We start from the raw sequence: 57,671 nt of genomic DNA on the forward strand, positions 1-57,671 counted from the left end.
AATAGTTCCACAAGCAGTTGTTGGTGCATCGCCGTTCTTTAAAATAACACGCATTCTTGTACGACCAATTTTTACCGATGGCGGTACTGTAAAAGTTCTGCTTACTTGAACATCTTTAGATGTCTTAGTCCAAACTTTTTCATCTGTATCGTCAAAATCACCATCTTGGTTATAATCAATCCAAATCCCATATCCTGCTTTAGAAGCAGTATTTTTAGGAGTAATAGTAATTTTGTTAGCAATTCCTATAGCTAAGTTCGTTGCAATTGATGTGTGATCTGAATATCCGTCTCCGCCAGTAGAAGGGTTGTCAATACTACCCAATACTACTTTTTGAATATACTGATTTGTTGCATTCGTTGCTTTAGAAGCACAATAGGTTGTAAATGTTACCGTATTACTTGTGGCAGAAACATTACCTGCTTTATCTTTAGCTCTTACAGTTAATGTGTAAGGGGTATTTGATTTTAAACCAGTAATAGCAGAGTAGGCATTCGTTGTAGTGCTTAGAATTGTTTCTCCACTAAGTATTTCATATTCAGTTACTCCAATATTATCTATAGAAGTTGACCAAGAAACCCTAGCACTTGTTTGTGTTACATTAGATGCTGTAACATTACTAGGAGTTGTAGGGGATTTAGTATCTGTTGTAATAATATAAATGGTATGATCTTCTACTTCACCTTCTGCAAAAGTTTCACAAACATTTGGTGCGGCTTCTCTCTTTAATACCACACGCATTCTTGTTTTACCATCTTCTACTGTTGAAGGTATGGTAAAATTTCCAATAGCTTTTGCTACCTTAGATGGATTCATGCTCCATACTTTTTCTGTATCTTCAAACTTTCCATCTTTATTATAGTCAATCCAAACTCCATATCCTAATTTATAACGGGTATGATTAGGAGTAATCGTAATTTTATTAGATTCTCCTTTTATGACATCGGTTAAACTGTATTTAGTTTGATCTATATATCCCGTTCCTGCGATAGAAAAGGTATTAATACAACCTAACTCAACTTTTTTAATATACAGTTTATCTTTACTAGTTGCTTTTGCGGTACAATAATCACTAGCTCTAGTTTTTACTGTTACCGCATTACTAGCTGCAGAAATATTTCCAGAATTATCTATAGCTTTTATAGTATATGTGTTAGATTTGTCCGTTGGATTTGTTAAATTAATAGAAGTCTTTTTTACAGTATCTATAATTATGCTTCCATTCTCAATTACTTGATACTTAACTTCTCCCTTTATATTATCTATAGAAGGTTCCCATAAAAGGTCAAAACCTGTTTTTGATATATCATCACCCACTTTAAGATTCTTAGGAGTGGTAGGGGGTATAGTATCTTTTGGTACAATAGTAACGGTATAATCTTCTACTTCACCTTCTGCAAAGGTTTCACAAGCTGTTGGTGTTCCATTTTTCTTTAATACCACACGCATTTTTGTAGTACCGATTTTTGCTGACGGAAGCACTATAAAGGTTCTACTTACTTGAGCATCTTTTGACTTAAGTTTAGTAAACACTTTTTCTGTATCTTCAAACTTTCCATCTTGGTTATAATCAATCCAAACCCCATATCCAGCTTCAGAAGCAGTACTTTTAGGGGTAATAGTAATAGTATTAGTAGCTTCTTTTGTTAATTTTGTTGAAATAGATGTATAGTCTGAATATCCTTTTGTGTCGGTAGAAGGATTGTTTATAGTATTTAATACTACTTTACTGATATACTGGTCTTTCCCGTTGGTTGCTTTGGACTCACAGTAGGTGGTAAAATTAACTGAAGTACTATATGCGGAATTTTCAGAAGCACATTTACTTTGTACTTGCACTTCATATCTGGTTAAAGCCGATAAGCCTTTAATTTCAAAATAATTAGGGCTATCTGTCGCTGTTTTTGTCTTCCATAAGGGAGTTCCTACTTTACGATATCTAACATTATATAACTCTCCTAAAACTTTATCCCAATTTACTAAAACTGAGGAAGTGGTTATACTAGATGTAGATACTTTTTTCGGTATGACTGCATTACAAGTTTTTGATGCATCATCATTAATACCAGTAATAATTAAAGAAAAATTTTGATCCCCCCCAGTTAATGTTCCTTTATGAGTAACCGTAATGGTATAGGTTCCTGAGGCACCATTAACAGCTATCCTTTCAAAAGGGTCTACATTATTATCTGTTTTAGCGTTGGTTGTTGCTCCTGTTAATTTGTATGGCAAGTAAGTGGTGCTATTTTTAGAAATTCTTAGATCTAGATCATTTACTAAAACAGGTGTTCTGGAGTTAATTACTTTAGTTGCAATTCCTGGTCTATCGGCCCAGGAGATAGAAGCTAATAACGGATTTGTTCCATCTGAGGTAACGGTAATTTTATAGGTTTGCCCTTGTTTTAATTTTAGTTCTTCAATTCTTGCTTCTTTTCCTTTTTGGGTAATGGTTTGTGCTGCCTTTCTTGCATTTAATACTCCCCAGCCAAAAATAGCATCAGGCCCCTTAACTCCGGCATCATCTGCGGTATGTAAAGCCAAGCCTTTTAGGGTGGCTGCCTTCATATACTTTTTATGAACATTTTTATGATGCTGTTGTAACAATAATAACGACCCTGTTACACTTGGTGCAGCCATTGAAGTTCCTGTTTTTTCTCCATATGCTTTATTATTACTTGAAATAGTTGAATAAACCTTATGACCTACTGCAGTAATATCCGGTTTAATTCTAAAATCGTCTGTAGGACCTTGACTACTACTACTATCTATTATAGCAGAAATGAAATTACCGTTTTCATCAACATGTACATCTTGAGCATTAGCAACTAGTAAATTATTTTTAGCTGTCGAATGACTTACTAATTTGTCAAACCCAAAACCACTATTTGGGTTTTTATTTGCGGTATTATCCGAACCAGAATTATCCGCGGAAACTACCATTAAGTATTTTGAGGCTTTAAACATAATATTATCCCATCTGCTCGATTCATCAATATACCCCCCAAAATAATATAGAGGTATATCCACTGCTCCAGTTTTATTATTTCTAAGTTTCGTATTATATGAGTGGTTAGAAACTAGCATACCCTTCATAGACTGCTTTGTTACTTCTGCCTCATCATTATTCCAATCCGAAATTTTTGCCTTGATATGAGGAGCTACACCTTTTGCTTTTGCTTCCACCCCTGAGGCTACAATGATTCCTGTTACATGCTGTGCGTGATCATCCAATTCAGAAGCTTTATCATCTATCATAGAGACACGGTTGTTACCTCCCGCTCCATCAAACTCCTGGTGTGTAGTACGTACTTTTCCTGCGTCCCAAACATAGGCTGTCATCCCTTGCCCCATAAGATTCAATCCTAGAGAACCGCCTGATTGTAAATGATTTATTCTTGTTGATTTAGTAGTTTTAATACCATTAGTAGTATTGTAAATAGGTTTTCCATCTACTACTTTTTGAAGCTCTATAAAAGTACCGTCTGCTTTTTTTATTCTAATTTCCCAGCCGTGTATTTTTGCTAATCTTAAGGCTTCCTCTTTTTCTCTTAAGGCTATTGCTTCTAATTCTTTTTGTAAAGCTTTAAGCTCTTCTAGTTCTTCTTTGGTGTAGAACTCTTCGGTTTCTTGTTTTATTTCTGTTTTTTCTGGTTTTTCTTTTGTTTGTGCGTATGATTCTACTTGTAAACCCAGTATAAAGATTATACTAGCCAATAGAACTTTTGTCAATAGTTTTTTGTTCATTTTTATAGATTTAAAGAGTTAATTATTTTTTAAAATGAATGATTATATTCACAACAATTAAAAAACAGTTTACCCTATTATTTTAATATTTTAGGCTCTATTTTATGATAGCATTGATAATTGTAGAAATGATGTATTTAGTTGATTTATAGGTATTTGTATTGTATTGAAACAAGAATGTGTCCTCTTGGATATTTCTAGGACTTGATTGTGAAATTATAATTGAATTCTTGTAAATTCATGTCGGTAACCTTATAGGTCTTTAACAGAAGTTTTGACATGTATTTTTAGGCGGTATAGTAGTTCTTTTGAGTGTTTCACTTTAACTTGTCTTACATATCTTCAGTAGTATCAATAACGAAATGGTTCTGCTCATCTTCTCTCAAATACCTTGCTTTTATGACTTGGGAGATTATAAGTCTATATTCTAGCTTTAATTCTTGATAGTACCATTTCAGCTTTGAAATCGTGCATGAGTAAATTAAAATGTTTTTTGTTTAGTCAAGACAAAATAATCTGAATATAGTTGTAGTTACAATTCTATTTTTTAATGTAGAAAAAGTAAAAAAGAAAGGGTGTATATGTACTATTTCAAAGCTGAAATTGACGACTTTACTGCTGAACCTTGACGTGTAGAACTAAAAAAAACCGTTCATTTCCTATTGAAAATGAACGGTTTGTATTGGTCGGGGTGGCAGGATTCGAACCTGCGACCTCCGCGTCCCAAACGCGGCGCGATAACCGGGCTACGCTACACCCCGAGGTGTATATTTCCCTTTTGAGGGTGCAAATATAGACAAATCATTTAAAATAAGACCATATTAAAGTATAAAGTAAAGATTTTTTTTATCCTTGTTTTAAAAACTAGTGAAAACCCTTTTTATGCCAGACATAAAAAGGTTTGATATAGGTGTGGAGGTATACTATTACCCATGATAATATCATTCTTTGTAAATTTTTCCACCTTTCCATTCTGTAACAACAGTCTGTTCTGAAAGCATAGTACTGTTATCTTTTAATTTGAGAATATTACTCCAGATAGTGTTATAGAAGTCTTAGGGATATCTCTTATTATTAGCGGATCAGTAATTACCAACCTGAGTTCGACGTAAGAAAATCACGTCAATTCGATCTGATACTTCGACATAGCTCAGTACAGGCTAGAAGATTGTATCGAGAATAGTGATTTTCTATCTAAAAAAGCTATTCTCGATACAGCTTTTCTCCATTTCATTCTGAAAAACCACTCGAATTGACGCTTTTTATAACATTTTAGCTTAGCTCGAACTCAGGTTACCAGGGTTATTTTATCTATTAAAATCGTTTAAAATGATAAAAATTTTGTAATGAGATAAAAAGTCGTCGATTTAGCTTCAAGATTATTATATTTGCAATCTAATTTTCGGGATGTGGCGCAGTCCGGTTAGCGTACACGGCTGGGGGCCGTGTGGTCGCAGGTTCAAATCCTGTCATCCCGACACAGAAAAACCCTTTGTTTTCAGTAGATAGCAGAGGGTGTGTTTCTTCTTCATGTCAGGGGTCGTCAGTAAAGTCGTCAGTTTTTAGTATATTTGGATTAGTACCAAAGTATACATACGAAGATATGCATAAGTTTAAAAAAGCTCGTTTAATTAAATCTAAAGCTGCAAAAGGCAACTACATAATGTATTATGTATGGGATGTTCAGAAGAATGATTTAGTAAGAAAAAGACTTTATATACCTAAGAAATATAAGTCAGATGAAGAAGAGTTAGCATTTGCAAAAGATCGTATAAAAGAAATTAACAAACTTCTTGTAGAGGGATATCATATAGACCGAAAGAAAGTATCAAGAGATATAGGTGAGAATGAAAATACATCTACACAAACCATTTTTTCAGTAAGAGAAGCCGTAAATAGATTTATTGAGATAAAAAAGGCTAAGAAACTTTACAAACGAGGAATAGGTTTTTATTCTAATACTCTAGAACGCTTTTTAAATTGGCTAGAGGGTAGGGGAGTTGATAATGTTTGGGTTGGAGAATTGGACTATCAATTAATACAGGAATATTTTTTCTATCTACTTTCTCACAGAAAGAATAGTGCTAAAACCTACAATAATACACTTGGGGTACTTAAGACTTTCTATAATTTATGCCTTAAACAAGAATGGGTCGAAGGTAAAAATCCGTTTGATAAAATAGAAAAACTACCAAATAATTATGGAAGTAAAAACAAACCTTTTACTGATAAACAAATAGCAGATATTAAAGAGTATACATTAGAAAACGATCCGTATCTCTGGAAGATTATTTGTTTTGTGTACTATTCATTTATGAGACCTTCTGAGATCCGTCGTTTAAAAGTTCAGGATATCGACCTAGAGAAAGACTTGATCTGGGTTTCTGGAGAAACTAGTAAAACAAAGAAAAGAGATGTATTACCTATTGTTCCAGGTTTAAAAAGAGTTATTTTAGAAATGAACCTTGAAAATTATAGTTCTGATGATTATTTATTTAGTGCAAACCAAGCTCCTTCTTCTATCAAAATGGGAGAAAACTATACTGGTAAACATTTTAGAAAAGTAAAAGATCATTTTGAGTTTGGTAGTGATTATACCTTATATGGTTTTAAACATACTGCTGTGGTTAATTGGTATCAAAAAGAAAAAGATATCCGCAAAATCCAAAAAATGTGTAGACATTCTAGTATGTTAATGACAGAGCGTTATTTAAAATCACTTGGTTTATTAGATGATAAGAATGCCGTTTCTGAGTTGCCTGAGATTTGATTTATTGAATAATAACAACTTAAGCGATTTTATTATTGAAGTGATTTAAACTTTTTTGATCAATTGAAGTGTTTTCTTACTTCATAGCAGCGCTACTGAGTAATAAAAAGACGAAAATTGAATAAAAAAAGAGCATTTTTATAGCGAATTGGAAAAAAGTTTAAATCACTTCATCTTCAAAAAAATACGTTTTTAAGTCTAAACTTATCTTTATCCATCAAAAGAGTTACCCTTTCTATCATATGCATTAATGCCTTTAGAGAATCTAATCTATATTGGCGATAATATAATGCAATATTCACAAATTTTTAAAACTATTCTAATTTTCAGTCTCTATACAGGGACTATATATCATACTATGGCATCATTCGATACGATACAATTTAAAAATAAAATTATTCCCGAAATCATTATTAATGAAGCCAGAACTGCACTATCACATTATCCCGAATTAGAAGAAGTTTCAATTGAGTTTAAATTTAAGTCTTCTTTAAAAAAATCATTTATGAAAGCGCAACCAAAATTCTCTTCAATCTTCAAATCAAGAGAGAAAAGAGCTTATATAATTTTGATGAGTAAGATCTTCAAAATTGATGGTATGCAACTACCTATCAAAGATATCCCAGAAAATGTATTAATAGGTTGGTTAGGTCACGAATTAGGTCATATTATGGATTATCACACAAAAAGTAGTTTAAATCTGATTCTATTTGGTATACAATATTCGATTTCTTCAAATTATATTAGAGAGGCAGAACGTATTGCAGATACTTATGCGATAACACATGCTATGAAAGATTACATTTTGGCAACAAAAAAATTTATTCTTAACCATAGTTCCTTATCAGAAAAATATAAAGCACGTATTAGGCGATTATATCTGTCCCCTGATGAAATATTACTTTTAGTAAAAGAACAAGAAGTAAACTAATCAAGATTTTGAATACACTCAACTAACTATTATTCAACTAAAAAAGAATACAAATGAAAGCTATACTGGAAAAAGCGGAAAATTACATATTTGAACTCTTTAAAGATAAATTACCCAAAACATATTTGTATCATAATTTCCTGCACACACAAAGAGTTGTTGAAAGTACGCAAGAAATTATTAAAAAATCTGATATTAGCGATAAAGACTCAGAAGTCCTACAAATAGCAGCTTGGTTTCACGATGCAGGATACATTCATGGATCAGAAAATCATGAAAAAGAAAGTGCAAAAATAGCGATGAAATTTTTGTCGGATAATAAGATAAGCGAAAAGAAAATTGACATTATACAAAACTGTATTCTAGCTACAAAATTTGACAAAGAACCAAATACTATTCTCGAAGAAATTATTAAAGATGCTGACAGTTCCCACTTAGCTAAGGATTATTTTACTGAAGTTAGTGAACTACTACACCAAGAGCTAACACTTCAAGGAGTATCAAAACTCTCCGGAAAGGAATGGAGAGCAGAAAACGTAAAACTATTTTCTGAACAGCATCGATATTATACTCGATATGCAGTCGAAAAATGGGAGCCAGAAAAAAATAAAAACTTATTGAATCTTCTTAAAAAGCAGAAGAAAAATAAGAAAAAGCGACAGAAAGAGGATCTTAAAGCAAAATTAAAAGCCAAATACAAACATGAAAGCCCAGAGAGAGGGATACAAACGCTGTTTCGGGTTACGTTACGAAATCATATTAAACTAAGTGATATTGCAGATACAAAAGCAAACATTTTACTTTCCGTAAATGCAATAATCATTTCATTGGCGCTTGCCAATTTGATTCCAAAATTAGATGCACCATCCAATAGGCACTTAATGATTCCTAGTTTAATACTGGTGCTTTTTAGTGTAGCGGCAATTATTCTTTCTATAATGTCTACTCAACCCAAAGTGACCGGGGGTGAGTTTACCAAGGAACAGGTAACAAATCGTAAAGTGAATTTACTATTCTTCGGAAATTTTTTCAAAATGTCTTACGATCGATATCAAGAAGCGATTGATGAAGTTATCAATGACAAATCATACGTTTATAAAATGCTTACTAAGGACCTTTATTTATTAGGTTTGGTGTTAAAGAAAAAATATGCGCTGCTTAAGATTACATACATAGTATTTACCATAGGAATTATTCTTTCGGTAGTTGCATTTATTGTCGCTTTTGCCGAAATAGACCTTGCAGAAAAAGTAGTAGAGCCAATCATTTTAAAATAAAAGGAAAATGGAAATCATAGGATCAATAATAAAAAGCGCAATTGATTTAAAAAGTGCGCTAACTTCAGAGTCTAATCATATTGAAGCGCAACAAAAAGTATTGGAGATGCTATTAAAAATAGCTTCTAATACAGCTTTTGGTACAACATATGAGTTTAGCAAAATTCTCGAATCAGAAAACATACAAAAAACATACGCAGATAAAGTGCCTTATTTCGACTATCATCAGTTAAAGGAACAATGGTGGTATAAAGTAATCGCAGGAGAAGAAGATGTTACCTGGCCAGGCTCACCTGATTATTTTGCGCTTAGTTCAGGGACTACAGGTAAAAAAAGTAAGCGTATTCCTGTAACCAATGATATGATCGAAGCCATTCGAAAAGCAGGAATCAAACAGGTAGAAGCTTTGTCAAAATTTGACCTATCCGCCTCCTTTTTTGAAAAAGAAATTATGATGTTAGGGAGTTCTACTGATTTAAAAGAAAAAGATGGACATCTCGAAGGTGAGATTAGCGGTATTAGTGCCAGCAATATTCCTTTTTGGTTTGAAGGGTATTATAAACCTGGTCGTGATATTGCTAAAATCGATGATTGGGATAAACGTGTGCAGCGTATTGCGGAAAAAGCAAAAGATTGGGATATAGGGGCATTAAGTGGTATCCCATCTTGGATGGAACTAATGCTTCAGAAAGTTATTGAGTATCATAACGCAGAAACCATACATGACATTTGGCCAAATTTGCAAGTATATACTTCTGGAGGAGTAGCTTTTGCACCTTATGAGAAAAGTTTTAATAGCTTATTAGAACATCCGATTACAGTAATTGACACATATCTCGCTTCAGAGGGATTTATAGCGTATCAAGAACGTCCTGAAACCGATGCGATGAAGTTGATTACGGATAACGGTATTTACTTCGAATTCGTTCCTTTTCAACCAGAATATATCAACCAAGATGGTTCTTTAAAACAGGATGCGCCTTCTATCACATTAGCAGAAGTAGAAACCGATCAAGATTATGTTTTATTAATGAGTACCGTTTCTGGTGCATGGAGGTATATCATTGGGGATACTATAGAATTTACTGATGTAGCGAGAGCTGAAATCAGAATTACCGGGCGTACTAAGTTTTTTCTAAATGTTGTAGGCTCGCAATTATCGGTAAATAAAATGAATACCGCTTTACGCCAAATAGAAGAAAAATTTGATATCGAAGTCCCAGAATTTACACTGGCGGCGACTCGAATTAATGATGAGTTTCATCACCATTGGTATTTGGGCACAGAAACTTCAGTAGAAAATAACATATTAGCAGAAACGCTCGATGAGGTACTTAAAAAAGCTAATAAAAATTACAAAGTTGCCAGGAATAAAGCATTAAAAGGAATAAAGGTGACTACTGTTCCATCATCAACTTTTTCAGAATGGAGCGGAGCACAAAAGAAGAAAGGTGGGCAAGTAAAAATGGAACGCGTGATGTCTGAAGAGAAGTTTGCCGAGTGGGAAACTTTTGTTTCAGAAAATATTTCAAACTAAAAACGATCTATATATGAACTACAAATACATAGCACTTACGATACTTACTGTTTTAGTTTCAGGTTGCGCGCTTTATGAACCAAAATACAGAGAACCTTTTGATGAATCTGTTATACCCAAAGGAAATGAAATAGAAAAAACTTTTTATCTAATTGGTGATGCCGGATATGCAAAGCCTGGCCAAAGTACTCCGGCACTAATAGCCTTAGAAAAATATTTAGAAGATCATAAACAAAAAGGAAATTACACCATCTTTCTTGGCGATAATATTTACCCAGATGGGATGCCAAAAAAAGATGAAAAAGATCGAAAACTGGCGGAGCATAGATTAGATGCTCAGATTGGTGCTGTTAATAATTTTGATGGGCAAGTATATTTTATACCGGGAAATCACGATTGGTATAATGAAGGCTTGAAAGGATTGGAGCGTGAAGAAAAGTACTTTGAGAAGAAATTGAAGGATAAAAAGGTATTTAGACCATCAAAAGGTTGCGCATTAGAAAGCATTGAAATTACAGATAATATCCAACTCATTATTTTAGACTCACAATGGTATCTTGAGGATTGGGATAAACATCCGACGATTAATGATAACTGTCCCGAAATCAAAACCAGAGAAGCTATGTTTCTTGAAGTTGAAAGTGAATTTAAGAAAAATCAGGATAAAACAATTCTTTTTGCCTTACATCACCCATTATATACTAACGGAGTACATGGTGGTAAATATGCACCCGTTAAACACTTATATCCATCACAAAAAAAAGTACCTGTACCAGTTTTAGGATCATTGGCAATGCAAATCCGTACTGCAGGAGCAATATCTACCCAGGACAACCAAAATAAACAGTATAAATCCCTGGTGCGACGATTAGAAACACTTGCCAAAGGATCAGAACGAATTATTTTTGCTTCAGGTCACGAACACTCCTTACAGTATATAGAGCACAAAGGAATCAAACAGATAGTTAGTGGGGCAGGAGCCAAAAATTCGTATGCTACCTTAAGTAATGATGGACTTTTTGCATATGGAGGTCAAGGCTTTGTGAGACTAGATGTCTATAAAGATGGTTCTTCTTGGGCTTCATACTATGGAAGTGAAAATAATGAGCCTAAACTACTTTTCAGGAAAGAAATTTATAAAGAAATTCCAGAGTACGATGTGAGCGTAATTCCTGAAGTAAAACAGCAAACTATTGCAGCTTCTGTGTATGAAAAAGAAGGTACTGATAAAACTGAATTTTATGAAAGTATTTGGGGTGATCATTATAGGGATTTATACGGAAAGAAAATTCAGGCTAAAGTAGCCATTTTAGATACACTTTATGGTGGGTTAGAAGTGGTGAGAAAAGGTGGAGGGCATCAAACTAGATCTTTACGGCTTCAGAGTAAAGAAGGTAAGCAATATAATATGCGAGCACTGAAGAAAAGTGGTGTCAAGTTTTTACAATCTACAGTTTTTCAGAATAATTATGTAGAAGAATCCCTTGAGAATACTATTTCAGAAGATATTTTGCTCGATTTTTATACAGCTGCGCACCCTTATATATTTACGGTTATTCCAGAGTTATCTGATGCAGTAGGTGTTTTTCATACCAATCCAAAAGTATATTACGTGCCAAAGCAGCAGGCATTGGGAAAATATAATAGCGAACACGGTGATGAATTATATATGATTGAGGAACGACCAGAAGAAAATCATAAGGATCTAGTTTCTTTTGGAAAACCTGATGATATAGAAAGTACATCAGATGTTTACGAAAGGCTGCGTAGAGATGAAAAATATAAAATTGATGAATCTGCTTATATACGAGCTAGAGTTTTTGATATGTTGATAGGCGATTGGGATCGTCATCAGGACCAATGGCGATGGGCTGAATATGAACTAGAGAATGGAGATCATATTTTCAAACCTATTCCCAGAGATCGAGATCAGGCATTCTCTAATTTTGATGGAGGCTTCTTAGGTACATTGAGAGGTCTTATGGGATTTGCAAATCAATTTCAGGTGTATGATGATGAATTAAAAGACGTAAAGTGGATAAATGCATCTGCTACAAGGTTGGATCGTACACTCATTCGGAATAGCGGTAGAGAAGAATGGTTAAAGCAGGCAAAATTTATACAAGAAAACCTCACAGATATAGCTATAGAAAATGCTTTTCAAAATATTCCTTCTGAAGCAAAAGGAGAAGACTTGAATACTATAAAGAGAAATTTAAGAGGAAGACGACAAAATATAGTTGATATAGCAGATCGGTACTATAATTACCTTACCAGTTTAGCCATCGTTACAGGAACAGATAAGGATGATCTCATTCATATAGAACGTATGAAAAAAGGAAAAACTAGAATAACAGTTTCTAGAATCAAAGATGGAGAAAAAGGAACTATAGTAAGCGATAAGACCTTTGATAAAAAAGACACTAAAGAAATCTGGATTTATGGGTTGGATGATGATGATGTCTTTGAATCGAGTGGAAAAGCAGATAATCCAATTAGAATCAATATTATTGGAGGACAAAATAATGATATTTATAGATTCAAAAAAGGACGTAAAATTACTGTATATGACCATAAAAGCAAACCAAATACGATAGAGAAAAAAAGAGGAGCCAAAATTCGATTTACTGATAATTATCAAATCAATAATTTTGATAAAAATGAAGGTGTAATAACTACTTCTTCAGTATTACCAGTTATTGGCTTTAATCCAGACGATGGTATTCGTATAGGACCAATGGCAGTATATACGATTAATGGTTTTCATCGTAATCCTTTTTCAAGCAGTCATAGCATTTCAGGTGGATATTATTTTGCCACGCAAGGTTTTGATCTGGGATATCGAGGAGAGTTTGCTGGTATACTAGGGGATTATAATCTATTGATTGATGCAACATACACCAGCCCAAATTTTGCTGCAAACTTTTTTGGTTTCGGAAACGAGACTGAAAATAATCAAGATGAATTGGATTTTGATTTTAATAGAGTAAAATTAAGCACCTATGGAGCGTCACTGGGAGTAGTTAAAAATGGACGTTTAGGTAGTTATTTTGAATACAAAGGTTCTATCGAAGGTATAAAAGTAGACGATACTCCTGATCGTTTTATAACTCAGGAAGCAAATCTACAAGATCCTGAAACCTTTGATCGTAAATGGTTTGCTGGATTAGATGGAACTTATCGATACGAGAGTTATGATGTAGTAGTAAATCCAACACGCGGAATGAAGTTTGAAGTCAATGTAGGAGGAAGAATGAATGTTGAAGAGACCGATAGAACTTTTGGATATATCAGACCTTATCTAGGATTTTATAATGCGCTAACTCGAAACCGTAAACTGGTTTTAAAAACTGCAGCACAAGGACAATTTAATATAGGAGAAAACTATGAATTTTATCAAGCAGCGCAGCTAGGAGCCGATCATCTATTAAGAGGATATAGAACAGAGCGTTTTACAGGGCAATCTTCACTAGCCGGTAGTGCAGATATTCGATACAGTTTTAAGCAATTTAAAACCAAAATTTTACCATTGCAAGTAGGTGTATTTGCTGGTGCAGATACAGGTAGAGTATGGTTATCTGATAATGATACATCAGATAAATGGCATAGCGATTATGGCGGAGGATTTTGGATCAATAGTGTTAATGCGATGAGTGGAACCTTTAATCTATTTACAGGAGAGGATGGAGCTAGATTTTCATTTTCTTTTGCATTTAAATTTTAAAAAATAATATATGTTTTATAAGTTTATTCTATTTCTTACCATGCTAATTTATACAACTACTATTCAGGCTCAGGTATCTGATCTTGCAAGGTTAGAATATACTTATTTTCCGCAGCGTAATAGTGATAATTCCTTTAGGAGACTTAGAGCATTCATAAAGTACCCAATCAAGTTAAACGATCAAGGGAGTTATTTGGTGCCAGGAATTGAATATCGTAATGTAAACTTTATATACAGGGATGACACTAATTTTGACACCAACGATTTAGAACGATTTAGTTCTTTTGAAGGGAATTTAGCATATACTTTTAAATTAAAAAATGATTGGCGTTTTGCTTTAGAGGTAGGAGCTATTGTTGCTTCTAATTTTGAAATGAATAGAATAGATACTGAAGATGTATTGTTTACCGGTTCTATATACTTTGTGAAAAATAAAAAGGAAGATCCCCTTGTAGATAAACCATGGAGATTGATTCTGGGAATGCGTTTTTCTACTACTGCGGGTAGACCTTTTCCTTTGCCTTTTATAAATTATTATAGAAATTTTCGTCCTAATTGGTCCTTTGTTTTAGGAGTTCCAAAATCTAACATTAAATATTGTTTTAAAGAGAAAAACTTTATACAAGGCTTTATTACGTTAGATGGTTTTTTTGCTAACATTCAGAACAATCGAAGTTTTATAGACATAGCAACCTCAGAAGAGAAAATAGCTAATAACATTTCTATGACCATAGTACTCTCGGGACTTGGATATGAAAGATACCTTACCGATCATTTGGCGTTATATGCCTATACAGGATTTACAATTATAAATAATATACGATTACGTAACGATAATCAGGAGGATATATTGACTATAAACGATCAAAATAGTTTATATCTTAGGGCAGGGTTGAAATTTAAGATATAAATTTAATAAAACATAAATCCGACACCAGCTGATAACACAGAATTGTGTATTTCTGAATCATCGATAATTTCTGAGAAACCATAACTATATCGAGCTTGTATAAAAAAACCATTTTTAAATTTATATTCTATACCAGAAACTAATTGAAAATCAAATCTGTTACTAGTATTTGTGTTTAAATCGAGTTGACTTCTTACTAGATCAATGCTAGCTTTTTCATGAACCTTGAATCCTAGTTGTAGACCTCCTTGTATATTAAAACCTTCAAATAAATAGGCTTTTGCCAAAACAGGTACTTGTATGTATCCTATTTTTAGAACTCCTTGCTTTGTCGTGGGTGATTGCTCAAATTCAAATCCTTGTCTTGAATAAACCGTTTCTATCTGGAATCCAAATTTTTCAGTAAGCATAGCCTCTATAGCAAATCCAACATAAAAATCGATTATAAACTCTGGGTTATCAATATTCTTAGCACTTACTGTCGCAAAGTTAACACCTCCTTTAAAACCCAATAATGCAGATTGTAAAGGGCGATCCTGGGCAAATGAATTTATACAAAACAAAATTGTGGCGATCAGAGGTAAAAGTATTTGTTTCATTTTATAATATCTATAGTTGATGCTTGAAGTTAATACCAATCTCACCGATTAGTTAACTCTAATCATATATTGTTTAACCCTTCTGAGATTCTGAACTACAAAAAAAGACCTACCAAATCGGTAGGTCTAATTATTTTTATAGTATGAAGTGGTTTAAATTTCCTAAAACATAAATCCAATACCAGTAGAGAATACTGAATTATGCGCATCAGTATCTTCAACTATCTCAGAAAACCCGTAAGTGTATCTTGCCTGAATAAAAAATCCATTAGTTAATTTAAACTCTGCTCCTGCGGCTAGTTGAAAATCAAAATCTTTGATTTGATCAGTGTTGAAATCACCACCATCTCCTGTAGGGTCAGTATCCACCTCTTCATTGATCTTAAAACCAAACTGTGGCCCTGCGTGTATGTTTAACCCTTCAATTAGATAAATTTTGGCCAGAATAGGAACTTGGATATAATCAATCTGAAATTCTGCCTTTGGAGTGAGTAGTGTTTCTTCAATATCAAATCCCTGCCCAGAATAAAATGCCTCTCCTTGTAAAGAAAACCTATCAGAGATAAAGCTTTCTGCAACCAAGCCTGCATAAAAACTGGTTCGAGATTTAGGACTTTCGAAATCATCACCTGTTATAGTAGTAAAGTTAACTCCTCCGCGAACTCCTAATTGTATTTGTTTGTCAGAATCCTGCGCTATGGTAGTAGCACTACATAAAATAATACTAAAAAATAGAATTGTTTTTTTCATCTTTTTTGAGTTTTGATTATAATTTTTGTTTATCCAAAATTACTTTTAACTCCTAGTATGAATTAACCCATTTAACACTGTTTTTGACTCATTAGGCAATAAAGATAAGGTTTAACAAGTTTTAAGAAATCGGGGAATACTTGCCTTAATTATAATAAAGGGCTAAAAAAACGTGCGATACCCTCGGATAGTTTTCGTTTTAATGATCTTTTTTTATAGGTTTCATAATTTAATAAAACACTCTCTTTACAATCAGCAATAAAGTCTGTGCAGATACTTTCTGCGATTTGGGAATCATAAATTAAAGCATTGGTTTCAAAATTATGCTCAAAACTTCGATGATCAAAATTTCCCGAACCCACCGATGCAATTTCACCATCCATAATAATTACTTTACTGTGCAAGAAATCATCTTTTTGTTGGTAGATTTCGATCCCTAAAAACAATAATTCTTCAAAAAATGATAGCATACTATATTTTGCTAACCAGGAGTCTGATTTTTTTGGCACTAATAATTTAATGTTTACTCCACTTAGTGCTGCTATTCTAAGGGCTTCTAGCATCGCATTGTTTGGAATAAAATAAGGGTTAGAAATATAAATGTATTCCTCTGCGAGATTAATCATCGTAATGTATTGCTGCATAATCGAGGGATGGTCTGCATCAGGTCCACCAGCTACAATCTGTACCACTACATCTCCTTGTTTTTCAATTTCGGGGAGGTAATTATTGGTTAGTAATAACTCTTCGTTACTTGCGAAATAATAATCTTTTATAAATACTCGATGTAGGCTATCTACGGCCGGACCATTTAAATACAAATGTGTATCATCCCAAATGCCTAGTTCTGATTTAGGGCTAATATATTTGTCCGAGATGTTAACACCTCCAGTAAAGCCAATTCTACCATCTATAATGATAATTTTTCTATGATTTCGATAATTTAAAGTAAATAAAAAACTTCCAAAATGTAATGGCATTATTGGATATACATTTGCCCCTATATCTTTAAGTTTTTTAATAGCTTTTTTACGAAGAGCGTAGCTACCTATGGCATCATATAGAATTCTTACTTCGACATTATTTTTTAGTTTTTCTTTTAATAGAGAGTATAGTTTATCAAATAATTCTCCTTCTTCAAAAATATAGTATTGTAGATGTATAAATTTCTCTGCTTTTTGTAAAGCTTCAAAAATAGTATCAAAAGTTTCCTTTCCATTCTGTAATACAACGACTTCATTTGCAGGTTGAGCAACAAAATTGGAGCTACTTCGTAATAATTTTGATAGTTTTTGGTTTTTCTTATTTTTAAAGTGAACCTGTTGCTCTTTTACAGATTTGCCTCGATACGTATTGTCATATAAACGTCTTCTTACGGTTTGTTTTAATTTGAAGAACTTTAACCTTCTGCGATTGATACCAAAAACAATGTATAACACTATCCCAATAAAAGGGAAGATAAGGACAATTAGAAGCCAGCTTAATGATTTGATAGGTCTTGAACCGTAAAGAATGATGTGTAAAATTGATAGTATAGTTAGAATACAATATAGGCTAATTATAATGATCATATTGATTTTTCTTTAAGGTGAATTGAATTTTACGTCTAATTCTGAATAAGTTACTGTTTGTATTGGATTACTAAAACTAAATGTAATAATATAATTTTATTAAAAGTAAAAATTAATAAGTTAAGGGGGGCATTTAAACATAGAAGTGATTTAAACTTTTTTCAATTCGCTATAAAAATGCTCTTTTTTACTCAATTTTTGTCTTTTTCTTACTTCGTAGCGCTGCTATGAAGTGCAATCCCGAGTACTCGGGACAATTGACCAAAAAACAACTATTTTTCGCCAGAATCAAAAAAGTTTATACCACTTCATATAAAATCATTCTAGTTTACAACCGGAACAGGTTAATAGGTGTTTTTTTCAAATATGATTGATTTAGTGAAGAAAGATTTAGTATCAATTAATACTTCTTAAAACAATTTGACTAACGCACAATTTGTGAGAAACCTAGATTTTTAAATTCTGAATTGATTCAAAAGAGTTTCTAAACTAAAAAAAATAATACTATAAAACTTGAATTGAGAGAAATGATTGGTTAATAAATATGGGTTATTAATATTTAGAGAAGATTATCTTTATCTGAAACATTTTCTTCAGGAATTTCGTTGAAAAATATAGTCGGATTTGAGTTTTCTATAGAATTATTATTTAAAATAAAAGTTCCTCTTGATCCATCAATGGTTTTTAGAACAAATAATATAGAGGTGTTTTCAGGATTTTTAGCACCTTCAAAGAGATATCTTGCGATTACAAATACTTCATTTGGTTTAAATTCTTTCGAATCTGAAACATCAATGAGTTTACCTTGATCTAATATGTAGTCTGAAGTATAACCTTTCCTTTTGTAAATTTCTAAGTATTTATTTTCGTTGGCACCAAAATTTGATTCCATTAATCTATAATTTATGATCTTAAAAATGGCAATAAAGTAAAAGTGCATTAAGAAAAAAAGAAAAATATAACAAGTGTTGCTACTTTTCTATATTTAGTTTTATAAAAACGCTTTTTTTAAATCTTAACATAGCTAAGAATCTATTAGTGATTTAGTGCAAACAGGTAATTACTTACGAATTACCTGTTTGTAAAACTGTTTTTACCTTATTATGATTAATTGTCATCCGTTGCATCTTCGACAGCATCTTTAACTTCTTCTGCTCCATCTTCTACTGCATCACCCACTTCTTCTACTGCATCTTCTACTTTTTCTCCGGTAGTTTTCTTTTCTCTACAACTTATTGTAGTTGCAGCTATTATACAAATTGCTGCAAATGATAATAATACTTTTTTCATGATGTTTATTTATAATTTGTTATGCTTTGAATCTTTTACCAAATATGAGAGATAAAATAAATAGTACTATAAATATGAAAAATAAAATTTTAGCAATACTGGCAGCTCCTGCTGCAATACCACCAAAACCAAATACTCCTGCAACAATAGCTAGAATAACAAAGATAATAGTGTAACGTAACATAATGATTGTTTTTAATTAGTAATGGCTCTATGTTTAAGAGCGATTTGATTATCAAATCTTTACAATGTAAATTTCTTAAAATACTAATTAGTCTATTAACTGTATCACTAAGATTGTTAACTCCATTACAGCATATCATGTGTTTTTTGTCTGAATTGATTAAATTAGAACTACCTTTATAAAAAATGCCAAACAATACTTAAAATAAATGAAGAAAAAAATCAAAGTACAGGATTGTCTTGTGAAAAATGTAGTTATTGATTTGGCTAATAGTCTAGGTATAGATTATGAAAATTCTAACCACGAATATTGTGTAAGACTACCAGAGGAATATGGTTCGGGATATATGAAATCTTATCAGTTTGATTTTGGAGTTGGTATTGTCGAAACGGATTATTTGCTAAAAAAAGAGTTTAATTATCAATTGGAGAAAGGAATTATTCATCCTTTAAAAATTATGTTCAATCGGGAATCTGGTTTTTATCATAAGTTTGAAAATAACGAAGAATTTCACGAGGTGCGTAGGCTTGAGAATGTAATGATTTCTAGTACTTCTAAAAACAATCACGTTTTTAAAACTCCAGCTAATACCCCTATTTGTATTTTTAGTATTGAAATCAATAGAAAACTATTTGAAGAAAAAATAGAGTTATTTTTACCTAATATGAATGAGGATCTTATTGAATTGTTCAGAGATGTAAATGGGATCAATCAATTTTACTATAAGAATTATTATAGTCTTGAGATTTCTAAATTTATTTCAGAATTCACAGAATGTGAGTTGACTGGTTTTATGCGGCAAGTATACCTCGAAGGTAAGGCTTATGAGATATTAACTCATCAACTACAACAGTACCTTGATGACCTTAACGAACCAGATAAAAGATTGATTCTACGGCAAGCTACTATTGAGAGTATAGAAGATGCTGTATCTATAATTAGAGAAGAGATTGACAGTATTGGTAATATAGTAGATATTGCAAAACGCGTGGGGCTGAATCAAAACACATTGCAAAATGGCTTTAAACAACTCTATAAAACATCGGTAAATGAATATATTAAAAACTATAGAATAGATACCGCTAAGGACTTACTTGAATCTTCGAACCTTAACATTACCGAGATTACTTACAAAGTAGGGATCAACTCCAGAAGTTATTTTACTAAATTATTTAAGAAACGTTTTGGAGTTACTCCAAAACAATACTTAAATCAAGTACGAAATAAAAAAAATAATACCAGATCAGCATAAAACGGTTAAGGTTAATAAAATATTTAATAGAATTCTTTTTATCTGTAGAATTTCACTATTTAAAAAATATTAAACTAATCAAAAGTGTTATTATATGTTTCAAAATTGTTAATCTGTTTACTCTAAATCTAATTCCTTTGCTCAAAACAAAAAATACGGCAAAGAATTTAGAAACAGAATGCAAAAAATTGAGATACATAGCATAGATGGTGCAGAGATTTTAGAACAATTAAATATTCATTTGAAAGGTGAATTAACCGATCAATGGGGAGAATATGTTTTAGAGTTTGATAATGAACTAGGAAAAGGAATTGTACGCAGTATTGCCTTTGATTGGGGAGTTTCTTTGGTTGACTATGATGTTAGTTTTGTTCAAGATACTAAAATTGTATTCACTATTGAAAAATCCAATCCCATAGAATTCATTTTTATATCTGAAGGTAAACTCGATTATACGAATAATACAGGGGAAAAACCATATACTTTTGAACGCTATCAAAATATAATAATATCTACTAATAAATTCTCTAAAGAGACTTATGTTTTTTCAAAAACCACAGCTATCAAGGTTAATTTTATTTATGTCTTACCAGGTGAGTATACCAAAAAAAAGAATAATAATTTATCATATCTAAGCAAGAGTTTATTTTCTGCTTTTAAGGAAGAAAATGAAATATCACCATATAAACATTATGGTAATTATAATCTAAAGATAGCCGATCAAGTTAAACAATTACAGGAAAGTTATGAAAGTGGTATTGTACGTACACTTTCGATCGAGGGGCAACTCAATTTGATTTTAGCAATGCAGATGCTGGAACATAATAACTATGAAAATGGTTTAGCATTGCCAGAGTCACTTTCAAAAGAAGATATCAAAAAGATTCATAACTTATCAGGATATATTATTGATAACATATCAGAATCATTATCAGTACAATCTTTGGCAACAAAAGTAAGTTTGAGCCCTAAGAAATTACAGCTTGGATTTAGAGTTCTATATTCTAAATCGGTAAATGAATACATAAGGCAATTAAAACTAGAAATATCTAGAGACTTCATAAAAAATACTGATGATTCTATTTCTGAAATAGTATATAATATAGGTTTTAAAAGCAGAAGTTACTTCTCTAAGATTTTTTTTGCACGATATGGAATTCTACCCACAGATTACAGAAAGAAGATCAAAACAAAGTAATGACGTCAATAAATTACTTTTTTAGGTTAAAATATATCTGTTTTTTTATTTTAATTCGCTTAAAACCATAGGTGTATATTGCTATGGGTTTTGACTAAAAGATAAAATTACCCCAATCTTAATCAGAACTATATAAATGCAGGACAAAAAGGCAATTGTTAATCTTAGGTGTAAATCAAATTTACCTACAGAAGAAATTTGTAAACTATTAGATAGGCGAAAACACCTATTGAAAAATACAAAAGGGTTAATTTCATTATTTTGTTATATTAACGAGGAAACCAATACTATTGGAGGAACTTATATTTTTAAAAATATGAAATTAGCACAACAATATCTTGAACAGTTTTTAACCGAAGGTTTTGGTCCAAAATATGGAATAATTCCGATGACATTAAAAATCGATATTGGCTGTTTGAAAGATGAAATACAAGGAGGTAATACAGAATAACATTATAGTATAGGGATACCTTGATAATAAACAGGATCAAGCATGGAATCATAAGATATATTATTCTTAAAAAACTCTTTGGCTATAGGGTGTGCTTTTAATTTTAGAGTATTGTCGAGACCTAGAATATGACTAATTTTCCTTATGTCGGCTTGTGAATCTAGCCAAATGTTACTTAAGTTATCAGGAATAAATATAGGCATCGAAGCATTAAGATTTTGGATTTTGTTTACAATACCTGTAGCTTTTGTCGTAAGGATAGAGCAAGTAATAAATCCGTCATCTAGTGTATTATAAATCCCAGCTATATAAAAAGGTTTTTTGGATTCTAGATATACATAATAAGGATAAAGAGAACCGTTATGTAAGTGATATATAAAAAAGCCGGTTACAATAATTTTACAACGTCTTTTATGATAAGGCTCTTCAAAAATTCCATTAGAATTTAAATTTTCTTTAGGAACATTTAAGGTATCTAAAGCTTTTTGAAAATCAGACCATTCACCCTCATAATTATAAGGTAGAAGTCCCCAAATTGCATATGATATATGATCTGGTTGATCCATTGTGATTACAGATAATGTTGTTTCTTGAGTGCCATCAATAACAGAATTAGGGGTGTATAACTTAGGGAATTTGTACTTAATACCTAACTCCTTTTCGATGAGTTGTCTCTCTGCAATATTTGAAACTTTCTTATGCATATATCCGAATTACATAATGCAAGTAAATAAAAATAACGTGGTTAAATTATCTCGTATCATTTAAATAATAACGCATTCAATAAGCTAAACGTTAAAATTTAACAATTGTTTGCTGATTAGCACAATAGAGGTAAGCAAATATCGAAAAACGTTAAACAATTGTGTGTTTACTAATTATTTTTGTCTTAGATGACTGATTTAACTGTTTGATAGTCAATTGTTAATTATTAAAAAGAACATTATGAGTAAAATAGAGAATGATTTGTTTGGCATTCCTTATGAGTTAAATGTTCTTAAAGAACATCTTCAAGGAAATATTACAATAGATTATGATATTCATACGCTTACTATAGAACCAATGATAGGGAACGGACAAGTACGTTACACGAATTTACAAAGTGGTTTACATACGTTCGATTTTAATTTGAAACTACATAAAGATATTGAGATTCCTATTGATTCTATTACATCAGAATCTATTCAGTTTTTGTATTGTTTAGAAGGTTATTGTTATCATCAATTTCAAACTTTCGAAGAAATCACACAAATTGAACAATTTCAAACCGCTGTTGTACATAGTGATAAAGGTTTAGTCAGCAAAATTATTATTAGAAAAGGTGATCATTTGAAGTTTAATATCATCTGTGTAAATAAGAAAAAGTACTTTGATAAATATAGTAAAGAAGATAACCCATTTGGTAAAAAACTTCAAGTTTTATTGTATGAGATAGGAAATAAATCAAAACATTTTCATTTAGGTAATTATAGCATGAAAATTGCTGAGCAATTAAAATTGTTATTTGGAATCGAGCATAGTAATGAAATTTCTGAATTTTTATCACAAAAGGGAAGGTATTATCTTGTTCTTGCAAAGCATATTGAACAGTTTCAAGCTGAAATTGAAAACACATCTAATACAAGCGGACTTCTAAAAAACGAGTTGAAGTTGATTTCTGAAGTTAGTGATTATATAAAAGAATATCCAGAGGTGCAGCACAGTATTAAAACCTTATGCCTAAAGTCTGGACTTTCTCCTGCAAAGTTACAAGAAGGTTTTAAGTTTATATTTGAAAGGACCGTTTCTGATTTTGTTAGGAATGTACGAATAGAAAAAGCAGAAAAACTCATTAAAACGACAGATTTAACTATTTCAGAAATTGTATATTCTATAGGGTTAACTAGTAGAAGTTATTTTTGTAAAATATTTAAGAAAAAATATCACTGTAGCCCAAAAGAGTATAAGTCTAAATGATGAGGTGTTAGTCCCCTATACTCAATATCTTTGATTAGTATTTTATACTATAAGAAATTATTGTATACTCTTATTCTTTGACTTATACATCAAGAAACTGGTACAACAAAATAACACATATAAAAAAAGAAACCACACAGAAAAAGACTACATAATGCCCCCCATTAAGACTCTTGCGTTTTTTAGTGTTTTTTTACGCTTAATTCTTGTGATTTCTTTTATTTACAAAAATCCCCAGAAAACTTATCTATAATTTGAAAACAAATAAATTTCCCAGGTAATTTTTTTATTATAACTTAAATAGAGATAAGTTAAATATTATTTTAGGTCTTCTAAAGTTCTTATACCAGACAAACCACTAACGATTTTATTTTTTTGTGTTGTTAAAACAACTTGTGTACTTGGAGGCAGAGAAGTTTCAGAGAGCACTTCATTATATTCTTTTATTGACGCTTCTTCACCCCGTATAGCTTCTTCTAGCATTGCTTCTTCATTGTCTCCAGAAACTAACGATTTTATATCCATCCAAGTTCTATGTAAATTTCCGGTAATACTACCTCCTTTTTCAATTTCTTGCCCAAAAGATTTAATTTCTGTCTTTAATTCATGCCCAAAGTCATAACGTTGTTGAGCCTTTTGGTTAAAGTAGTTTTTTAAAGAAGAATGATTTACATTTTCTGAGGCCTTCTTGAAACCTTTTTCTGCATCGTATGTCTTTTCTAATAAATTATTTAACTTGTTTCCTACTTCTTCAGTATATGTTTTCATAATGTTAAGGTTTTAAATTATAGGTAGTTCTTTATAGATGTGTACCCTTTAACATCTTAATTATGTTAGTGTGGTTAGGTAATTATCCTTGTATGTTAGAATTTAGTTGTTGTCTGATTTTCTTTTAAAAGATCTTTTTGATATTACGACTATAATACCAGATGTAAACCCACTAACGAACATTAGTATTAAATGAAGCCCCATATTTCTATACTTATATCTCGGTTATTACATTATAAAATTACTGATGTTTTAAGGCTTTATTTTGTTCAAAAGAAGTAAACATTAACTCATTTACTATTTTAACATTTTATTAAAAAAATACTGATATTTGGAAGGTTTTTTGAGTTAGTTATGTAACTAACAACTTTATATATATAACTTTTGAAATGATTTAAAAAGAGTTGAAATGAGTTCATTATAAAAAAGCGGAGGCGATTCGTAATGTAGAAAAAGGAAATATGGTTTCGTAGACAAAAAATTAATGTTTTTTACACACAAATAAGCTTATAACGATTATAATAATCCCGAAAACATAGTTACATTAGGAATTGTTATTATCTAGTATTTGAGTACTTAAACCATGAGTACCAGAAGTTTTTGGTACTTATAGCTTAAATATATATCCTATAAGGGCAATTTATCGTATATTAAAAGGATAGGTTTTATTAATTAATCATGTTTTTTTTTGATGATTTAATGAACTATTCGTAGAAACTTACTTCTTAGTTATTAAATAAATTTTTTAGGGATATAAAACCTTGAGATAAGATTAATTAATAATCTTTCCGTTTTTATTAAACTCAATATCTTGTTTTTTTCCATTAATTTTAAATTCAACATCATAAAATCTACCTTTTAAATGATGATCAACTTCTTCTATTTCTATGATTTTATAATCATCAAAATCTCGCTCAATTTTTTCTTTTACAGCGTTAGGTAATTTTTTCTTTTTTATATTTCTTTCAGTTTCGATCCATTTCCCAGAAGAGTCAAAATCTGCACGATAATGTTTCCCTTTTATTTTAAAGTTAGATTCATAATATCCATTTTTATCTTTATGCCAATCTGGATCATTTTCATCAGGATATTTTTCTTTAAAAGATTTTTCGACTGCAGTAGGAACTTTTTTCTGAGCAACCGAGCTACAACTTATGGTTAATAACATGAGATATGGTATTAAAAATTTTAATGTTTGCATTGTTGTTAGTCTTTAGTAATTAATGTTTTAATGTAAATAAAGTAGTATCATTTTTCTATTATATAGAAGTGTTTTAATATAATTTTTCGCTTATAACTTTTCCTCACCTGTATAATCTGACCTGCCATATTCAGATTTATAAATTTGAACTACAATATGAAATAAACTAATTAAGAGTGGGCCAAAAATTAGCCCAATAAACCCAAATAATGGTACGCCAATGATAACACCTAATAATGTAATTATAGGGTGCACGTTGTCTAATCTTTTTAAAATATACAATCTAACCAGATTATCAGAAGAACCTACAATTAGTAGGCCATAGGTTAAAATTCCCCATGCCTGAAAAGTATGCCCCATAGAGTGTGTAATTATAAAAACTGATAATATTGCTACCAATGTACCAATAAATGGGATCATTGACCCTACAGTAACAATGATAAACCAAAAAAAAGGGTCTTCTATACTAAAAATCAAAAAACCTATTAATGCTACAACTCCTTGTATAATAGCAACTAATGGGATGCCAATGGCATTAGATCGCACCATTTTCTGGCTTTCATCACTTATAATTTTTAAATTATCTTCGTTAATAGGTATATAATCAAAAAGAGATTCTCTTAATTTTCTTCGGTTTGTAAGCATGTAGTATAGTAAAAAGTACATAATTCCGATAGAAATAAATACATTAAATGTACCTCCAGCAAATTTTTGTAAGTTTTCTGTAACCCATGAAGCAATTGCATCTGGATCCATTTGAGTACTAATATCATACCCTAGCTGGTTTTCCCAGGTATCTATACGCCCTTTTAGTGCAATAGCGATTCTTTTAGAGTTTTTAGTAACATCACCGATTTTATTACCCAACATAAATAAGGTTCCAGTAACGGGCATTAATATACCTACAAAAGAGCCGGTCATCAATGTAATCGCAGCAAGATCTGGATGCCATCCTTTTTTTATTAATTTCACCATCCACCTATGTAATATTACATATATAGTGATGGCTCCTAATACACCCGAAAGATAAGGTAAGATTTCTCTAAAAATGAGTCCACCAATTAAGAAGATAAGTAATAATACAAATATCTGGCGTATGATGTTAGGGCTAATACGTTTCACTTATAATTTTATTATTTATAGTTATATTATGATTTCTCTTTTATCAACTTAAAACCTTCAGGGAAATCTAATGTTCGTATAGGGAATGGGATATTAATGTTATTTTCATCATATGCTTCTTTCATTAACATCATGGTTTCACTTTTGGCCTTAACTACTTCTAGAGCTGAGGTAGAATTTATCCAAAAACGAAGTTCATAGTTAATTGAACTATCTCCAAATTCTCTCCATAAGAACAAAACATCATCCTTTTTCTGTACTGCTTCAAAATTAGAAACTATGGTTTCTTTTGTGAGCTTTTCGACAAATCGTAAATCTGATTCATATCCAACACCACACTCTAGGATGACACGGGATTGTGCAGTAGTTGAATAATTTTTAATTGGGTTGTCTACTACCAATTTATTTGGAATATATACCAAATTATTATCTACTTGTTTAATAGTAACGGCACGTAGATCAATGTCAATAACCTCTCCTTCAAAATTGTTGGTTTTTATCCAGTCTCCAAATTTGATATGTTTGATATAGGAAAGAATAATTCCAGAGTAGGTATTGGCTAATGCTCCTTGTAGTGCCAAACCAACAGCAAGACCAGCTACCCCAGCACCTGCAAGAATAGTGTTAAGTGCTTTATCTAAATTAAGAATACCTAAAATCAGAAATAATCCTACAATAACTACTGCTATAGAAATAAATTTTGAAATCAGATTTTTCATTGACGGTTGAAGCCTACTTCTGTCAAGTATTTTACGTGCAAGTTTACTAATGTATTTTGAAGCGATAAGTGCTACAATGAATACCAAACTAGCGATCAAAATATTAGGTAAGTTTACAACAATAGAGTCCAGCCAAGATTCTAGTTTATCATACATTTTATTCCAGGCGTTGATTAGTTTATCATTCATTTTTTTAATTTTAGTTATTTAATGTTTTTAAGAAATGTTGGGGTGGAACTCTCTAATAGTTTTAAAATAGTATGTTCTAAATTGGTGAAATAATACTCTAATTGATCATGAGTATTAATTTTACTAAATACTTTTATAGACTGATCTTCATAAGATGATACTAATAAGTGATGTATATATGATATTTACAATATATATCTTATTAATACTAGTCATAGCAATATTGTAGATCTCTAGAATTTTTTTTATATTTATATTGTGTTTAGTTCTAATTTCCAAATCCATTAAATTTTCAAAAAAAAACTATAGTCACAATCAAAGTTTTGGAATCTTTTACTGCAAAAAGATTACCATTAATGTTATGAAAGTACTTGTAGACCATACTGCTTTGGATACTGTGTTTTTAGAATAAAAATGACCTCTTCAAATATCTAAAGAGGCCATTTTGTCAACTAACCATATCTATCTGGAATTAGATATATTATTTAGTGAAAATCACCTTAGGTTTTTTTAAACCTGATTTAAAAGTATTAATGTCTTTTACATATTTGAATTGATCATTGAATACTCTGTCTGGTTTTTTACCTATAATAATATGTTTTACGTTAAGATCGGGAGCATTAAGAATTACACGATCAGATACTCTTAATTTTTTATCACCCAGATCTTGATCTAGTTCTTTTAATTCAGAAATGACATATAATTTATCATTAGCTGCAATAATCTTTTTAATGTCGATAGAATGTTCTTTGTCTGTAACTTCTGCTTCCACAGTTATTGTTAATTCTTCTTTCTCTCCAGAATTGGGCATATCGACATCAATATAAGGTACTTCAATTTCTTCTTCCTCCATGACTACTACAATTTTTGGGATCATCACTTTTTTAGTTTTTGTCCCTATATTAACATCAGCCCAATCCACATCAAATGTTGGGAGTTGTCCTGCCTCGGTATCTACATCTACATCTACATCTACATCAGGCAACTTCGTTTCTTTCTTTTGTTGAACATCACAACTACTTACTAAAAGGATAATCATCAGTAATCCTATAAAATTTTTCATAATAAAAAAGTTTTTTGTTTTAAATAATTATAAGGGCTACCTGATAATAACACATCACACTTGCTCTAATGATATATATTTATACGTTTTAAGACTGTAAGCAGCCCTTATTTGTGTATTACAAAAGTAAGTGCGATATTTTGATAAGTTGTGCGCATATACAATTTTGATTGACTGTTTTGCTAATGGTTTTGTGTATTGATTTCTAAGCTTAAAATTTTGAATTGCGTTAATAATAATAGTATTTAAGCACCGTTTTTGTATTTAAAATCATTTCTTTTAGAATTCTAAAAGAAATGAGATGGAAGACTTAAATAAACCAGATTTTTCAGGGTTAAAAGCACTTTATATTAATTGCACATTAAAAGATTCTACACAACAAAGTCATACCGAGGGGTTGATGAAAGTATCGATGAATATTATGGAATCTGAAAGTGTTGCAGTAGAATATTTACGGTTAGTAGATTATGATGTAGCCTATGGCTTAATACTGGATATGAAAAAAGAAAGAAAAGAAAAAGATGACTGGCCTGATATTTATGAGAAAGTGTTGAATGCGGATATCCTTATTATAGGTACCCCAATTTGGCTAGGCGAAAAATCGTCTGTAGCAACAAAATTAATTGAGCGGCTATATGGGATGAGTGGTGAAACGAATAAAAAAGGACAATATGTTTATTATGGTAGAGTAGGGGGGTGTGTGATTACTGGTAACGAAGACGGCATAAAACATTGCGCGATGAGTATTTTATACGCATTGCAACATTTGGGATACAGTATACCACCACAAGCAGATTGTGGATGGATTGGAGAGGCTGGGCCGGGTCCAAGTTATTTGGATAAAGAGTCTGGTGCTAAAAACAATAAATTTACCAATAGGAATACTACATTTATGACTTATAATTTACTTCATTTGGCTTCTATGTTAAAAGTTAATAAGGGGTATAATTCTTATGGTAATTCTCGAGAAAAATGGGATGATGGTACATGTTGGAGTTTTCAAAATCCAGAATACAGATAGTCGTTATTTATGAAAACTGCGCTAAAGTTTTTGAAAAAATTAAAAAGTACTATTTTTAGTAGTATAGCCTTTTATCCAGTGTTGATTAGCGTAGCTTTTTTACTTCTGGCTGTCACTTTATTATTAATTGAAAATCTAGAAGTAGTAAATGCATTTAAGAAAAAAATCCCTTTCTTAATTGTTCAAGATCACGAAACAGCAAGAACCATTTTATCTACTTTATTCGGAGGGATTTTATCTCTAACCGTTTTTAGTTTTACAATGGTAATGGTTGTTCTAAATCAGGCATCTACCAATTTTTCTCCCAGATTACTACCAGGATTAATTTCAAATAAAAGACATCAGATTATTCTTGGATTTTATATAGGTACTTTATTATATACTATTATTTTATTAATGTCTTTGGGTGCCTATGGTCCTTCAAAAAATGCTTTTGGTTTTTCTATTATGGTCTCGGCCAGTTTGGGCGCTTTATGCATAGGCCTATTCGTTTATTTCATTCATAGTATTTCACAAGCGATACAGATCCACAACATTATTAACAGGATATTTGCCAGAAGTAGTAAGTTATTGAAAGAAGAGAAAGAACAGCAAAAAGATAAAGATTTTACAAACTCTACTATTTTAAACAATAATTGGGACTTACTTACAAGCCGTAAAACCGGATACTATAGATCATTTGATATTTCTTTATTAGAAAATTCACTAAAAAAACAAAAAAACATAATTGAGATTTTGCCCTATGCAGATCAGCACATCTGGGAAGGAGAACCAATACTAAGAGTAAGAGATTCATTATCTGAAGATGAAATAGAATCGTTACATTTCTGTATGTATATTTTGTCTAATCGTCATGAAGATGATAGTGGTGTTGGCGGGATGATTAAATTAACCGAAGTAGCTGTAAAAGCATTATCGCCCGGAGTAAATGACCCAGGAACAGCTATTAACGCTATTTCAAAGCTCGGACAGCTATTATCACAAGCATTAAAGATTGAACCTAAGACTTTAGAAAAAATTTCGGGTTGTGAAATTTTGATAATTCATACTAAAATTTCTGCAGAAGAACTTATGAGAATTGTAGTGCAACCTATAAGAGAGTATGCAAAAACAGATAGCGCGGTAGCTTATGAATTAATGTCTGCTTTGATATATATATGGAACACAAAACAGGTTTGTACAAATTACCTAACCGCCATATCTAATGAAATAAAGGCACTTGAGATTGATTTAAAGACAAATATTAACAATAATCAAGATCTAAAACGTATCTTAGATTTAGTAGAATAATTTCGATGAAATAATACAATTATGGAAGCAGAACCTACATTGATTTGTATCCCCGATATTAGTGGATTTACTCGTTTTATGAGTTCTACAGATATAGAACTAAGCTCAAAAGTGATTCCGTCACTTCTCAATAAAGTGATTTACGCCAATAAACTTGATCTCAGGGTTTCAGAAATTGAAGGTGATGCTATTCTGTTTTATAAAACCGGACGGTTACCTACCTTTACCGAATTAGTATATCAATGTGAATTATTCTACACTGAATTTTATAAACAATTAAAAATATTACGTAAAAAGTACAAGCATGAAAAAGGAGGGGATAAGATTCCTGAAATTTTGGGCTTAAAGATTATACTTCATTACGGAAAACAAATAAGTGCAGTACCTATTGGTAAAAATATTAAATTAATGGGTGAAGATGTGATTATAGCCCATAGACTGCTTAAAAACAAAATTCCGATAGAAGAATATATTTTACTTTCAGAAGATCTACTGTCAGAATATAAAGAAGAGACAATCGAACGTAATTTCAGGTGGGGCGAGTTGCATGACCGTGAAACCGAATACCAACATATTGGAGAAGTTAATTACCGCTACATTAATTTGAAGCCTATATTAGAATAAACTTTTCTTTTTCCTTCACTATTGACAATTGAGTTAAGATAAATAGTAAATGAGCAAAAGAAGCCGTTTTACTTGAGATATCTTTGTATTGAACAAAAGGAATACTACTTCTTTAGTTCAATTTCAATAAAAAATTAATCTTAAAAAATTGCTATGAATTATTTGAATATGAATGAGAAAAAGCTTTTACCAGTTGTATTAGAATTAAATATTCTACTTGCAGATTATAATTTGTATTATCAAAAACTAAGAGGTTTTCACTGGAATATTTTAGGAAAAAATTTCTTTGACCTTCATCATAAATTTGAAGAATTATATAATGATGCTAAAATAAAAATTGATGAAATCGCAGAGCGTATTCTAACATTACAGCATCACCCGATAAGCCAATTTAAGGAATATATAAAAATGGCTACTGTAGAAGAAACTATACCATTAATGAAAGATACAGAGATGGTCAAAGAATTATTAGAGGATCATAAAAAATTATTAACTCAGATGAAGGTAGTGTTAACGCACGCAAATGAAGCAGGTGATGAAGGTACTATTGATATAATAGGAGCTTATATTAGAGAATTAGAGAAGCTAAGCTGGATGCTTAATGCTTGGTATAAGAATACAGCTGACCAATTAGATACTAGTTTGATAAAAGAATCATAGAAACAACAAAAAATAATAACCATTTAAAACTTACAAAATGAAGATAATTAAATTTGTAATAACACTACTAATAACTTTTTCACTTACAGGAGCCGTAGCCCAGGCTAATAAAGAAATTTTAAAAACTCGAATCACCAAAACGTATGAATTTAAAAAGGATGGTAAAACTATTCCTTACCGAGTGACTGTATATAAAACTGCAAAATCTGAGGTTGTGTTAGAAAAAGCTGATAAAGGAAAGTTAAATCAAGATAGAAAAATCACTCCAGAACAAGTCACTAAGTTAATTTATGTAGATAATGACATGTATAGCGATTATGATAAATATATTGTATTGCGTTATACCAAGGACGCTAATGATAGTTTCGAATTAAAGCCTACAGATAGAGGTTTTAAAGTAATAGTTGATAAGAAAAATGTAGAGTATATTTTTGGAGAAGGAGTGTATTTTGTAAATAATGAAGATAAAGATTTCTTTTTTGTAGATGAATTTGACTCGATTTAAAAGCTCTATCCAAGTATAAAATCAAATAAAACTCCTAGACTAGGAGTTTTATTTGATTTTATAGGATTCTAAGTTTAATAATACTTTTTTTTTAATGTATCTTAACAAGATATTAGATTTCAGAACATAATTAATTTATTTTTGTTTATTATATTTGATAAAAAATTAAACAAAAATAAATTCACAATCATTTTAAAAAATGTTAACAAAATCAACAACCGCCATAGAAATTAATATCACTGCTAAGGATACAGAAGGAACTGTTAGGCAGATTCAAGATGTTATAGGAGGGAAAATAGAGGAGCGGTGGGGAGAGTATACACTTATAGTTAATAATCTTAATGCACATGGATCAATTAGGTTTATTACTTTTGATTGGGGAGTAAATTTGTTAGAATATGATATTATATTTCATAAAGAGTTTATGTTGATTATGGATGCTTCAGAGTATAACCCTATTCATTTTACCTATTGTCTTACAGGGCATTGTGGACATCGATTTGGATACCAAAATGAAATACATACTTTAGAACAGTTTCAGTCTGTTATTGTTACCAGTCGAGATGGTGGATATAATTATGGTTATTTCCCGAAGGGAGAAAAATTAGAAATTAATGTAATACAAATTGCCAGAAAAAAATATTTAAAAAAAAGGCTTAATAATGTATCTCAGCTCAATGAAAAACTGTATCGGGTTTTTATGGATGAGGATCATGAGAAAGCTTTCGCTTATTTCGGAACGTTTAATCTAAAACTTGCAGATCAGATAGGAGCTTTGCGCAAAATAAAGCAAAAAGGGATGATACGAATTTTAAAGATAGAAGGTATGGTCTACCAAATTTTATCTACACATATCCAACAACATGATCGTGCTATAAAAGAAAAAGTATTACCTACAACACTTTTAAAACGAGAATTAAAATTAATTAGAAATTTGGCAAAGAAAATTATTAAAGACGTAGCAAAAGATTATTCTTTAGAACAACTGTCAGAAGAAACTGGGTTATCGCAAGCTAAGCTTCAGGAAGGATTTAAGTTGTTGTATACTAGGACGGTAACAGAGTACATTCGCCATGTGCGATTAGAAGCTGCAAGAGATTTAATAAGAACAACTGATATGAATATCTCAGAAATCGTATATTCTATTGGATTTAGTAGTAGAAGTTATTTCTCGAAAATTTTTAAAAAAAAGTATGATATTAGCCCTAATGATTTTAGAAACAGAACCGAATTACCTATTGGGGAAGTGATGGGGGTATCATAAAATATTATTTAAACAATCTTTTGATCAGATAAAAGATTCCATATTTTTTCACCGCACTAAGTAATGTCGAAACCCATTGATATGGTTGTAAATCTTCTTTAAATTCAGATTTCAAAAGTTTTATTTCTTCAAGGTTAATTTGCCTTTGCAAATTGAGTTTTCTCAGGTCTTGTTCTATTTCTTTAAAAGAGGTATATGTCTTATCCATAGGTTTGTTTTAATCAAAAAATTCTTGAGACATTTTTTTGATAATATTTTTATCAATTTGTTTACGTGCAAGGTATCCAATTCCTGTAACGACAAACAATGCTACTGCCATTAGGAGGCAAGCTAATGATGAATTGCCAATGAACTGCCCTAACCAGATAGCTCCAGATACTGTAAGAAAGATCAGTCCTAGAAAAAGCAAGCCGCCAATTATGGCTAACTTGCTTAAAAAGGAAAATGCTCTTGCTAACTGCTGAAATGCTTTCAGTTTATAATATTTCTGAGAAATCTTTATATAAGATTCACCTTTATCTACGGCTTTATTAGAAGTCTCATGTATAGCATCAAAAACTCCCATTATGATTTCTGTAGTTTTTTATTTCTTGCTTTTAACTCTCTAAGTTTTTTTTCAAGAGTAGTAATCACATCATCTGCCTTATAACTTACATCGGATACCAAAGATTCGACCCTGGTGTCTAATGTTTCTTTCTGTGAAGAAACTGTGTCTACAATTTTGTGTTGTAAATTTGACGCTTCTTTTGCTAAATGATCTTTTGTCGTTTGTGCTTCTTGTGCAATTCGCTTTCTTGTATTGCTGCCTTTGTCAGGAGCAAAAAGAATTCCTAAAGTGGCTCCTATAGCAGTCCCTGCCAAAATTCCTAGAAATGTGTTACTATCATTACTCATTGTATTGTCTTTTATGTTTTTAAAATTATTTACTACAAATTTCAAAAAAAAATAGTGTTTGGCTTAACTCAAATCATATGGATGTTAACGGAAATGATTTTTGCAAACGAATTAATATTTAAATGGAAAGCGTTAACCTCATTTCACCAAGGTAAATACCTTTATAGTTGATAAGATAAAAAAAAGTCAAACACAGTAATTACTCAATATCCATCTACAGGGAGATTAAAAGAAATAAAACCTTTTAGGCATACTATTCTAATCTAGGTAAAGCAAGGAATGTCTGCTTTTGGTGAAGAAGTTATTTGGTCCTGTAGCAATTGTTATTAAGACAGAAGGCCGAGAAAATGCTTTTGAGCTAACAAAAATTTCAACTTTTAGCCTTGGCACAATGATCTTTACTGAAAAATATTGAGGTTGTAAGAAAACAGATAAGGGATATACAAGATAGAGCTTTTTTGTAAATGAAATTTATAAAGAAAATATCACTGTCAAAACACCAATGACTATTAGAATGGGTAAGTTACAAGGTAATACCTCGGTGTACTCAAGAAAATTTGAAGTATTCGCTACTCTTATTCCTGCGATTGATAGAGTTTCTAAATGGTCAAAATCTTTTGAGTCTCAATTGGTATTCACAGGTTAGAAATGAATGATTTTACTTCCAACAAAAACCCTATGTTTATATAAACATAGGGTTTTTGTTTTTCAATTTATCAAAATAGCCTTTAGTATATAACTTTCGAGAATCTCATAATGCTGTATTTGTGCTTAGGATTTCCCAATAAGACATTTCTGAGTAATTGGTACATTTCCTTTTTTCATTTTGGGTTTTCCAATAACTGATTTCAGTTTGAAGTTTTTTTGAGTTTTTGTTAGTTTGGGATGTTCCATTTTTATTGGGCATATATTATAAATTCTTGTTTTTATTTGGTTGATAATGTAATTTGTTGATGTGTAGACATTTATATTGTATGCACCAGTGCATTAATATTATGACGCTCTACTAGTCTTTCGGTGAAGGCTTTGTGCCCTTTTGGAGCTAATAAATGAAGTTTTCCTCGTTTCATCCCAGCCATAAAACTTAAAACTTTCCACTTTACGACTAATTTCTTAGCATTATTATTTTTTAAAGCAATATCAGAGTAGTGCTTAGCTCCACCATAGGTAGTAAATGATAAATCTGCTCGTATTTTTTCATTAGTAGATTTGCTGGTAAAGACTTTTGGATCTTCATAACCTTCAGCAATAGATTTCACAATTTTTGTAGGCTTTTTTTCGACCCAAGAAAGGGCTTTCTTGATATATCTGTTCTTTTTCATAATTTAAATTTTTAATATTTCTATTTCATAGAATCACGTCTATTTATAGCCTAATTAAATTGTAATTGCTTTTTTGGGCTTCATATTGATCTTAACTTTTTTTCGAATACCTCTTAGATATGCCTTACTTCCAAAAAACTTTTTTCTAAGTCCTGGCCTTTGAATATTATTTCTGTTTTTCATAATAATTTTTGTTGTTGTATCTACCTACAGTACCAGTACTAATGCTAATGCATATAAAGCGATTGATACAGTAACTAAAAGAGTTAATGATTTAAATAATCTTTTTTTAAATTTCATTTAGAGAGGTAATTTTTAAAAATTATTTTATCTATGAATAGCATACCTACTGGCACTCGGTAAATCTTTTAAAAATTGAATAAAGGGGGTAAAGTAAATTTTGAGATATCTGTAATAAATTTGCATAATTAAGTGATTTTAGTGTGAATAAATTCGTGTTTAACTTTATATAAAAGTTGTTATCAAAGCCATTATAAAAACAAAAGTTGAAACAACTGTTAATATGAGTAAAGAGCTTTTTCGATTGTTATCCAAAATATTTTTTTTTCGATTAATAATTGATTTTTTTGAAAAATGGATATGTAAAATGCAATATCATTATAATAATTGTCAAACTTTGAAACTTAAAATTTTGTCTAATTATTTACTATTGAATTCTAAATAGGCTTGTATGAAAGTCAATAACTAAAACTAAATGCAGGACTGCATCAGAAAAGATTAAATGTTTTTTTAGAAAATATTGATTCCTCAATCATACACTAGTAATATAAGTTCTAAGATAAATTTGTCAAGTGCTTTAACGTGGTTTAACCTTATTAAGAATTATTTAACATAAGTAGTGTTAAAAATAAAACTTATGTGTTAATGAAATTAACAAAAACAAATTCTATTTTTTAATTTAATTTTTATAAAAAAATATAAAAACGAGCGAATTTTATTTAAAAAAAGCTCTCTTTTTATTAAAAATCATATAATTTAAGATAAATATACTTTGTTCGAATGTGTGTTTAGGGTAATAAGAATGTCTTAATAAGATCATAATTTTATTTCTAAATGCTTGATAAATTCATATCCCATATCAAAATAACCTTTTTATAACGAATTGAAAAAAGTTTAAATCACTTCAATATATAATCTTAATAGAATTCATTCCAGGTACTAAAAAAGCACCAGCAATGATTCCTGCACGCACTCCAGCAATGATGTTTGAGTATGTTATATTCCTGTAAAGAGTACTGTGCCTAAATTATTGAATCCTCTTACGGAACACTACTTAGAACTAATCTAGTTTTTTTACGGATTAAAGAATTTAATAATTTTTCAAAGGTTGTTTTTCAAACGTATTGGTATTTAAGACGTAGACCAAGCGGTAAACATCCAATGTCTTTTTTCTAACCTTCTCATAAACTGGGTAACAATTTCTTCGGTTACTGTATCTCCAGAATCTAAAGCTGCATTTAATACATCTAATAATGAATCGTGTAATATTCTAAAATCTTTAAGTACTTCTTGTACCATGTCCAAAGGAGCTAGGTCATCTTCTAGTTCCTTGATATTAGCTAGACCTATATGCTGTTGTAAAGTGTATTTAGGTTTTAATCCAAATACTCTAATTCTTTCTGCTATGGTGTCGGTTTGTGCTTTTACTTCGTTGTATTCTATTTCGAATTGTTCGTGCAATTCAAAAAAATCACCTCCTTCTACATTCCAATGAAATGTTCGTAATTTGTGATATTGTACAATATAATTAGCTAAAAGTTTATTTAGAGCGACCACGATTTCGGCCGTTTCAAGGTAAGTAAAACCTAATTTTTTGTATGCTTTTTGTTTTTTTAATGTACTTTCCATAATTTTCATATATTTACTGTTATTTTACTATCTGTCCTTCAGATAGTATAATTTTAGATTCAGGTTTGGTTAATTTTTCATATTCTTTTACTAGTGTTTTAATTTTTTATAGGACTGATTTTAAGGTGTATACGCTTTTAATTAAGCATAACGACGTTTAAGATTTTGATTTTAATTTCAAGTAAATAAAAGTCGGTAAACATCTTTAACACTATTGATGTTAATGTTAACTCATATAAGATTTACCGAATAAAGTAGGGATGAAGAAGTGGATTCAGATATGTTAACAATATTGGCTAAGTTCTAATTAGAATATGTTTTATCTTTACTTTATAAAAACGGAGAAATGATACCAGAAGATTTTAGAGATTTTTTCATTAGTTCATCGGCTTTGGTTCAATCAGAAATTGTTTCCACATTATTGGAGATCTCTACTGAGGGTTCAGCCCTGATTGATAGCAATCAGAGTAAAGCCATAAGCTGTCCTCATTGTAAGTGCAATAAAATTAAGGCTAATGGTAAGCTCAAAGGAGTACAGCGCTATGTTTGTAATACTTGTCATAAAAACTTTAGTGAAACTACCGGTAAGTTCTGGTACAACCTCAAGAAGAAAGACAAAGTTAATCGTTATTTATTCTGTTTACTCTCTGGATATAGTATTCGCAAGAGTGCCAAAGAAACAGGGATTTCTATTCAGACTTCTTTTGATTGGAGGCACAAATTACTTGTCTCCTTTGGGAGCGTAAGTGTGGATGAATTCCAAGGAATCCTAGAGAGTGATGATCTTTTCTTTGCTTACTCTGAAAAAGGGAATCGAAATTTGGATCGTCCTGCTAGAAAACGTGGCGCAAAGGCAAGTAAAGCTGGTCTCAGTAATGAAAAAGTAGCTGTGATAGCCAGTTGTGACCGATCAGGGAACAAAGATTTCAAAGTAGCTACCAGAGGTCGCATTAGTAAAAGTGACTTGGAGACTATATTACAAGGGAAGTTGGCTAAAGTAGAAACCCTTTGTAGCGACAGTCACAGAAGCTATACTGCATTTGCAAAAGACAAGAAGGTAGCACACAAAAAATTTAATGCTTCGAAGGGTCAAAGAGCTGTTGACAAAATATATCACGTACAAAATGTGAATAATATGGATATGCGTCTAAGGAAATTTATGGAGCCCTTCAATGGAGTGGCAACAAAATACCTTCAGAATTATCTGAATTGGTTTTTAGTCTTAGAAAAAATAAAAAATTCAACCAGTAAAATGGCAACCGTAGCAGCTATAGCCTTTGCTTCCAATACTGCCTGGATGGAATTTAAAAACATAGTAGTAAATAATATGCTTTTTAGAACTTAGCCACAATATTTAATCATTGTCTTTTTGATTATAATATAGTTTTAGAGCCATTTTTTTCTTCTGAAAAAAATAAGAAGACCAACAAATAAAGTTATCATTATACCCCATAAGATATAATAGGCATTTTGATATTTGAGTTCTGGCATGTGATCAAAATTCATTCCGTATACACCAACTATAAAAGTTAAAGGAATAAAAATGGTAGCAATAATGGTTAGGACTTTCATTATACCGTTCATTTTATTACTTATAGTGGTCATGTACATATCCATAAGTCCCCAGATCATTTCGCGATACACATCAATATTTTCATTAATATGAATAATATGATCATAAAGGTCTTTGAAATAGTCTATATGTTTTTCTTGAATAAGATCAGTTTCAGATTTTACAATTCTTCCAATGATCTCACGCAGTGGTAAGATACTTCTGCGAATTCTGAGAATCTCTCTTTTTAATGACTGGATATCCTGAGTTATCGTATCATCTGGTTGTTCTACAAAAAGTTGCTCTTCTAGAAGTTCTACTTTCTCACCCAAATCCTCAATCACTACAAAATAATTATCAAAAATAGCATCTATCAATGCAAAAGCAAGATAATCAGCCTCAGAGCTTCTGATTCGACTTTTAGCATTAGTTATACGTGCTCGAACTGGTTCAAAGATATCCTCCTCGGATTCTTGAAAAGTAATTACGTATCCTTTACCCAATACTATAGAAATATGCTCGATTATAAATTCTTTATTTTTATTAAAATACATCATTTTAAGTACCAGGAAAAGATAAGTGTCGTATTCATCGATCTTTGGGCGTTGATCGGTATTTACTATATCTTCAATAATAAGCGGATGTAAACCATAATGTTGACCGATTCGAGTAATTTCGTTTGTGTGACTTAAACCATTAACATTGATCCAGGTAATGTGTTCGTTGCTTTTAAGAATAAAAGTTTTATCAATATCATCAGTATCTTTAACTTCAAAAGTATCTTTTGTATAATTCTGAATTTCAATTTTGGTTGATAGATGTTCTTTTTCACCAATATAAACTACTGTACCGGGTGCTTTCCCCAGACTTTTTGAGGATTTAGGTTTTTTAGTTTTTTTATGTACAAGTCGGTGTTTTCTCATATTACAGCGGACAACATTAGTTGTAAAAGTACTAAAAGATATTTTACAAAAAAGGCCATTTCACTATTCTTTCCAACTTAAAATAATGTAACTTTCTTGGGTATTTATTAAGACTTTTGCTTATTATGAAAAAATTAATTATTTATTTTGCTGTATTGCTTTTTTGTATTGCTTTACCCAATTGTGTAAAGCAAAATCCTAATAAGGAATTAGAACAAGGAATTTTAAAAGAAAATAAAATACCAGAAAGCGATGATGGGTTCAGTTATCCTATTAAGAAAGATGTATATATTCCTATCTATTCAGATATTTATAATAAGACAAAAGATTTTCGATTTCAGCTTACTGCTACACTAAGTATAAGAAATACAAGCCCGAAGGATACACTTTTTATTAAAAAAGTAGATTATTATAACACGACTGGAGGTTTTGTGCGAGGATATATCGAACAGCCTATTTATCTGAAACCTCTTGAATCTATTGAATATGTTATAGAAGAAGAAGATACTGCTGGAGGAAGTGGAGCGAATTTCTTGATTACTTGGGGGGCGAATAAAACTATAACTCCTATTTTTCAAGGAGTAATGGTCGGTGTGTCTGGTCAACAAGGGCTTGCGTTTACCACAGAAGGAGTAATAATATCTGAAAGTGAATAATTATTCTAGGTAATCTTTTGTAAAAATAGTATTGGATTCTCGGTTTAAATCATCCCAATAGTCTGCTTTTAATATTTCAAATTTTATAGCGGTCAAAGTTTCTTTTTCTCGCTTCTTTACATATGTTACATCTTCCTCATTGTATAATTCTTCCAACTTTTCTGGGTCATCTATAATTTCACCTTTACCAAATAAACTTAAGAAATAAGATGATTCTGGCTTACTGTAGATCAATGTTGCTTCGTTAGAGATTAATAAATCTTGGTTGCAAACACTATATTTATCACTTAAGAACCATATATTCCCCTTATTATCAAATTCTTTAGTCTGTAATAATGAAATATGAGGTGGTAGATACCCTAATTTGGTAATCAAAATAGCATTTTGTATTTCTTCTATAGTATTTCTTATATTATTTTTAGTTACTTTTACCATATTCTTTTGCACTACTTTTTTTACAGTTTTTAACTAACTTTTCTTGATCTTTACTGGAAACTCTGGTATATATCCAAACATTTTTATTTATAGTTGTTTCTTTTTCTGCTTTTACAATAAATTTTTCAAAATAATTTAAACTCATTTCTTACTTTTCATTATGTCTATACCTATTACAGCTAATTTGTATAGTGATTTAATAATGCCTACTGCTGCTGCAGTTAAACCAATCCATCATAAGAACGTAGTTTGTCAACTGTCAAAACCTTTACATCATTTTCTTGTTCTTGTGTTTCCATCTACTTCTATATTCGTTTTCACAACGAATATAGAAAGGTGAATACCAGTAATATTACAGCTTGAAAATATTGTCTTTATCCAGAAAATATGTTCTTCAAAAAGACACAAATAGTACAATCAAAAAATTGATTTTTTCACCAAAAATGTCCTTTTTAGTGAAAATCAAGACCATATTAAGACAATTTTTGAGCTTGTCTAATTTGGATAATATTTGTAGGAAAACAAAAGAAAACATCGACTTATTTAACTAAACTGGTTAAATAACGAATCTATCACAGTACATGACAAAAATATAATTAACTGATTTTTAGTAAATTATATGAGTAATTGGATCTATTTATCTAATGAAGAAAACCAATGTTATCACTAAAAATAGTGAATTAACTTCTGTTCTTAATACTCATTTTCAAGGAAAAATAAATCTAGCTCGGATAAAACTAATCGCACTTTTTATAAGTAGCTTATGTAAAGTACAATCTGTAACCTTCGATAAATTAGCAAATGCGTTTGACACTACTGCTGATGATAGCTAAATTGGTTTTTAACTTATTACCCAAACAGGATAAAGTGAAATTAACTATTGATCGTACCAATTGGAAGTTTGGACAAACCAATATCAATATATTTATGTTAGGTATTGTTTATAAAGGTGTTGCTTTTCCTTTACTTTTTACCATGCTTGACAAGAGAGGAAATTCCAGTAGTCAAGAACGTATAGCACTAATAGAAAGGTTTGTCAGATTGTTTGGAAAAGAATATATCGATTCTTTAGTTGTAGATAGAGAATTTGTTGGAGAGAAGTGGATAGGGTTTTTGAACCATAATCAAATCAGATATCATATTCGTATCCGTAATAATTTTATGGTCTATTTGCCCGATAAGAATAAACAAATAAAAGCATTCTGGTTGTTTAATAATTTAAAAGTTGGGCAGTATAAACATTATGATAAAATCGTATCTCTTAATAGAGAGTTGTGTTACATCTCAGGATGTAAATTACACAAAGAAAGGGGAATTTCTGATTATTATATCCTTTAACAAACCTGAACAGACTAATGAATATTACAGACAACGATGGCAGATAGAAAAAACACACCTGAATATAAAACCAATCCAAGTCAAAAAACACGGTAGAAAAGCTAGGATGATATTCAAATATGGACTTGACTATATTGTAAATGTATTATTAAACACTCTAAATCAATCAAATATAAATATCAACCAATTTTTGTCATGTACTTAGAAATAAAAGCTTTAAGAAAAGAGTTGATAAAGATTCTTAACGCTACAGGTTTGTGGGATAGTAATGTTAATATAATTCAGGTTACTGATGCTAAAAATAGTGTATTAATTTAGAACATTAGTAAGTGCTATTGATGCTCCTACAGCTTGGGATTTACGTGTACATGTTCGTAAGAAATTAATTTTATTTCTACAAGAAAATTACCCAGAAAGTATTCCTATAACTCTTGTATGTTTGAATAATGATTCTTTGAAAGAATAATTTTTTTATAATCTACAAGCATTTTTTCTTAAAAACATTATCGTAATTTACACATGGAGAAGAAGATTAATAATTAACTTACTTTTTTTCATCATTTTTAAACAATCTCTTGCATGATTTGGATAATGACCTTCTTCATAAACAAGCTCTAAAAGTTCAGCATTATTGATTATTTTTCCATTCAAAATAGACTCTTGATGTAAATTCCTGCGAAGTTGACCCCTATATCAGTTGGATTGATGAGATTTTGGTGGATGATATAGAGCTTATCCAAGAAGAAGTATTTCAAGTATGGGAAGTAAAAACGATTTTTGGAATTAGACAAAGAGTAGTACCATAGTTTCTTAATGGAAAGTACTAGAATCCGTGCTTTTCTGTAATTACTAGTACTGAACTCATTTAAAGGTTTTTTAGAATGAAGTGGTTTAAACTTTTTTCAATTCGCTATAAAAATGCCCTTTTTCACTCAATTTTTGTCTTTTTCTTACTTCGTAGCGCTGCTATGAAGCGCAATCCCGAGTACTCGGGACAATTGATCAAAAAAACTACTATTTTTCACTAGAATCAAAAAAGTTTAAACCACTTCAATATAAAAAAGGGTTGAATACATTTGTGTTGCACAATATAAAACATTCAACCCTATATACCATAATACTAAGCAAAGATATAATAGGATAAGGTTTTAGTGTTAATGAAAGTAAATAAGAGTGTAACCCTTATGAAGCTATTAATGATGTAGAATAGGTTTTATAAAATGTGTATTCGTTGTTATCTTATAGAAGATAGCCTTTTATTAAAGTTAAATTGGTTAAAATTAACCCACAATCTTCTGGCAAAAAGTTCGATAATTGTCCCATCTTCAGTAGAAGCTGTTTTCTTGGAAAATTGACATTATTACAAGTAACATTATATACCTCTTATTTATTTGATAGAGAAATTTTTCCTATAGGGATGAGCTACAACTATTCCCTATAGGAGTGAGCTACAACTATTCCCTATAGGGATGAGCTACAACTTTTCCCTATAGGAGTGAGCTACAACTTTTCCCTATAGGGATGAGCTACAACTATTCTCTATAGGGATGAGCTACAACTTTTTCCTATAAGGACGAGCTACAACTATTCTCTATAGGGATGAGACACAACTATTCTCTATAGGGATGAGCTACAACTTTTTCCTATAGGGATGAGCTACAACTATTCCCTATAGGGGCGAGCTACAACTATTCTCTATAGGGATGAGCTACAACTTTTTCCTATAAGGACGAGCTACAACTATTCTCTATAGGGATGAGACACAACTATTCCTTTTTAAGCAAGTAGTTAAAAAATGCTTTTATTTTTTATTCAAATAAGAAAAATATGCTTAGAAAAACTATTTTCAGTTGATAAAGAGCCTTAATAAGGTTAGTTCATTGTTGGACAGAAATAAAGCCTATAAAAGCTCTTAAAATAACTTTTAGGACATAGTTTATGGTTATTACTCCATGCGGTTTTAGATGATACTTCCTAAACTTCTGATAAAACAAACATAAAGCGATATCTCCCTTAAAAATATTTTCAAACCTTTTTTTACTACAGTTTTCTAGTGATTAATTAATAGGGGGTATAAATTGGAATATCCTGTTATCAAAAAGACGAGAGAGAATTTATATTTTATTTAACAATATTTTTACACAACGATAGCATACCAATTACAAATAATTAAGTCGCTTTTGGACTTGGATATATGAATTGTTTTTCTGAAATTTCTGATATCTTCATCGTCTTATCCAAGCATTAGCGAATTCATATTGAAAATTATTTCATCAAAAAAATAATAGATATATCTATAGATACCATAATATCTAAACCACAGAAAATTCTATAATCACAAGAAAATATGAGAAGAGAAACAGTAGTCAGAAGAAAAAAACTTCAATAGAGAAGTCACCAAAAAAAGAAACAACTACAATACATAACTTGTGACACCTGACTTCTGACTTTTTCATTTTTCGGTTTTACATTTTACATTTAACATTGTTGTTCTTGCATCATGTACAGCGCATATATTTTGGCATACATCATAATTTCTTTTGGGCTATCATTTAACAGTTTACACATAAACTCACCAATATCGATATCCAATACTTTTAATATGGTATATAATACTTTTGGTGGTATGTCGTTTATGTTATCTGGAAGCATAGAAATTATATTAAAAAAGGATACAGGAGTAACCTTATAGTGCATAAGGGGTATGTACACAAACTCAACTTTATTGTAATATGCTAATTACTCCTGTTTTTCCTTTTTGTTAAGAGTTATGATTATTTATACTGCTATGTGCAGAGGGCGACCTGCTTTTATAGCTTCTATGCGTAACTTTGACTTTTTTATCATTTCTGCTACTTCTAGCGCTGTGCTACCATTGTGATACTTTTCTTCTATCCAGATACGAAGAAGAAGTGCATAACCTCTATGTTCTTTTACACATTTATTGAAAAGAGTAGGGTTTATCGACAACAATTTAAATACTTTCTGTTCAAAAGGTTTTTCTCTATGGTTTTGTATTGCAACCGGTAGACTTGTTTTCATGTTTTTTTATTTTGGCATGGTCATTTTACATTTAATAGCTTTAGAGTTTAAAGACTTCCAGCTTCGGACTTTCGACCTCAAGCATCTGACTTCTCACTTCAACATTCGATATTTTATATTCCAGCTTCGAACCCCTCACTTTTACTTTCACATTTTACAGTTTTATATTTTTACAAAGACATCGTGGTACTTTTGTATCTTATTGGAAATAAGCATCGTATTTCCTATAAGAAAATTACTAGCCCTAGCGTTGCTATGCTGTTTAAATAATAAAGCTATGTCATGCTTACAGGTTTACAGCGGCACCCGACATCTTTGATTGGGGTAATTCACAAACTCAACTTAATCTAACACCTTAGTTACTTAGTACTTAGATTGATTAATATCATTTTACAATATAATTGTCTTCTGATCCAATAAATAATCTGTAATGCTTTGTCTTTAGATAGACCCTTCTTGAAAAGTCGAATAACCCATTGATAAATAATTTTCTCATAACATGTTTCTTTTTTAACAATGGATTCCATAAATTCATCTACCTTCATATTTAACGATTGGATGATGAATACGAGATATTCATTACGCCTCTTATCTAATTCTGAATGGTTCATATGTAGTGATTTAAAGAAGGTTTATTCTTCATTGACATTTTGCCGGATCTGCTTTTTGTATTGTTCAATAGAGACTTTATTCAAAAAGTGGTCAATTGCTGTTATACGTTTATCATTAAGTTTTCGTTCATATTTAAGAAACTTCTGTATAGTTCCAGAAGGAAAACCGATTCGCTTATCCAGCCCTACACCATTGATAAAATCTTGATTTTCTTTTAGCCATAACTCTATTGCTAGTCTTTTTATATGTTTCATACGAATGCATATTTAGGATGATTCATTACAAAACAACAATTGGGATTACGTTAATTTCTTTTATTTTATTCTCATACCTTCTGGTTTCAAAATCTCCAAAATCAGCTGTAAATCTTTCAGAATCAATTTTGCTACCTCTGTGTTTGCCTCACGTTTTCCTTGTGCAATTAGAGATACGTATCTACCAGATTTACCATATTTTCGCCCAATAACGGTATGAACGCCTCTAAGGGTTTTCAATTCATCATTAGTAAAATTTTGCATACATTTGTGATGTTCTGATTTCGGAACAAATAATTTATTTTTAATACTTTTTTCGAACTAATTTCATACAAAGTACTAAAAAAGTTTTGACAAAACCAAATATTACATGAAGATTAAGGCTGTTTTTGAACATATTTCAAAAAGTGAAGGCATATCAATAGATGATGTTGCTAAGAAACTGGGCGTAGCTAAATCTACATTATATTATAGTATTAACAAGGATGAGTTATCCCTAAAGTTGAAGAAGCAACTCAACAGAATTTATCCTGATTATGAGTATTTAATCAATGTTGAAGAGATTGAAGATTATGACTTGAATAAAGTGGCTGATTTTGTGATAGCAAATGAAACTAAGCTATTAGAAGTAGATAAGTTCCGATTATGGCTACAAACCAAAGTACAGGAAGGTGTTATTGAAGTACTTTCGATAAATAAAGAAGGTAAATAAAGGGCTATCAGGTTTTTAACCATAAATCAAACCTAGCCGCCTTATGATATCATCCTCACTAAAATATATGTCCAGTCCACGATTCAAACGATTTGAAATCATTTTCTCAATTTTTTTCTGATTTTTTTCTGATTCTTTTTTCAGATAAGTTTCTATATCATCATTAATCTGATCAATTAAATCATCAGGAATAAGTCCTTTCTTATATTGGTTCTTAATTATTTTCTTTCTATCCTTATCGTCCATCATTTTTTAGTTTTTCAATTTGATTGGTATAGTCCTCTACAAACTCAGCTTTATCTTTTTCTAAGACATATTTATTCTTCACATCATTGACAATAAAACGCAGGAGTACATGCACATTTGAGCGCATAGTCTTATCCTTATCATAATTAACAATGAAAATAGAAATTATGCTACCAACAATAGAAACAATACCAATTGCCCAATAATATAATTCTTTAGGAAAATCCTGACGATGCCATAATGTCCAGACAATGAAATACGTGGAAATGAACAGAAATAATACGATGGATGCGCCAACTATTCTTTTAATCTTCTTGTCCATAAGGACAAATGGGTAAACATAGATTAATAACAACGCAAAATAGAACATAGAGATAGGTTTACCTATCGCATACCAAAATTTACGAATATTGGTAAAGCCAATAAATTTTTCACTTATTTCAATAGCTTCATATTGTAATACGTAGGTGTCTTGAGTGATTTTGCCATTATCTAGTTGTTGCTTTAAGATTTTAAACTCAGGGCTTTTCTTAGGGTAAAGAATATGTATAAAAGGTGCAGTACATGCAAATACTGCACCTAATATTAAAATTGTTACTTTAATTTTAGTCTCTATCATCAGGTTCTTGAATGTCATCTTTGTCTTCCATGAATGTATCCAGGTCAACAGAGGTATTTACTTCTATACCGATTTCTTCATCTACGGTTTCAGAAGTACAACTCGCAAATGTAATTACCAAAATAAAAAAAAGAATGTTCAATAAAAATGATTTTGCTTTCATAATAAAAAAATTAAGGAATGTTACGTGATAAATGATTTTTATCGTATTTAATTTGCTGATTATCAGCAAGTAGTAGGTGTGATTAACTTTGATTGCTAAAAACCTTTTTAGGGTTAAATGAATGGTTTTATAGCGAAATAGGGGATATTCCCCCATGTTTTAAATTAAAAATACGTTTAAAAAAGCAGATCACTTCCGAAAACTAAAAATAATTGATTTAAAACCCTAGAAAGCAACAAGTTAAAACCACATCAAGTGTAAGGCATAGCCATAAATTAAAAAATATTTTGATAAAGTGATGAAAATAGAAAGGAAGGAATTATTAGTAAATTTGATTATGATAATGTAGATTCATATAACCATCGAAGAACTAAAAGAATGAGCAAAAGAAGATGTTAGAAGTCAACTAAAGTCTTCTAATCATTATGGAGAAAATTGGATAATCTAGGATGTAGAATCAACTAAAGTGTAGATAAATGATGGATTTTGTAATAAAAGACAATTTTAAAGATACTTATGATTTTGAGGTGCGTTTGGCAACTATGAATGAAATAACTAACCTTTCGGGATATCTTGCCAAAAAGAAATGGCACGACTATAAAAAGACTAAAAATTCTCTGGGAGTAAAAACGACCAGAAAAGAAGCTGTTGATTTTTATTAAGAAAGAAAAGACTATTATTCTTCAATTAATAGGTGATAAAGTATTGGTACAAGACTATAAAAAATTCGATATTTCTATTTTTGTTTTAACTATATCCAGGAGCATGATACCAATACGATATTACCTCATGACCTTCAGAGTGCTACAAACCAAAAGAGGAATGGAGAAAGTAGAACCTGATGATGCTATTTTTGATCTTAACTGTCTTAAAAGACGATCATGCCATAAAAGAAAAAGTAAATCGGGTATACATGACTGGCCAAAAAATGAATCTGTACAAAAAGCAATTGAGATTAGGGAGTATTTAAGAGTTAATCCAGATGAAAATAGAGATCGTGTTTGTCATGAATTTGGTTTATCAAAAAACAACATATTATAGAACTCTAAAGTGGTTGGAGGAGAGAAAGAATTGAAAGTTTTGACTTTATTACAACTATTCTTGTGAGACTAAAACAGGGTATAAGTAGTTATTGGTACTTTTACTGTTAAGACTTAATCTGTCTATTTCTATACATCAGTTTAATCATTAAAATAGATTTGTTATTTAACCAGTTCGGTTAAGTAAGTCGATGTTTTCTTTGTTTTCCTACAAATATTATCCAAATTAGATAAGCTCAAAAATTTTATTATGTAAGGTGTTGGTATTTAGTTAAAAACAGATTCGTCTTCCTGAAAAAAAATGATTTATTTTTCTGTTTTTTTTGTGGTTATTTTTCATCTTTTTTTGGGGAAGCAAGACACTAAGCGAGTAAATTTAGAAGGAGAATTTTCAGTAAAAGATATGTTTGATACGAAAAAATTAACTTTTTTAATCAAAATTCAATTTAATAGTTTGGTTTTTAATGTATTAATACCATGTATTTAATCTAGAGAATTTCTCGAGGTTCTACCTCGGGGTTACAAGAGGAAAGTTTGAAAACGGATGGTTTTCATTAAACTAAAAATAAATTTTTTTCCGCTTGATACCTCGATGGCTCTGCTTCGGGGTTGTTCATTAAGTTTTTATCGTAAAAAACTTATTACTCAAAAATGGCTTATATATTTAAGTTGATTAAGTAATCAGCAATATCCCAACCATTTTTCTTTTGATGGATGGAAGATTTTTTTTCTAAAAGATCAGATATCTGATAATCTACCTCTGGATAGAGGTTTTTTATTTTGTTTTTCCATAAAGTACATCCTCCTAAGTCTGGAAATAAGATTGCCTGTCTACCCTTTAAGATCTTTGTGTTTTCGTAATTAAGGTTTGATAAACTGCCTGTGGCGATCCAAATAAATTCAGGAAGAAACACGCTAGCTATTATAGCGGTTTTCTCACTTTCTACAATAGCTATTGGTTTTTGAAGTTCTTTTGCTATTAGGTGTTCTCCAAAAAGACATTGCTTAAGGTTGTATTTTTCTACAGGAAGCGCTTTATGTACCCAACTAATATGAGAGAATGGTTGTTTAATGCGCTTACCAGTTTTAGGATTATACAACATAATTTTACCACTTCTGATATTACCCAATCGATCAACTTGCCAGAATACGGTAGCTCCATACCATAATTTAGAAGTTCCTATGTGATACGTTTTAATAAGCTCTTCTGTAGCATCTTCTCCAAAAATATTTTGAAGAAATATCACAAAATTATTTGCAAAACCTTTTTGCTTGCTTTGAATCATTATCTTCTTAGGAATAGTATTTATGATCTTTTCGGTTTTTAAATTCTTTACGTGCACAAGTGGTTTTTCTTTGAATATTTTTTCTGTGCCCGACTTATCTTCAAAAAATTGCTTAGGAGTATAATGATATCCGCATTTTACTTCTCGATTACAGCGTCCAACTTTTTCTCCTACATATGTATGATCTTCTGTGTCTATATATCTTGAAAACACTGTTTTTTTGCCACAGTTAGGACAGCTAAATCTTGATTTAATACTTGTGTAAGGTTCTAATGTAAATCGATATTCCACAATAAAAACAATTTAGTTTTACCTACACTTTCTACACTTGCTACACGAATCCATTACAAATCGTGTAGCAAGTGTAGAAAGTGTAGGTTATATTAATTACTTTTTTTATGTGCATAAATAGCCATTCCGTAGTTTTTGCGTTGTATTTTGAATCCTAGTTTTTGCATCTTTTTAGAAAATGCTTTTTTAGAATCAAAAGTGTAATTACTTTCTATGCAAAATCCTCTATATTCGTTAAATAGGCTTGTTAAAGGCATATCCATAGCTGGATTAGATTCATAATTGGTATCATCCAAAAACATAGTCATAGTATCACTTTCTCTTTGATATCTTAAAATTTCATTTCTAACTATTGGGCTATCTGTAAATTTTCTGTTTTCTAATAACCTGTTTGTTCCTTTTAATACCCAATTGAAAACTCCAGATAATTCATTTTGCACAATCCGTTTTGATAAGTCAGGGTCTTGTTGTGATATTGGGATGGTAACTCTAAACGGAAGGATTAGGAACCTCCTAAAGAAAGCATTGTTATTTTCTACATTCTCTGGTAATTCATTACAGTTAAACATAAATCGAGCATAATCTTTGATCAATTGAGGTTTGCCAAAAGGTAATCTGGCTTCTACAGGCTCTCCAGACACCAGTAATTTAAATGTATTTGTTTCTAACTTTCCATTGATCTCACTAGCGTAATTTAGTAGCTTATTGGTTAGCATAGATCTATAATATCCTTTATCCTCTGTTAATGACTGTAGAGAATAACTCGTAAAATTCTCTTCTCCCAATAATGCATTGATAATATCGAATAGTACACTTTTCCCATTTGCCCCACTACCATAGGCTAATAATACTTTCTCTAATTTAAGAACACTATTTTTAATAAAAATATATCCAAGATATTCTGATAAGACATCTTGTAATTCTTGTTCTGGTAATACTTTATCAAGATATTCTTGAAATTGTGGAGCTGTAGCTTCTTTATTGTATGAAAAAGGCAATTGATAGGTGAGAAAGTCATTTTTATCAAAGGGGCGTAAAACTCTTCTAAGAGGAGAGATTTCAAAAGTACCATTAGCAAGGTTAATTAGAATGGTCTTTTGGTTCTTTCTTAATTCCTTTAACCTGGCATCAGATAAAAACTGCTTATACATTTCTCCTTTGAAAGCAAAGTATTTAGCGTGAAAACGATTCATCTTTGTTTTTAAAGCTACTTCACATAAAAAGTCTTCAAATTCCTCTTGTGCAATTAATTGCCAGTATTCTCCATTATAAACGTATACATAGTCATATTTTCGGCATAAATGAAATCCAATAGACATTGCTTTTTCTAATAATATTTCAATAATGGAAACTAGGAAATGAACTTTCCTTGGTTTTTCATTATTTGATAACTCCGCATATTTTCTAAAATCTACTTCTTCGATATGTCTTAATAGTTGATTAAATATGTTAGGTAGTTGATCATGCTCTCTATTTTCTTTTTGGTTATGAGCAACTGTCAATAACTTATCTGTTTCTTCCAGAATATCATCGATTTCAATTGTTGATTTATTTCCCCCCATAAGATATTTGTGTTATGCTTTTAATACTTTGATTGATAAATAACATCTTCAAGTAAAGGAGGTTCTCCCAGATGATCGATAATTATTTTTACTTGCTTGGGGGTATACAACCCACCACTATAACTACCGAGCTTCCTATTAATTTTCTTGATCCATTGTCGGAACGTATATGGGGAGCATTGGTATGCTTGGTGCAAAACAGTTTTAGAAACTGCTTTATAGCGTTTATTTGTTTTTCCTATGGTGCCTGACATTACTTGGTAAGATTTAAGGATTTGATTAAATCCTGATTATGTAATTTATCTAAGGTATGCGTATTGTGTTTAGGGATTTTGTTATTAAGTAATTCCTCTATAGTGCAATTGAAATAATTAGCAATCAAAGCCAATTTATCAGCCGATATCTCTAAACGCTCTTTTTTTGTTACGTATAGCCACCTTTCAAAGGTTCGTTTGCTAACCTTGCAAGCGACAGGTAGTTTTCTCTTAGCTATCGTGTATTCATTGTAAGGTAATCTCTTCAAAAACTTTAAAATGTTATACTTTCTCTTATTTGTATTCATCTCTATGGACATAATTGTTGGTTTTTTTTGATTTTAAATTATTGATTTTTAAACTTTTAAATTGTTTTAATATGGTTATATAAGAGGTGTTTTTGTGGAAAGTTGCAGTAAAGTTTTAGTTATATATTAGACAAATTGTAGTTAAATATTTGGAAAGTTTATGTAAAATTTCGTAATTTTGATGTGTAGCAATGAAAAACTTGATTAAAGTTTCATTAAAACGACATATTTATACAATTAATTTCATTTTCATAGTGTATTTACGACATAATTTTGATGATAAATATAATTATATAGACATAAATATCAAACCGACTTACATTATTTTTACAAACTTTTACATGTATTACTATGGCACAGCATAAAGTAACCCAGCGAATTTTGACTATAATGGATATGATTATTAAGGAGAGAGAACATGTTAAGTCCAGAAGTGCTATGGCAAGAAGTCTTGATTATTCGCCACAGTCTTTTGATAAAGTAACCAATGATGATAGAAACTTTCCTATTGATGTGATACATAGATTCTTTGAAAAATATAATATTAACCCAAGCTTAGTATTTAATGACGAATTATGGAAAAGACATAGTGTTGACAATCACGTTTTGTTTCAATCTAACACAGATGGAGTAATGGAAACTTCATTTTATGTTGATATAGAAAATACTATAAGGGTTGCAATGATAAGTATTGAAAATGCTAAAAGGTATGCCATAAAAAACCAAGATGAGGAATATATAGGGAAGCTATCTTTCATGTCATTCCATAATTCAGATGAAGAATATAGAAGTCTGAGAGGATTCCAAATAAAAGGGGATGATATGGAACCTAATTTTTTTCACGGGGATTGGGTATTCGGACTTAGAGTAAGAAAGTTTACAAAAATTAGATTGAATAGAATATTTGTAATAGTCCTTAAATATGAAGTGGTAATAAGAAGGATTACAGCATTTAATGAAGAAAGTAATAGCCTAACAGTTTCTATGGATAATCATGCATATCCAGACTATGAAATTTCTTTAGAAAATGTATTTGAAGTGTGGGAAGTAGAAAGTGCTTTAAAAAGTAGATTTCCGATGCCTAAATAGATATTTAATGGTTTTAAAGTCTTGTAAATCAAGTACTTAAAAAGTAGTCAGTAGTAGTCATTAAAAAGTGAGTATTTTGAAGTTAAAATTACTTTTTTATAAACTCTTTGTTTTACTGGTCAATCCCAATGTTTATTGTATATTACTGTCATTAATAACGTCAAATAATAGTATAAAAATATGGGTAAAGTCGCAGGTTCAAATCCTGTCATCCCGACGAATTGCCTTTTGGTAATGTAAAAGCACTGTTAATTATGTGATTAATAGTGCTTTTTTTGTGCAATCAGATGATACCAATGGAAGGGTTCATAAAGCAGAAACTATCTGTACTATCAATTTCAAAGCTTGGTACTATCTCTCATACAGATCATGACTGAAAAAGATAAACTTTATAATGAAGCTATTAAAGAAATTGAATCAACTAGTGAAGCGTTAATGTTGAGCTAATTTTTATATGTATTATTAAATAAATTATTGATAGAAGATTATCTTTATTGCGTGATAAGTAGTCCGTCCATAGCTGTATTACCATTTAAAAATATGAGTTCTGACAAGGAGAATGAATATTTTTGTGATGGCTTAACCGAAGAGATTATCAATGCATTGGCACAGATAAAAGGCTTGAAAATTACATCACGTACCTCTTCTTTTTTCTTTAAAAATAAAGATATACCTGTTTCAAAAATAGGGAAGGACTTAAATGTTTCAATACTTTTAGAAGGAAGTGTTCGATTATCTAAGGATACCATTAGAGTTACGGCACAGTTAATTGAAATTCAAGGTGATTTTCATTTTTGGTCAGAGACTTGGGATAGAAAACTTGAAAATATTTTTACTATTCAAGATGAGATAAGCTTATTGATTGCAGATAAAATCAGAGAAAATTTTGGTCATTTTGAAATTAGAGACAAATTGGTTGATAAACAAACTGATTATATAGAAGCGTATCAATTATATTTAAAAGGTAATTATCATTTTCAAAAATGGAATCCCGAAGATTTAGAATTATCAAAACAATATTATTCTAAAGCTTTAGAAATAGATGCGAACTATGCGCAATCTAATTTTGGATTAGCTCAATATTATACAATGATGGCAGGTCTTGGGTTTTTACCAAAAACTGAAGCGTTTAAAAAAGCTAATAAATATATAAACAAGGCTTTAGGATTGAACCCTCAGCTTCCTGAAGTTCATTATGGATTGGCAAGTATAAGCTACTGGTATGAATGGGATTTTAAAAAAACTTTTCAACATCTCAATAAAGCTTTAGAGATGAACCCAAACTTTGCACCTGCATATATACATTTGGCAGTTCATAATTGCACTTCAGGAGAACCTCAAAAAGCATTAAAACATATAGAGATAGCTATAACTTTGGATCCTTTATCATCTGAAGTATATTTTGCAAAAGGATATATTTACTATCTGATAGAAGATTATCAAACTTCTATAAAATTTTTAGATATTAGTTTAGAGTTAAATCCTTTCAATTTATTAGCAACCATTATAAGAGCCTGTTGTTGGATTCAGCAAAACAAAATACATCAGGTTATAGATTATTTTACTTCAGATTTACCTGCAGCTGTTGATAATTCAACTAAATATGGAATCTTAGGTATGGCATATGCTATTTTGAATGATTCTGAAAAACTTGAAAATTATTTAGAATTATTACATACTGAAATTGATAAGATGCAAGCAGAAAGAGCGCAGTTTTTTGTATTCTTAATTCAAATTCTGTCAAATCAAAAAAAGAAAGCATTAAACTGGTTAAGAGTAGCTATTGAAACAAAACCTACGTTAATGTTACTTTTGTTTTCTGACCCAATGTTAAATTCGATAAAAGAAGATATTGAATATAAAGAAATTATAAAAAATGTTTTTCCTTTAACTATAGAAGTTGAAAAAAAAGGGAAAAAGAGAAAAGAACTGCTGTCAAAAGAACAGACTAAGGAGTATGCTCAAAAATTATTGAATCATATACGGCAAGATACACCTTATCTAAATCCTGATTTAACATTAAAAAGTCTAGCTTCTCATTTAGAGATTCATCCAAATCAACTGTCTTGGCTGATTAATCATGAATTCAATAAAAATTTCAGTGAATTCATTAATCATTATAGAGTTGAAGCTTTTAAGCGTATTTCTAAAGACCCGAAAAATTCTCATATCACGCTAATAGGTTTGGCTTTTGAAAGCGGTTTTAATTCGAAAACTGTATTTAACACCTTCTTTAAAAAAGAAACTGGGATGACACCAATGCAGTATCTCAAACTGTAGATTTAGAGTATCTCTGATATATAATAATATTATTAATGGATTTCAAACTGGTATTAATTTGTTCGCATTTATAATTCGGAACTCCCAAATAAACTCTTCAGTATATTTTTGTTAAATAGTAATTAAGTCTACTCTATACAATTAGAGTAATTTGATAAATCAAAAAGTGAAAATATAATAAAATGAAGAAGTTAAGTTTAAGTGTAATTATTATTACGATGCTATTTATGAACATAAACTGTTCAGACGATGACTTACCAAATGAAGCAGATAGTGCTTATTTGAACTATGAAACTAAAAGTGAATTAGAACTCCCTTTTAATGAAGAATGGTGGGTGTTTTGGGGAGGGCGAA

62 protein-coding genes and 2 tRNA genes (2 of these 64 cut by a window edge) are annotated in these 57,671 nt (G+C 30.7%); 29 read left to right on the top strand and 35 right to left on the bottom strand.

Going from position 1 to position 57,671, the window contains the following annotated elements:
* Positions 1-3,744: the 5' portion of a GEVED domain-containing protein gene (locus ATE84_RS10925; RefSeq protein WP_101447985.1), read on the bottom strand. The gene continues 4,581 nt to the left of window position 1, outside the view; only the first 3,744 of its 8,325 coding nucleotides appear in the window; it begins with the start codon at positions 3,742-3,744; its stop codon lies off the left edge, out of view.
* Between the two features lie 683 nt (positions 3,745-4,427).
* Positions 4,428-4,505 (bottom strand) — tRNA-Pro (locus tag ATE84_RS10930).
* Positions 4,506-5,147: 642 nt separating this feature from the next.
* On the opposite strand from ATE84_RS10930, the gene ATE84_RS10935 reads away from it, so the two are divergent.
* From ATE84_RS10935 to ATE84_RS10965, 7 genes are all read left to right on the top strand, one after another.
* Positions 5,148-5,222: transfer RNA gene (locus ATE84_RS10935), tRNA-Pro, on the top strand.
* A 125-nt stretch (positions 5,223-5,347) separates the two neighbouring features.
* Positions 5,348-6,514, top strand: coding sequence for a site-specific integrase (locus tag ATE84_RS10940; RefSeq protein WP_101447986.1), 1,167 nt, complete (start codon positions 5,348-5,350; stop codon positions 6,512-6,514).
* 358 nt (positions 6,515-6,872) lie between these two features.
* A complete protein-coding gene (locus ATE84_RS10945; RefSeq protein ID WP_101450976.1) occupies positions 6,873-7,445 on the top strand; it encodes a hypothetical protein in 573 nt (190 codons plus the stop codon).
* Positions 7,446-7,498: 53 nt separating this feature from the next.
* Positions 7,499-8,722 carry a Pycsar system effector family protein gene (locus ATE84_RS10950; protein WP_101447987.1) on the top strand — a complete coding sequence of 408 codons (1,224 nt, stop codon included), beginning with the start codon at positions 7,499-7,501 and terminating at the stop codon, positions 8,720-8,722.
* A gap of 7 nt (positions 8,723-8,729) precedes the next feature.
* Positions 8,730-10,259, top strand: coding sequence for a GH3 auxin-responsive promoter family protein (locus ATE84_RS10955; protein ID WP_101447988.1), 1,530 nt, complete (start codon positions 8,730-8,732; stop codon positions 10,257-10,259).
* Positions 10,260-10,272: 13 nt separating this feature from the next.
* The gene (locus ATE84_RS10960) at positions 10,273-13,983 is read left to right on the top strand and encodes a metallophosphoesterase (protein ID WP_101450978.1); all 3,711 of its coding nucleotides are present in this window, start codon (positions 10,273-10,275) and stop codon (positions 13,981-13,983) included.
* Positions 13,984-13,993: 10 nt separating this feature from the next.
* Complete coding sequence (locus ATE84_RS10965) at positions 13,994-14,893, top strand: DUF6268 family outer membrane beta-barrel protein (RefSeq protein ID WP_101447989.1); 900 nt, start codon at positions 13,994-13,996, stop codon at positions 14,891-14,893.
* Between the two features lie 2 nt (positions 14,894-14,895).
* On the opposite strand, the gene ATE84_RS10970 is transcribed toward ATE84_RS10965, so the two are convergent.
* The 6 genes from ATE84_RS10970 to ATE84_RS10995 all read right to left on the bottom strand — a co-directional run bounded on the left by ATE84_RS10970 (position 14,896) and on the right by ATE84_RS10995 (position 19,287).
* The gene (locus ATE84_RS10970) at positions 14,896-15,492 is read right to left on the bottom strand and encodes a porin family protein (RefSeq protein ID WP_101447990.1); all 597 of its coding nucleotides are present in this window, start codon (positions 15,490-15,492) and stop codon (positions 14,896-14,898) included.
* Between the two features lie 162 nt (positions 15,493-15,654).
* Positions 15,655-16,242 (bottom strand): porin family protein, encoded by a 588-nt coding sequence (locus ATE84_RS10975; protein WP_101447991.1) that lies wholly within the window; start codon positions 16,240-16,242, stop codon positions 15,655-15,657.
* Positions 16,243-16,391: 149 nt separating this feature from the next.
* Positions 16,392-17,813 carry a cardiolipin synthase gene (gene cls, locus ATE84_RS10980; protein ID WP_199176875.1) on the bottom strand — a complete coding sequence of 474 codons (1,422 nt, stop codon included), beginning with the start codon at positions 17,811-17,813 and terminating at the stop codon, positions 16,392-16,394.
* Between the two features lie 559 nt (positions 17,814-18,372).
* Positions 18,373-18,705, bottom strand: a complete 333-nt coding sequence (locus ATE84_RS10985; RefSeq protein ID WP_101447993.1) for a hypothetical protein — start codon at positions 18,703-18,705, stop codon at positions 18,373-18,375.
* 215 nt (positions 18,706-18,920) lie between these two features.
* A complete protein-coding gene (locus ATE84_RS10990; protein WP_101447994.1) occupies positions 18,921-19,103 on the bottom strand; it encodes a hypothetical protein in 183 nt (60 codons plus the stop codon).
* A gap of 19 nt (positions 19,104-19,122) precedes the next feature.
* Positions 19,123-19,287 carry a DUF1328 domain-containing protein gene (locus tag ATE84_RS10995; protein ID WP_101447995.1) on the bottom strand — a complete coding sequence of 55 codons (165 nt, stop codon included), beginning with the start codon at positions 19,285-19,287 and terminating at the stop codon, positions 19,123-19,125.
* 208 nt (positions 19,288-19,495) lie between these two features.
* Here ATE84_RS10995 and ATE84_RS11000 point away from each other — a divergent pair, with 208 nt between their 5' ends.
* The 3 genes from ATE84_RS11000 to ATE84_RS11010 all read left to right on the top strand — a co-directional run bounded on the left by ATE84_RS11000 (position 19,496) and on the right by ATE84_RS11010 (position 22,188).
* Entirely contained in the window at positions 19,496-20,539 is a 1,044-nt protein-coding gene (locus ATE84_RS11000) for an AraC family transcriptional regulator (protein ID WP_101447996.1), read from the top strand.
* A gap of 178 nt (positions 20,540-20,717) precedes the next feature.
* Entirely contained in the window at positions 20,718-21,737 is a 1,020-nt protein-coding gene (locus tag ATE84_RS11005; RefSeq protein ID WP_101447997.1) for an AraC family transcriptional regulator, read from the top strand.
* A gap of 136 nt (positions 21,738-21,873) precedes the next feature.
* Positions 21,874-22,188, top strand: coding sequence for a YdhR family protein (locus ATE84_RS11010; protein ID WP_101447998.1), 315 nt, complete (start codon positions 21,874-21,876; stop codon positions 22,186-22,188).
* Between the two features lie 2 nt (positions 22,189-22,190).
* On the opposite strand, the gene ATE84_RS11015 is transcribed toward ATE84_RS11010, so the two are convergent.
* A complete protein-coding gene (locus ATE84_RS11015; protein WP_101447999.1) occupies positions 22,191-22,892 on the bottom strand; it encodes an SOS response-associated peptidase in 702 nt (233 codons plus the stop codon).
* A 241-nt stretch (positions 22,893-23,133) separates the two neighbouring features.
* Between ATE84_RS11015 and ATE84_RS11020 the strand changes: the two genes are divergently transcribed.
* Positions 23,134-24,144, top strand: coding sequence for a helix-turn-helix transcriptional regulator (locus tag ATE84_RS11020; protein ID WP_101448000.1), 1,011 nt, complete (start codon positions 23,134-23,136; stop codon positions 24,142-24,144).
* A 318-nt stretch (positions 24,145-24,462) separates the two neighbouring features.
* Here the strand turns inward: ATE84_RS11020 and ATE84_RS11025 are convergent, their stop codons facing one another.
* The 5 genes from ATE84_RS11025 to ATE84_RS11045 form a co-directional block, all read right to left on the bottom strand.
* Positions 24,463-24,912: a PA2169 family four-helix-bundle protein gene (locus ATE84_RS11025; protein ID WP_101448001.1), complete on the bottom strand. Its 450-nt coding sequence runs from the start codon at positions 24,910-24,912 to the stop codon at positions 24,463-24,465.
* Positions 24,913-25,684: 772 nt separating this feature from the next.
* Positions 25,685-26,113: a PepSY-like domain-containing protein gene (locus ATE84_RS11030; RefSeq protein ID WP_101448002.1), complete on the bottom strand. Its 429-nt coding sequence runs from the start codon at positions 26,111-26,113 to the stop codon at positions 25,685-25,687.
* A 90-nt stretch (positions 26,114-26,203) separates the two neighbouring features.
* Positions 26,204-27,235 carry an AI-2E family transporter gene (locus tag ATE84_RS11035; RefSeq protein ID WP_101448003.1) on the bottom strand — a complete coding sequence of 344 codons (1,032 nt, stop codon included), beginning with the start codon at positions 27,233-27,235 and terminating at the stop codon, positions 26,204-26,206.
* Positions 27,236-27,261: 26 nt separating this feature from the next.
* Entirely contained in the window at positions 27,262-28,143 is an 882-nt protein-coding gene (locus tag ATE84_RS11040; protein WP_101448004.1) for a mechanosensitive ion channel family protein, read from the bottom strand.
* Positions 28,144-28,624: 481 nt separating this feature from the next.
* On the bottom strand, positions 28,625-29,206 hold the full coding sequence (locus tag ATE84_RS11045) for a hypothetical protein (protein ID WP_101448005.1): 582 nt from the start codon (positions 29,204-29,206) through the stop codon (positions 28,625-28,627).
* A 301-nt stretch (positions 29,207-29,507) separates the two neighbouring features.
* Between ATE84_RS11045 and ATE84_RS11050 the strand changes: the two genes are divergently transcribed.
* The 6 genes from ATE84_RS11050 to ATE84_RS11075 all read left to right on the top strand — a co-directional run bounded on the left by ATE84_RS11050 (position 29,508) and on the right by ATE84_RS11075 (position 34,570).
* Entirely contained in the window at positions 29,508-30,227 is a 720-nt protein-coding gene (locus ATE84_RS11050; RefSeq protein WP_101448006.1) for a flavodoxin family protein, read from the top strand.
* Positions 30,228-30,236: 9 nt separating this feature from the next.
* Positions 30,237-31,517 carry a DUF2254 domain-containing protein gene (locus ATE84_RS11055; RefSeq protein ID WP_101448007.1) on the top strand — a complete coding sequence of 427 codons (1,281 nt, stop codon included), beginning with the start codon at positions 30,237-30,239 and terminating at the stop codon, positions 31,515-31,517.
* A gap of 21 nt (positions 31,518-31,538) precedes the next feature.
* Positions 31,539-32,141, top strand: coding sequence for a DUF2652 domain-containing protein (locus tag ATE84_RS11060; protein ID WP_101448008.1), 603 nt, complete (start codon positions 31,539-31,541; stop codon positions 32,139-32,141).
* 153 nt (positions 32,142-32,294) lie between these two features.
* Positions 32,295-32,801, top strand: coding sequence for a Dps family protein (locus tag ATE84_RS11065; RefSeq protein WP_101448009.1), 507 nt, complete (start codon positions 32,295-32,297; stop codon positions 32,799-32,801).
* 37 nt (positions 32,802-32,838) lie between these two features.
* Complete coding sequence (locus ATE84_RS11070; protein WP_101448010.1) at positions 32,839-33,306, top strand: hypothetical protein; 468 nt, start codon at positions 32,839-32,841, stop codon at positions 33,304-33,306.
* Between the two features lie 199 nt (positions 33,307-33,505).
* Positions 33,506-34,570 (top strand): helix-turn-helix domain-containing protein, encoded by a 1,065-nt coding sequence (locus ATE84_RS11075; protein WP_101448011.1) that lies wholly within the window; start codon positions 33,506-33,508, stop codon positions 34,568-34,570.
* 4 nt (positions 34,571-34,574) lie between these two features.
* Here ATE84_RS11075 and ATE84_RS11080 read toward each other — a convergent pair whose 3' ends face one another.
* Genes ATE84_RS11080 through ATE84_RS11090 form a run of 3 tightly spaced genes read right to left on the bottom strand, consistent with a single transcriptional unit; the run spans position 34,575 to position 35,464 of the window.
* Positions 34,575-34,778: a DUF6327 family protein gene (locus ATE84_RS11080; protein WP_101448012.1), complete on the bottom strand. Its 204-nt coding sequence runs from the start codon at positions 34,776-34,778 to the stop codon at positions 34,575-34,577.
* Positions 34,779-34,787: 9 nt separating this feature from the next.
* Positions 34,788-35,135 (bottom strand): hypothetical protein, encoded by a 348-nt coding sequence (locus tag ATE84_RS11085; protein WP_101448013.1) that lies wholly within the window; start codon positions 35,133-35,135, stop codon positions 34,788-34,790.
* Positions 35,135-35,464 (bottom strand): YtxH domain-containing protein, encoded by a 330-nt coding sequence (locus tag ATE84_RS11090; RefSeq protein ID WP_101448014.1) that lies wholly within the window; start codon positions 35,462-35,464, stop codon positions 35,135-35,137. Before ATE84_RS11090 ends, ATE84_RS11085 begins: the two co-directional genes overlap by 1 nt.
* 502 nt (positions 35,465-35,966) lie before the next feature.
* Between ATE84_RS11090 and ATE84_RS26135 the strand changes: the two genes are divergently transcribed.
* A complete protein-coding gene (locus ATE84_RS26135; protein WP_158237227.1) occupies positions 35,967-36,110 on the top strand; it encodes a hypothetical protein in 144 nt (47 codons plus the stop codon).
* Between the two features lie 319 nt (positions 36,111-36,429).
* On the opposite strand, the gene ATE84_RS11095 is transcribed toward ATE84_RS26135, so the two are convergent.
* The 3 genes from ATE84_RS11095 to ATE84_RS11100 form a co-directional block, all read right to left on the bottom strand.
* Positions 36,430-36,786, bottom strand: a complete 357-nt coding sequence (locus ATE84_RS11095) for a hypothetical protein (RefSeq protein WP_101448015.1) — start codon at positions 36,784-36,786, stop codon at positions 36,430-36,432.
* A gap of 54 nt (positions 36,787-36,840) precedes the next feature.
* Complete coding sequence (locus tag ATE84_RS26730) at positions 36,841-36,969, bottom strand: hypothetical protein (protein WP_255412013.1); 129 nt, start codon at positions 36,967-36,969, stop codon at positions 36,841-36,843.
* 1,188 nt (positions 36,970-38,157) lie between these two features.
* On the bottom strand, positions 38,158-38,655 hold the full coding sequence (locus tag ATE84_RS11100; protein ID WP_101450980.1) for a Dps family protein: 498 nt from the start codon (positions 38,653-38,655) through the stop codon (positions 38,158-38,160).
* A 346-nt stretch (positions 38,656-39,001) separates the two neighbouring features.
* Here ATE84_RS11100 and ATE84_RS11105 point away from each other — a divergent pair, with 346 nt between their 5' ends.
* Entirely contained in the window at positions 39,002-40,000 is a 999-nt protein-coding gene (locus ATE84_RS11105; RefSeq protein ID WP_101444842.1) for an IS1595 family transposase, read from the top strand.
* 41 nt (positions 40,001-40,041) lie between these two features.
* Here ATE84_RS11105 and corA read toward each other — a convergent pair whose 3' ends face one another.
* Complete coding sequence (gene corA / locus ATE84_RS11110; protein ID WP_101448016.1) at positions 40,042-41,130, bottom strand: magnesium/cobalt transporter CorA; 1,089 nt, start codon at positions 41,128-41,130, stop codon at positions 40,042-40,044.
* Positions 41,131-41,255: 125 nt separating this feature from the next.
* Here corA and ATE84_RS11115 point away from each other — a divergent pair, with 125 nt between their 5' ends.
* Complete coding sequence (locus tag ATE84_RS11115) at positions 41,256-41,786, top strand: DUF3124 domain-containing protein (protein ID WP_101448017.1); 531 nt, start codon at positions 41,256-41,258, stop codon at positions 41,784-41,786.
* Here ATE84_RS11115 and ATE84_RS11120 read toward each other — a convergent pair whose 3' ends face one another.
* Positions 41,787-42,221, bottom strand: a complete 435-nt coding sequence (locus tag ATE84_RS11120; protein ID WP_101448018.1) for a pyridoxamine 5'-phosphate oxidase family protein — start codon at positions 42,219-42,221, stop codon at positions 41,787-41,789.
* A complete protein-coding gene (locus ATE84_RS26140) occupies positions 42,205-42,366 on the bottom strand; it encodes a hypothetical protein (protein WP_158237228.1) in 162 nt (53 codons plus the stop codon). Before ATE84_RS26140 ends, ATE84_RS11120 begins: the two co-directional genes overlap by 17 nt.
* A 499-nt stretch (positions 42,367-42,865) precedes the next feature.
* Here ATE84_RS26140 and ATE84_RS26560 point away from each other — a divergent pair, with 499 nt between their 5' ends.
* The 3 genes from ATE84_RS26560 (at position 42,866) to ATE84_RS26735 (ending at position 43,877) form a co-directional block, all read left to right on the top strand.
* A complete protein-coding gene (locus ATE84_RS26560) occupies positions 42,866-43,054 on the top strand; it encodes a hypothetical protein (RefSeq protein ID WP_233195785.1) in 189 nt (62 codons plus the stop codon).
* Between the two features lie 34 nt (positions 43,055-43,088).
* A complete protein-coding gene (locus ATE84_RS26565) occupies positions 43,089-43,559 on the top strand; it encodes a hypothetical protein (RefSeq protein WP_233195786.1) in 471 nt (156 codons plus the stop codon).
* A gap of 195 nt (positions 43,560-43,754) precedes the next feature.
* Positions 43,755-43,877, top strand: a complete 123-nt coding sequence (locus ATE84_RS26735; protein ID WP_255412014.1) for a hypothetical protein — start codon at positions 43,755-43,757, stop codon at positions 43,875-43,877.
* A gap of 2,160 nt (positions 43,878-46,037) precedes the next feature.
* Here the strand turns inward: ATE84_RS26735 and ATE84_RS26145 are convergent.
* From ATE84_RS26145 to ATE84_RS11155, 5 genes are all read right to left on the bottom strand, one after another.
* Positions 46,038-46,211, bottom strand: coding sequence for a hypothetical protein (locus ATE84_RS26145; protein WP_158237229.1), 174 nt, complete (start codon positions 46,209-46,211; stop codon positions 46,038-46,040).
* Positions 46,212-46,337: 126 nt separating this feature from the next.
* Positions 46,338-46,601, bottom strand: coding sequence for a hypothetical protein (locus ATE84_RS11140; RefSeq protein WP_101448021.1), 264 nt, complete (start codon positions 46,599-46,601; stop codon positions 46,338-46,340).
* Between the two features lie 359 nt (positions 46,602-46,960).
* The gene (locus ATE84_RS11145; protein WP_101448022.1) at positions 46,961-47,212 is read right to left on the bottom strand and encodes a hypothetical protein; all 252 of its coding nucleotides are present in this window, start codon (positions 47,210-47,212) and stop codon (positions 46,961-46,963) included.
* A 21-nt stretch (positions 47,213-47,233) separates the two neighbouring features.
* Positions 47,234-47,467 carry a hypothetical protein gene (locus ATE84_RS11150; RefSeq protein WP_101448023.1) on the bottom strand — a complete coding sequence of 78 codons (234 nt, stop codon included), beginning with the start codon at positions 47,465-47,467 and terminating at the stop codon, positions 47,234-47,236.
* A gap of 60 nt (positions 47,468-47,527) precedes the next feature.
* Positions 47,528-47,731 (bottom strand): hypothetical protein, encoded by a 204-nt coding sequence (locus ATE84_RS11155; protein WP_101448024.1) that lies wholly within the window; start codon positions 47,729-47,731, stop codon positions 47,528-47,530.
* Between the two features lie 106 nt (positions 47,732-47,837).
* Between ATE84_RS11155 and ATE84_RS11160 the strand changes: the two genes are divergently transcribed.
* Positions 47,838-48,179 carry a hypothetical protein gene (locus ATE84_RS11160; protein WP_101448025.1) on the top strand — a complete coding sequence of 114 codons (342 nt, stop codon included), beginning with the start codon at positions 47,838-47,840 and terminating at the stop codon, positions 48,177-48,179.
* Positions 48,180-48,194: 15 nt separating this feature from the next.
* Here the strand turns inward: ATE84_RS11160 and ATE84_RS11165 are convergent, their stop codons facing one another.
* The 3 genes from ATE84_RS11165 to ATE84_RS26150 are packed head-to-tail and all read right to left on the bottom strand — an operon-like array spanning position 48,195 to position 49,207.
* Complete coding sequence (locus ATE84_RS11165) at positions 48,195-48,428, bottom strand: hypothetical protein (protein WP_101448026.1); 234 nt, start codon at positions 48,426-48,428, stop codon at positions 48,195-48,197.
* A complete protein-coding gene (locus ATE84_RS11170) occupies positions 48,415-49,062 on the bottom strand; it encodes a hypothetical protein (RefSeq protein WP_143273609.1) in 648 nt (215 codons plus the stop codon). The genes ATE84_RS11165 and ATE84_RS11170 overlap by 14 nt, the downstream gene beginning before the upstream one ends.
* Entirely contained in the window at positions 49,031-49,207 is a 177-nt protein-coding gene (locus ATE84_RS26150) for a hypothetical protein (RefSeq protein ID WP_158237230.1), read from the bottom strand. The genes ATE84_RS11170 and ATE84_RS26150 overlap by 32 nt, the downstream gene beginning before the upstream one ends.
* A gap of 476 nt (positions 49,208-49,683) precedes the next feature.
* On the opposite strand from ATE84_RS26150, the gene ATE84_RS11180 reads away from it, so the two are divergent.
* Both ATE84_RS11180 and ATE84_RS11185 read left to right on the top strand, forming a co-directional pair.
* The gene (locus ATE84_RS11180) at positions 49,684-49,869 is read left to right on the top strand and encodes a hypothetical protein (RefSeq protein WP_143273610.1); all 186 of its coding nucleotides are present in this window, start codon (positions 49,684-49,686) and stop codon (positions 49,867-49,869) included.
* 103 nt (positions 49,870-49,972) lie between these two features.
* The gene (locus tag ATE84_RS11185; RefSeq protein ID WP_143273611.1) at positions 49,973-50,248 is read left to right on the top strand and encodes a hypothetical protein; all 276 of its coding nucleotides are present in this window, start codon (positions 49,973-49,975) and stop codon (positions 50,246-50,248) included.
* Between the two features lie 655 nt (positions 50,249-50,903).
* Here ATE84_RS11185 and ATE84_RS11195 read toward each other — a convergent pair.
* The 4 genes from ATE84_RS11195 to ATE84_RS11210 form a co-directional block, all read right to left on the bottom strand.
* Entirely contained in the window at positions 50,904-51,824 is a 921-nt protein-coding gene (locus tag ATE84_RS11195; RefSeq protein ID WP_101448032.1) for a DUF6371 domain-containing protein, read from the bottom strand.
* Positions 51,825-51,916: 92 nt separating this feature from the next.
* Positions 51,917-53,386: a phage/plasmid primase, P4 family gene (locus ATE84_RS11200; RefSeq protein ID WP_101448033.1), complete on the bottom strand. Its 1,470-nt coding sequence runs from the start codon at positions 53,384-53,386 to the stop codon at positions 51,917-51,919.
* Between the two features lie 20 nt (positions 53,387-53,406).
* A complete protein-coding gene (locus ATE84_RS11205) occupies positions 53,407-53,640 on the bottom strand; it encodes a hypothetical protein (RefSeq protein WP_101448034.1) in 234 nt (77 codons plus the stop codon).
* Positions 53,640-53,960 (bottom strand): hypothetical protein, encoded by a 321-nt coding sequence (locus ATE84_RS11210; RefSeq protein WP_101448035.1) that lies wholly within the window; start codon positions 53,958-53,960, stop codon positions 53,640-53,642. The genes ATE84_RS11205 and ATE84_RS11210 overlap by 1 nt, the downstream gene beginning before the upstream one ends.
* A gap of 339 nt (positions 53,961-54,299) precedes the next feature.
* Here ATE84_RS11210 and ATE84_RS11215 point away from each other — a divergent pair, with 339 nt between their 5' ends.
* From ATE84_RS11215 to ATE84_RS11225, 3 genes are all read left to right on the top strand, one after another.
* Positions 54,300-55,037 (top strand): S24 family peptidase, encoded by a 738-nt coding sequence (locus ATE84_RS11215; RefSeq protein WP_101448036.1) that lies wholly within the window; start codon positions 54,300-54,302, stop codon positions 55,035-55,037.
* Positions 55,038-55,577: 540 nt separating this feature from the next.
* A complete protein-coding gene (locus ATE84_RS11220; RefSeq protein ID WP_101448037.1) occupies positions 55,578-57,317 on the top strand; it encodes a helix-turn-helix domain-containing protein in 1,740 nt (579 codons plus the stop codon).
* A 182-nt stretch (positions 57,318-57,499) separates the two neighbouring features.
* Positions 57,500-57,671 carry the beginning of a M23 family metallopeptidase gene (locus tag ATE84_RS11225; protein ID WP_101448038.1) on the top strand. 515 nt of this gene lie beyond the right edge of the window, so 172 of the gene's 687 nt are visible here — the first part of the coding sequence; it begins with the start codon at positions 57,500-57,502; its stop codon lies off the right edge, out of view.

This window comes from Aquimarina sp. MAR_2010_214 (assembly GCF_002846555.1).
Lineage (GTDB): Bacteria > Bacteroidota > Bacteroidia > Flavobacteriales > Flavobacteriaceae > Aquimarina.

Coding starts and splice junctions, on each gene's coding strand:
- ATE84_RS11010 (WP_101447998.1), top strand. CDS start 21,874: ATGCAGGACAAAAAGGCAATTGTTAATCTTAGGTGTAAATCAAATTTA.
- ATE84_RS11105 (WP_101444842.1), top strand. CDS start 39,002: ATGATACCAGAAGATTTTAGAGATTTTTTCATTAGTTCATCGGCTTTG.
- ATE84_RS11070 (WP_101448010.1), top strand. CDS start 32,839: ATGAAGATAATTAAATTTGTAATAACACTACTAATAACTTTTTCACTT.
- ATE84_RS26560 (WP_233195785.1), top strand. CDS start 42,866: ATGAAGAAAACCAATGTTATCACTAAAAATAGTGAATTAACTTCTGTT.
- ATE84_RS11165 (WP_101448026.1), bottom strand. CDS start 48,428: ATGATGGACGATAAGGATAGAAAGAAAATAATTAAGAACCAATATAAG.
- ATE84_RS11040 (WP_101448004.1), bottom strand. CDS start 28,143: ATGAATGATAAACTAATCAACGCCTGGAATAAAATGTATGATAAACTA.
- ATE84_RS11160 (WP_101448025.1), top strand. CDS start 47,838: ATGAAGATTAAGGCTGTTTTTGAACATATTTCAAAAAGTGAAGGCATA.
- ATE84_RS11075 (WP_101448011.1), top strand. CDS start 33,506: ATGTTAACAAAATCAACAACCGCCATAGAAATTAATATCACTGCTAAG.
- ATE84_RS11080 (WP_101448012.1), bottom strand. CDS start 34,778: ATGGATAAGACATATACCTCTTTTAAAGAAATAGAACAAGACCTGAGA.
- ATE84_RS11095 (WP_101448015.1), bottom strand. CDS start 36,786: ATGAAAAAGAACAGATATATCAAGAAAGCCCTTTCTTGGGTCGAAAAA.
- ATE84_RS10950 (WP_101447987.1), top strand. CDS start 7,499: ATGAAAGCTATACTGGAAAAAGCGGAAAATTACATATTTGAACTCTTT.
- ATE84_RS11055 (WP_101448007.1), top strand. CDS start 30,237: ATGAAAACTGCGCTAAAGTTTTTGAAAAAATTAAAAAGTACTATTTTT.
- corA (WP_101448016.1), bottom strand. CDS start 41,130: ATGAGAAAACACCGACTTGTACATAAAAAAACTAAAAAACCTAAATCC.
- ATE84_RS10965 (WP_101447989.1), top strand. CDS start 13,994: ATGTTTTATAAGTTTATTCTATTTCTTACCATGCTAATTTATACAACT.
- ATE84_RS11015 (WP_101447999.1), bottom strand. CDS start 22,892: ATGCATAAGAAAGTTTCAAATATTGCAGAGAGACAACTCATCGAAAAG.
- ATE84_RS11145 (WP_101448022.1), bottom strand. CDS start 47,212: ATGAACCATTCAGAATTAGATAAGAGGCGTAATGAATATCTCGTATTC.
- ATE84_RS10995 (WP_101447995.1), bottom strand. CDS start 19,287: ATGTTACGTTACACTATTATCTTTGTTATTCTAGCTATTGTTGCAGGA.
- ATE84_RS11200 (WP_101448033.1), bottom strand. CDS start 53,386: ATGGGGGGAAATAAATCAACAATTGAAATCGATGATATTCTGGAAGAA.
- ATE84_RS10970 (WP_101447990.1), bottom strand. CDS start 15,492: ATGAAACAAATACTTTTACCTCTGATCGCCACAATTTTGTTTTGTATA.
- ATE84_RS11045 (WP_101448005.1), bottom strand. CDS start 29,206: ATGAAAAATTTTATAGGATTACTGATGATTATCCTTTTAGTAAGTAGT.
- ATE84_RS10985 (WP_101447993.1), bottom strand. CDS start 18,705: ATGGAATCAAATTTTGGTGCCAACGAAAATAAATACTTAGAAATTTAC.
- ATE84_RS26735 (WP_255412014.1), top strand. CDS start 43,755: ATGTACTTAGAAATAAAAGCTTTAAGAAAAGAGTTGATAAAGATTCTT.
- ATE84_RS26145 (WP_158237229.1), bottom strand. CDS start 46,211: ATGCTTCCAGATAACATAAACGACATACCACCAAAAGTATTATATACC.
- cls (WP_199176875.1), bottom strand. CDS start 17,813: ATGATCATTATAATTAGCCTATATTGTATTCTAACTATACTATCAATT.
- ATE84_RS11090 (WP_101448014.1), bottom strand. CDS start 35,464: ATGAGTAATGATAGTAACACATTTCTAGGAATTTTGGCAGGGACTGCT.
- ATE84_RS26135 (WP_158237227.1), top strand. CDS start 35,967: ATGACTATTAGAATGGGTAAGTTACAAGGTAATACCTCGGTGTACTCA.
- ATE84_RS11220 (WP_101448037.1), top strand. CDS start 55,578: ATGAGTTCTGACAAGGAGAATGAATATTTTTGTGATGGCTTAACCGAA.
- ATE84_RS11060 (WP_101448008.1), top strand. CDS start 31,539: ATGGAAGCAGAACCTACATTGATTTGTATCCCCGATATTAGTGGATTT.
- ATE84_RS11120 (WP_101448018.1), bottom strand. CDS start 42,221: ATGGTAAAAGTAACTAAAAATAATATAAGAAATACTATAGAAGAAATA.
- ATE84_RS11170 (WP_143273609.1), bottom strand. CDS start 49,062: ATGACATTCAAGAACCTGATGATAGAGACTAAAATTAAAGTAACAATT.
- ATE84_RS11140 (WP_101448021.1), bottom strand. CDS start 46,601: ATGAAAACAAGTCTACCGGTTGCAATACAAAACCATAGAGAAAAACCT.
- ATE84_RS10975 (WP_101447991.1), bottom strand. CDS start 16,242: ATGAAAAAAACAATTCTATTTTTTAGTATTATTTTATGTAGTGCTACT.
- ATE84_RS10990 (WP_101447994.1), bottom strand. CDS start 19,103: ATGAAAAAAGTATTATTATCATTTGCAGCAATTTGTATAATAGCTGCA.
- ATE84_RS10955 (WP_101447988.1), top strand. CDS start 8,730: ATGGAAATCATAGGATCAATAATAAAAAGCGCAATTGATTTAAAAAGT.
- ATE84_RS11030 (WP_101448002.1), bottom strand. CDS start 26,113: ATGCAAACATTAAAATTTTTAATACCATATCTCATGTTATTAACCATA.
- ATE84_RS11100 (WP_101450980.1), bottom strand. CDS start 38,655: ATGGAAAGTACATTAAAAAAACAAAAAGCATACAAAAAATTAGGTTTT.
- ATE84_RS11020 (WP_101448000.1), top strand. CDS start 23,134: ATGAGTAAAATAGAGAATGATTTGTTTGGCATTCCTTATGAGTTAAAT.
- ATE84_RS11215 (WP_101448036.1), top strand. CDS start 54,300: ATGGCACAGCATAAAGTAACCCAGCGAATTTTGACTATAATGGATATG.
- ATE84_RS11065 (WP_101448009.1), top strand. CDS start 32,295: ATGAATTATTTGAATATGAATGAGAAAAAGCTTTTACCAGTTGTATTA.
- ATE84_RS11150 (WP_101448023.1), bottom strand. CDS start 47,467: ATGAAACATATAAAAAGACTAGCAATAGAGTTATGGCTAAAAGAAAAT.
- ATE84_RS11185 (WP_143273611.1), top strand. CDS start 49,973: ATGATACCAATACGATATTACCTCATGACCTTCAGAGTGCTACAAACC.
- ATE84_RS26730 (WP_255412013.1), bottom strand. CDS start 36,969: ATGAAAAACAGAAATAATATTCAAAGGCCAGGACTTAGAAAAAAGTTT.
- ATE84_RS10960 (WP_101450978.1), top strand. CDS start 10,273: ATGAACTACAAATACATAGCACTTACGATACTTACTGTTTTAGTTTCA.
- ATE84_RS11000 (WP_101447996.1), top strand. CDS start 19,496: ATGAAGAAAAAAATCAAAGTACAGGATTGTCTTGTGAAAAATGTAGTT.
- ATE84_RS26140 (WP_158237228.1), bottom strand. CDS start 42,366: ATGAGTTTAAATTATTTTGAAAAATTTATTGTAAAAGCAGAAAAAGAA.
- ATE84_RS11025 (WP_101448001.1), bottom strand. CDS start 24,912: ATGAAAACATATACTGAAGAAGTAGGAAACAAGTTAAATAATTTATTA.
- ATE84_RS11085 (WP_101448013.1), bottom strand. CDS start 35,135: ATGGGAGTTTTTGATGCTATACATGAGACTTCTAATAAAGCCGTAGAT.
- ATE84_RS11050 (WP_101448006.1), top strand. CDS start 29,508: ATGGAAGACTTAAATAAACCAGATTTTTCAGGGTTAAAAGCACTTTAT.
- ATE84_RS11210 (WP_101448035.1), bottom strand. CDS start 53,960: ATGTCCATAGAGATGAATACAAATAAGAGAAAGTATAACATTTTAAAG.
- ATE84_RS10940 (WP_101447986.1), top strand. CDS start 5,348: ATGCATAAGTTTAAAAAAGCTCGTTTAATTAAATCTAAAGCTGCAAAA.
- ATE84_RS26150 (WP_158237230.1), bottom strand. CDS start 49,207: ATGAAAGCAAAATCATTTTTATTGAACATTCTTTTTTTTATTTTGGTA.
- ATE84_RS11115 (WP_101448017.1), top strand. CDS start 41,256: ATGAAAAAATTAATTATTTATTTTGCTGTATTGCTTTTTTGTATTGCT.
- ATE84_RS10945 (WP_101450976.1), top strand. CDS start 6,873: ATGGCATCATTCGATACGATACAATTTAAAAATAAAATTATTCCCGAA.
- ATE84_RS11180 (WP_143273610.1), top strand. CDS start 49,684: ATGATGGATTTTGTAATAAAAGACAATTTTAAAGATACTTATGATTTT.
- ATE84_RS11005 (WP_101447997.1), top strand. CDS start 20,718: ATGCAAAAAATTGAGATACATAGCATAGATGGTGCAGAGATTTTAGAA.
- ATE84_RS11155 (WP_101448024.1), bottom strand. CDS start 47,731: ATGCAAAATTTTACTAATGATGAATTGAAAACCCTTAGAGGCGTTCAT.
- ATE84_RS11205 (WP_101448034.1), bottom strand. CDS start 53,640: ATGTCAGGCACCATAGGAAAAACAAATAAACGCTATAAAGCAGTTTCT.